At 59.8% G+C, this 57671-nt stretch carries 47 protein-coding genes and 1 tRNA gene (1 of these 48 running past the window's edge); 26 read left to right on the top strand and 22 right to left on the bottom strand.

Annotation, left to right across the window (positions count from 1 at the left end):
* On the top strand, positions 1-202 hold the 3' portion of the coding sequence (locus I5L79_RS09985; RefSeq protein WP_196954904.1) for a hypothetical protein. The gene continues 101 nt to the left of window position 1, outside the view; only the last 202 of its 303 coding nucleotides appear in the window; its start codon lies off the left edge, out of view; its stop codon occupies positions 200-202.
* Between the two features lie 99 nt (positions 203-301).
* On the opposite strand, the gene I5L79_RS09980 is transcribed toward I5L79_RS09985, so the two are convergent.
* Genes I5L79_RS09980 through I5L79_RS09965 form a run of 4 tightly spaced genes read right to left on the bottom strand, consistent with a single transcriptional unit; the run spans position 302 to position 3359 of the window.
* Entirely contained in the window at positions 302-1576 is a 1275-nt protein-coding gene (locus I5L79_RS09980) for a DUF3570 domain-containing protein (RefSeq protein ID WP_196954903.1), read from the bottom strand.
* A gap of 30 nt (positions 1577-1606) precedes the next feature.
* On the bottom strand, positions 1607-1837 hold the full coding sequence (locus I5L79_RS09975) for a DUF4266 domain-containing protein (protein WP_196954902.1): 231 nt from the start codon (positions 1835-1837) through the stop codon (positions 1607-1609).
* Entirely contained in the window at positions 1834-2898 is a 1065-nt protein-coding gene (locus I5L79_RS09970) for an FAD:protein FMN transferase (RefSeq protein ID WP_196954901.1), read from the bottom strand. Before I5L79_RS09970 ends, I5L79_RS09975 begins: the two co-directional genes overlap by 4 nt.
* A gap of 5 nt (positions 2899-2903) precedes the next feature.
* Positions 2904-3359 (bottom strand): thioredoxin family protein, encoded by a 456-nt coding sequence (locus tag I5L79_RS09965; protein ID WP_196954900.1) that lies wholly within the window; start codon positions 3357-3359, stop codon positions 2904-2906.
* 336 nt (positions 3360-3695) lie between these two features.
* Between I5L79_RS09965 and I5L79_RS09960 the strand changes: the two genes are divergently transcribed.
* The 3 genes from I5L79_RS09960 to I5L79_RS09950 all read left to right on the top strand — a co-directional run bounded on the left by I5L79_RS09960 (position 3696) and on the right by I5L79_RS09950 (position 8482).
* Positions 3696-5990 (top strand): molybdopterin oxidoreductase family protein, encoded by a 2295-nt coding sequence (locus I5L79_RS09960; RefSeq protein ID WP_196954899.1) that lies wholly within the window; start codon positions 3696-3698, stop codon positions 5988-5990.
* 46 nt (positions 5991-6036) lie between these two features.
* Complete coding sequence (locus I5L79_RS09955; RefSeq protein ID WP_196954898.1) at positions 6037-6495, top strand: molybdopterin oxidoreductase; 459 nt, start codon at positions 6037-6039, stop codon at positions 6493-6495.
* 88 nt (positions 6496-6583) lie between these two features.
* A complete protein-coding gene (locus I5L79_RS09950) occupies positions 6584-8482 on the top strand; it encodes a chloride channel protein (RefSeq protein ID WP_231403031.1) in 1899 nt (632 codons plus the stop codon).
* Between the two features lie 114 nt (positions 8483-8596).
* Here I5L79_RS09950 and treA read toward each other — a convergent pair whose 3' ends face one another.
* Together treA and I5L79_RS09940 are read right to left on the bottom strand one after the other, a co-directional pair.
* Entirely contained in the window at positions 8597-10195 is a 1599-nt protein-coding gene (treA, locus tag I5L79_RS09945) for an alpha,alpha-trehalase TreA (RefSeq protein WP_231403030.1), read from the bottom strand.
* 406 nt (positions 10196-10601) lie between these two features.
* On the bottom strand, positions 10602-12845 hold the full coding sequence (locus tag I5L79_RS09940) for a glycoside hydrolase family 3 N-terminal domain-containing protein (protein WP_231403029.1): 2244 nt from the start codon (positions 12843-12845) through the stop codon (positions 10602-10604).
* Between the two features lie 63 nt (positions 12846-12908).
* Between I5L79_RS09940 and I5L79_RS09935 the strand changes: the two genes are divergently transcribed.
* The 13 genes from I5L79_RS09935 to I5L79_RS09875 all read left to right on the top strand — a co-directional run bounded on the left by I5L79_RS09935 (position 12909) and on the right by I5L79_RS09875 (position 27137).
* Positions 12909-13289 carry a low molecular weight protein tyrosine phosphatase family protein gene (locus tag I5L79_RS09935; RefSeq protein WP_196954897.1) on the top strand — a complete coding sequence of 127 codons (381 nt, stop codon included), beginning with the start codon at positions 12909-12911 and terminating at the stop codon, positions 13287-13289.
* Between the two features lie 420 nt (positions 13290-13709).
* Complete coding sequence (locus tag I5L79_RS09930; RefSeq protein WP_231403028.1) at positions 13710-14228, top strand: leucine-rich repeat domain-containing protein; 519 nt, start codon at positions 13710-13712, stop codon at positions 14226-14228.
* Positions 14229-14563: 335 nt separating this feature from the next.
* Positions 14564-15136, top strand: a complete 573-nt coding sequence (locus I5L79_RS09925; RefSeq protein ID WP_317191374.1) for an RNA polymerase sigma factor — start codon at positions 14564-14566, stop codon at positions 15134-15136.
* Positions 15111-16043, top strand: a complete 933-nt coding sequence (locus I5L79_RS09920; protein ID WP_196954895.1) for a HEAT repeat domain-containing protein — start codon at positions 15111-15113, stop codon at positions 16041-16043. Before I5L79_RS09925 ends, I5L79_RS09920 begins: the two co-directional genes overlap by 26 nt.
* A complete protein-coding gene (locus I5L79_RS09915; protein WP_196954894.1) occupies positions 15991-16860 on the top strand; it encodes a DUF4097 family beta strand repeat-containing protein in 870 nt (289 codons plus the stop codon). Before I5L79_RS09920 ends, I5L79_RS09915 begins: the two co-directional genes overlap by 53 nt.
* A complete protein-coding gene (locus tag I5L79_RS09910) occupies positions 16857-17684 on the top strand; it encodes a DUF4097 family beta strand repeat-containing protein (protein ID WP_196954893.1) in 828 nt (275 codons plus the stop codon). Before I5L79_RS09915 ends, I5L79_RS09910 begins: the two co-directional genes overlap by 4 nt.
* Positions 17685-18047: 363 nt before the next feature.
* Positions 18048-18596, top strand: coding sequence for an RNA polymerase sigma factor (locus tag I5L79_RS09905; RefSeq protein ID WP_196954892.1), 549 nt, complete (start codon positions 18048-18050; stop codon positions 18594-18596).
* Positions 18597-18612: 16 nt separating this feature from the next.
* Positions 18613-19449: a zf-HC2 domain-containing protein gene (locus I5L79_RS09900; RefSeq protein WP_196954891.1), complete on the top strand. Its 837-nt coding sequence runs from the start codon at positions 18613-18615 to the stop codon at positions 19447-19449.
* A 142-nt stretch (positions 19450-19591) separates the two neighbouring features.
* Complete coding sequence (locus tag I5L79_RS09895) at positions 19592-20359, top strand: DUF4097 family beta strand repeat-containing protein (protein ID WP_196954890.1); 768 nt, start codon at positions 19592-19594, stop codon at positions 20357-20359.
* 56 nt (positions 20360-20415) lie between these two features.
* Positions 20416-21150, top strand: coding sequence for a DUF4097 family beta strand repeat-containing protein (locus tag I5L79_RS09890; RefSeq protein ID WP_196954889.1), 735 nt, complete (start codon positions 20416-20418; stop codon positions 21148-21150).
* 127 nt (positions 21151-21277) lie between these two features.
* Entirely contained in the window at positions 21278-23836 is a 2559-nt protein-coding gene (locus I5L79_RS09885) for a DUF5916 domain-containing protein (RefSeq protein WP_196954888.1), read from the top strand.
* A gap of 155 nt (positions 23837-23991) precedes the next feature.
* Positions 23992-24933: a M90 family metallopeptidase gene (locus I5L79_RS09880; protein ID WP_196954887.1), complete on the top strand. Its 942-nt coding sequence runs from the start codon at positions 23992-23994 to the stop codon at positions 24931-24933.
* A gap of 353 nt (positions 24934-25286) precedes the next feature.
* The gene (locus tag I5L79_RS09875) at positions 25287-27137 is read left to right on the top strand and encodes a M2 family metallopeptidase (protein WP_196954886.1); all 1851 of its coding nucleotides are present in this window, start codon (positions 25287-25289) and stop codon (positions 27135-27137) included.
* A gap of 110 nt (positions 27138-27247) precedes the next feature.
* Here the strand turns inward: I5L79_RS09875 and I5L79_RS09870 are convergent, their stop codons facing one another.
* The 7 genes from I5L79_RS09870 to recQ all read right to left on the bottom strand — a co-directional run bounded on the left by I5L79_RS09870 (position 27248) and on the right by recQ (position 34985).
* The gene (locus I5L79_RS09870) at positions 27248-27967 is read right to left on the bottom strand and encodes a GAF domain-containing protein (RefSeq protein ID WP_196954885.1); all 720 of its coding nucleotides are present in this window, start codon (positions 27965-27967) and stop codon (positions 27248-27250) included.
* A 75-nt stretch (positions 27968-28042) separates the two neighbouring features.
* Positions 28043-28789, bottom strand: a complete 747-nt coding sequence (locus tag I5L79_RS09865) for a pirin family protein (RefSeq protein ID WP_231403027.1) — start codon at positions 28787-28789, stop codon at positions 28043-28045.
* 226 nt (positions 28790-29015) lie between these two features.
* On the bottom strand, positions 29016-29831 hold the full coding sequence (locus tag I5L79_RS09860; protein ID WP_196954884.1) for an XRE family transcriptional regulator: 816 nt from the start codon (positions 29829-29831) through the stop codon (positions 29016-29018).
* Between the two features lie 123 nt (positions 29832-29954).
* Positions 29955-30881 (bottom strand): hypothetical protein, encoded by a 927-nt coding sequence (locus tag I5L79_RS09855; protein ID WP_196954883.1) that lies wholly within the window; start codon positions 30879-30881, stop codon positions 29955-29957.
* A 28-nt stretch (positions 30882-30909) separates the two neighbouring features.
* On the bottom strand, positions 30910-31677 hold the full coding sequence (locus I5L79_RS09850) for a hypothetical protein (RefSeq protein WP_196954882.1): 768 nt from the start codon (positions 31675-31677) through the stop codon (positions 30910-30912).
* Positions 31678-31773: 96 nt separating this feature from the next.
* On the bottom strand, positions 31774-32478 hold the full coding sequence (locus I5L79_RS09845) for a DUF2306 domain-containing protein (protein ID WP_196954881.1): 705 nt from the start codon (positions 32476-32478) through the stop codon (positions 31774-31776).
* A gap of 242 nt (positions 32479-32720) precedes the next feature.
* Complete coding sequence (recQ, locus tag I5L79_RS09840; RefSeq protein WP_196954880.1) at positions 32721-34985, bottom strand: DNA helicase RecQ; 2265 nt, start codon at positions 34983-34985, stop codon at positions 32721-32723.
* Positions 34986-35181: 196 nt separating this feature from the next.
* Between recQ and I5L79_RS09835 the strand changes: the two genes are divergently transcribed.
* Positions 35182-35808 (top strand): hypothetical protein, encoded by a 627-nt coding sequence (locus tag I5L79_RS09835; protein WP_196954879.1) that lies wholly within the window; start codon positions 35182-35184, stop codon positions 35806-35808.
* A gap of 161 nt (positions 35809-35969) precedes the next feature.
* Here the strand turns inward: I5L79_RS09835 and I5L79_RS09830 are convergent, their stop codons facing one another.
* Complete coding sequence (locus I5L79_RS09830; RefSeq protein WP_196954878.1) at positions 35970-37862, bottom strand: glycoside hydrolase family 13 protein; 1893 nt, start codon at positions 37860-37862, stop codon at positions 35970-35972.
* A gap of 449 nt (positions 37863-38311) precedes the next feature.
* Between I5L79_RS09830 and I5L79_RS09825 the strand changes: the two genes are divergently transcribed.
* Positions 38312-39493, top strand: coding sequence for a hypothetical protein (locus I5L79_RS09825; RefSeq protein WP_196954877.1), 1182 nt, complete (start codon positions 38312-38314; stop codon positions 39491-39493).
* An 81-nt stretch (positions 39494-39574) separates the two neighbouring features.
* Here the strand turns inward: I5L79_RS09825 and I5L79_RS09820 are convergent, their stop codons facing one another.
* On the bottom strand, positions 39575-40753 hold the full coding sequence (locus I5L79_RS09820) for a THUMP domain-containing class I SAM-dependent RNA methyltransferase (protein WP_196954876.1): 1179 nt from the start codon (positions 40751-40753) through the stop codon (positions 39575-39577).
* Positions 40754-40933: 180 nt separating this feature from the next.
* Between I5L79_RS09820 and I5L79_RS09815 the strand changes: the two genes are divergently transcribed.
* The 4 genes from I5L79_RS09815 to I5L79_RS09800 all read left to right on the top strand — a co-directional run bounded on the left by I5L79_RS09815 (position 40934) and on the right by I5L79_RS09800 (position 46687).
* Positions 40934-41524 (top strand): hypothetical protein, encoded by a 591-nt coding sequence (locus I5L79_RS09815; protein WP_196954875.1) that lies wholly within the window; start codon positions 40934-40936, stop codon positions 41522-41524.
* 78 nt (positions 41525-41602) lie between these two features.
* The gene (locus tag I5L79_RS09810; protein ID WP_196954874.1) at positions 41603-43015 is read left to right on the top strand and encodes a sugar MFS transporter; all 1413 of its coding nucleotides are present in this window, start codon (positions 41603-41605) and stop codon (positions 43013-43015) included.
* Positions 43016-43137: 122 nt separating this feature from the next.
* Positions 43138-44166, top strand: a complete 1029-nt coding sequence (gene murB / locus I5L79_RS09805; RefSeq protein WP_196954873.1) for a UDP-N-acetylmuramate dehydrogenase — start codon at positions 43138-43140, stop codon at positions 44164-44166.
* Positions 44167-44395: 229 nt separating this feature from the next.
* Positions 44396-46687 (top strand): phospholipase D-like domain-containing protein, encoded by a 2292-nt coding sequence (locus I5L79_RS09800; RefSeq protein WP_196954872.1) that lies wholly within the window; start codon positions 44396-44398, stop codon positions 46685-46687.
* Between the two features lie 79 nt (positions 46688-46766).
* On the opposite strand, the gene I5L79_RS09795 is transcribed toward I5L79_RS09800, so the two are convergent.
* Complete coding sequence (locus I5L79_RS09795; protein WP_196954871.1) at positions 46767-49190, bottom strand: endonuclease MutS2; 2424 nt, start codon at positions 49188-49190, stop codon at positions 46767-46769.
* Positions 49191-49671: 481 nt separating this feature from the next.
* Between I5L79_RS09795 and I5L79_RS09790 the strand changes: the two genes are divergently transcribed.
* A complete protein-coding gene (locus I5L79_RS09790; protein WP_196954870.1) occupies positions 49672-51306 on the top strand; it encodes a S1C family serine protease in 1635 nt (544 codons plus the stop codon).
* A 122-nt stretch (positions 51307-51428) separates the two neighbouring features.
* Here the strand turns inward: I5L79_RS09790 and I5L79_RS09785 are convergent, their stop codons facing one another.
* A complete protein-coding gene (locus tag I5L79_RS09785) occupies positions 51429-52187 on the bottom strand; it encodes a TIGR02757 family protein (RefSeq protein ID WP_196954869.1) in 759 nt (252 codons plus the stop codon).
* Positions 52188-52271: 84 nt separating this feature from the next.
* Positions 52272-53327, bottom strand: coding sequence for a DPBB and LysM peptidoglycan-binding domain-containing protein (locus tag I5L79_RS09780; protein ID WP_196954868.1), 1056 nt, complete (start codon positions 53325-53327; stop codon positions 52272-52274).
* Positions 53328-53538: 211 nt separating this feature from the next.
* Here I5L79_RS09780 and kdsB point away from each other — a divergent pair, with 211 nt between their 5' ends.
* Positions 53539-54285 carry a 3-deoxy-manno-octulosonate cytidylyltransferase gene (gene kdsB / locus I5L79_RS09775; protein WP_196954867.1) on the top strand — a complete coding sequence of 249 codons (747 nt, stop codon included), beginning with the start codon at positions 53539-53541 and terminating at the stop codon, positions 54283-54285.
* Between the two features lie 7 nt (positions 54286-54292).
* On the opposite strand, the gene I5L79_RS09770 is transcribed toward kdsB, so the two are convergent.
* The 4 genes from I5L79_RS09770 to gap all read right to left on the bottom strand — a co-directional run bounded on the left by I5L79_RS09770 (position 54293) and on the right by gap (position 57296).
* Positions 54293-54721: a DUF1622 domain-containing protein gene (locus tag I5L79_RS09770; protein ID WP_196954866.1), complete on the bottom strand. Its 429-nt coding sequence runs from the start codon at positions 54719-54721 to the stop codon at positions 54293-54295.
* Positions 54722-54829: 108 nt separating this feature from the next.
* Positions 54830-55174 (bottom strand): translation initiation factor, encoded by a 345-nt coding sequence (locus tag I5L79_RS09765; protein WP_196954865.1) that lies wholly within the window; start codon positions 55172-55174, stop codon positions 54830-54832.
* Positions 55175-55300: 126 nt separating this feature from the next.
* On the bottom strand, positions 55301-56179 hold the full coding sequence (locus I5L79_RS09760; protein WP_196954864.1) for a diacylglycerol/lipid kinase family protein: 879 nt from the start codon (positions 56177-56179) through the stop codon (positions 55301-55303).
* Positions 56180-56288: 109 nt separating this feature from the next.
* Positions 56289-57296: a type I glyceraldehyde-3-phosphate dehydrogenase gene (gap, locus tag I5L79_RS09755; protein ID WP_196954863.1), complete on the bottom strand. Its 1008-nt coding sequence runs from the start codon at positions 57294-57296 to the stop codon at positions 56289-56291.
* 303 nt (positions 57297-57599) lie between these two features.
* Here gap and I5L79_RS09750 point away from each other — a divergent pair.
* Positions 57600-57671 (top strand) — tRNA-Glu (locus I5L79_RS09750).

Genomic DNA, 57671 nt, shown 5'->3' with positions numbered 1-57671 from the left:
AGCGGTGGGCGCCGCTTTTCTGTTTGCGGGCGGCTACCTGGTGCAAGTGCTGGTGAACGTGGTGCTGGGGGTGGTGCGGCTGGTGAAGGCCGAGCCGGGCCGCAGTGCCGCCCCCTACTTCCTGAGTGCCCTGCTGGTGCTCATCATCGGCTTCGGGGCCTGCAGCGCAATGGTGCTGGCTGGTCTGGATACCATGAACTGATAGCCCAAAGCCAGCTTGAGCATACCCGAAGCCAGCACATGATGATGCGGACTCCAAGCGGACTCCCTTGTTGACCTTACCGACTATTCAACTGCTCGACTAGGGCAGGGTAAATGAAAGGTCGGCGCTGATTAGGTTGGCCGTGAGGCCGGTGCTCTGCCGATAATACGCGTAGCGCAAATCCAGGGCTTTAAACTTCGCCACCTGGCCCCCAAAGGGCGTTTTGAAACGCCCAATGCCATACACCGGGGAATAGCGCAGCCCCAGGCCAATCTTGTTGGCGGAGAAGTTAGCCAAATCGTAGTCGGAGGTGTAGTACTCGTCCGTGATGCTGTGCTCCAGGTAGGGCGCGAAATAGTCGGCGGCTGTCTGGGTATGGTAGCGGTAGAAAGGGTACAGCACAAAAAAGGGCGTCACTTTTAGCGGTGTTTCCAGCTCCAGGGTGTGCGCCCTGATGCCAAAGTTGTCGTTGTAGAACCGGTAGTAGCCGCGCAGCTGCACTAGGTCGGTGGCGTAGTAGTTCAGGCGCAAACCCACCGGATACTTCAGGCGTTGCCGGGGCAGCAGCTCGGTTTTGGCCGTGCCCAGCGCCCCGCCGGTTTCCCGGAAATACACGCGGTGAAAAGGCGTGCTCAGCAGCCCGTTCTGAGCTACCAGCTCGGTGCTCACGGCCGCCTGCAGGCGCTGGGTAAGCACCTGCGAGTACACCAAATTCAGGTTGTAGCTCTGGCGCGTATCGAAGCCGGAGCCATGGTCGCCGCCCCGCCCCTGGCGCAGCTCCGCGGGTAGGATAAGGGTAGCGCGGTCAAAAAACACTTGGGCAGCCACGCTCAGCTCCCGGTTGCCATCGGCGGAGGTATGGGCCCAAGAAGCAGTAATATTCCCCGAGAGGTAGTCGTATTCCTTGGAAAATCCCCCTCCCACGCCCACAATCGTGCGCTTATCTGCCAGCTGCCGCGAGTAACCCAAATCCAGATGGTAGCGCGTATCCGACGACGAAGGCGTAGACAGCACCTGGTCAATCCGGTCGGTGGAAGCCGAGGCGTAGTAGTCCATACCCAGGTTGGCCGAAATCCGCGTGGCGGAATCCAACGGCACATTCAGGATAATGGTCGGGGTGAAATCGGTGAGCTGCTGGGTGCCCTGGCCACCCTCTACGGCTCCGTGGTTGCCATCCTGGGAGTAGTAGCTGGAAAGAATATTCACCTCAGTTTCGCCGTGGTTGCTGGGATTGGGCGGACTCGGCGCCGTGGTAGCCGGGGCGCCGTAGCCATCTACCCGATTGGGGGTGGGCGTGGCCTGGGCCCAGGCCAACATAGGCAAGGCCAGCAACGTCATGACTGGAAGAACAGTGGTAAGTGCAGAGCGGAGCATGGCAGAAGAAAAGCGCGGATTATTCATCGGTTAGTTGCAGCCGCAGCCCCCACCTACCTTACCGCCGTTGGCGCCCCCGGCACCTTCCCGGTAACTTTCGAAGTTGGTTTCGTATACTTCGATGCGCTTGTTGGCCAGCTTCATGTCCTCGTCGTTGAGGTACATTTTCTGATAAGCCGCTACCGATACACAGCTGCTGAGGCCGCTGCCCGCCAGCAGCAGGCTGCACAGCACTAGCCGAAGCCGAATAGAATAGGTCATGGATTGGCAGTCGTTGTAGCGGCCGCGGCCGGCACGGCGCTGTGGTAGTAGTTTACCTGCATGCCTTTGGAGGCCAGGGTGCGCCCGTCGTTGGTGATGAGGGTGCAGTCCACGCCCTTCAGCTGGTTGATGAACGCCAGCCCTTCTTCCGGGCCTTTCACGAACACCACTTCGTCGAGGCCGTCGGCCAGCTCCACATCGGGGCAGATAATGGTGACGGAGCGAAGCCCCGTGGCCGGATAGCCCGTGTGCGGATTAATGATGTGCCCGTAATACTGGCCGCCCACCGTAAAATACTGCTCGTAGTTGCCGGCCGTCACCACGGCCACGTCCGTCACCGTTAGCCACGACGACACCGACTGCGGGTAGGCCGGGTCGCCAATGGCAATGCGCCAGAGGGAGCCATCGGCCTGCCGGCCCCAGCACGAAACGTCGCCCGAGCCGTTGATTAAGCCACCCTGCACGCCCATTTGCTTCATCAGCGCCTGGGCGCGCCGCACCCCGTAGCCTTGCAGAATACCTGCCAGATTCATGCGCATACCTTTGTCTTGCAGCATCACGGAGTGCGCCACCGGGTCCAGCAGGACTTTGTGGTAGTCGATGCGGGCTACGGAGGCCTTCACCACTTCGGGGGCGGGCAAAGCGGCATGTGCCTGCCGATCGAACTTGTATATTTTCTCACCCCCGGCGAAGGTGATGTCGAAGGCCCCGCCGCTCAGTTCCGACAGCTTGAGCGTCCGCTGAATCAGGTCATACACTTCCCGGTTGACTTTCACTGGCCGGATGCCGGCATGGCGGTTTATCTGTGTTATCTGGGAGGTTGAGTCCCAATAGGAGAATAGCCGGTCGATGCGCTGGGCTTCGCGTATGCCAGCCCGAATGGCGCGCCACGCCAGTGTATCATCAGCTGAAACGGCCGTGAACGTGAAATGGGAGCCCATCAAGTAGGCCGAGCGGGTGAAGTTCCGGGGCTTGGCCGCTGGAGTTTGGGCCCACGCGTTGCCTATGATCAGGAGCAGACCCAGCAGCAAGACCAGCGGTTGACGAATGGTGCAGCGCATAATCCTCAGCGCTTGGCCAGCAGCTGGTTCAGGTAGGCATCGTAGGCAGCGGGGCCGCCAGGCCGGTAGCCCGTTTTGGCCAGCACCTTGCCCTCGGGCGAAAGAAGCACCACCAGCGGGAAAGAGCCTTCTTTGTTGAGTTGGGCAGCGGCTTGCTCGTTTAACTTGGTTTGGGCGGCCGGCAGCTTGTTTTTCTTGCTGCGCGGGAAGTCGAAGCGGGCCAACACCAAGTTGTCTTTGGCAAACTGCTGAAACTCGGGTTGGTCGAACACCTCCTGCTTCAGCATGATGCAGGGCTTGCACCAGTCGGAGCCCGAGAAATCAACCAGGACGGGCTTATTGCTGGCCTTAGCCTGCTGCAGTGCCTGCGCCAAGTCGGTGTTCCAGCCCTCGGCTGGCGCCTGGGCTTGCACACCCACACAAGGCAACAACAGCAGCAGGAGAATGGAAAGAAAACGCATGAGGAGGAACTCTGGGTTAGATTAAAAACGGATTAAAACCATAAACCGTGCTACTCTACGCAGTGGCTGTCAAGAAGGTCCATCCCCAAGGAACTCTTGATAGGGCCTGTATTCTTCAGCACCCTCCACCTGATGTCCTTTATCTTTTGTAAACCGCTGTTTGCTTGTTCGATGTATATCTCAACTGCACTCTTCTAGTGCCTGGTGCAATTTGGAAACACTGATAAAAGATTAAAATCAAATTAAAATTTCAGCTGATTTCCGCAATCCTAACAAGTCTGGTTTCGTATCGGAGGGAGAACTACTCCCTTTTCGATTCACTTACCTGCACTGCTTATGTCGGAAACCCGTAACGCTATTCAGGATATTTGGGGGCCGCGCACGCCGTATCACGGAGCGTGGCCCGTACGCGAAGATGAACGGGTAACCGAAACGCCCGACCACTGGGTGCAGTCGGCCTGCGTGCTGTGCTCCAACGGCTGCGGCCTCGATATTGGCGTGAAAGATGGCCGCATAGTAGGCGTGCGGGGCCGCGTCAATGACCGGGTAAACCACGGCCGGCTGGGGCCCAAAGGGCTGCACGGCTGGGAAGCCAACCACAGTTCCGACCGCCTCACCAAACCCCTGATCCGGCGCAACGGGCAACTGGAAGAAGCCAGCTGGGACGAGGCCATGCGCCTGATTGTGGAACGCTCCCAAGAGCTGATCCGCCAGCACACAGCCAGCGCCATTGGCTTCTACACCTCCGGGCAGCTGTTTATTGAAGAGTATTACACCCTGGGCGTGCTGGGCAAAGCCGGCCTGGGCACCCCGCACATGGACGGCAACACCCGCCTGTGCACCGCCACGGCCGGCGCGGCCCTGAAGATTTCCTTTGGCACCGACGGGCAGCCCGGTTCTTACAACGACCTCAACACCACCGAGGCCGTGCTGCTGGTGGGCCACAACATGGCTTCCCAACAAACGGTGCTCTGGACGCGCATCCTCGACCGGCTGGCCGGCCCCAACCCGCCACAGCTGGTCGTTATTGACCCACGCCGCACCTACACCGCCGAAAAGGCCACCGTGCACCTAGCCCCACGCGCAGGCACCAACCTGGCCGTGCTCAATGGCCTGATCAACCTGCTCATCGAAGCTGACCAGATAGACCACGCCTTCATTAAGGCGCACACGGTGGGGTTTGCGGAGCTGCGTAAGACGGTGGAGAAATGGACGCCGGAGCGGGTGGAGCACCTCACGGGCGTACCAGCTGAAAAGCTACTGGCGGCGGCGCGCATCCTTGGCACCAGCAAAACCCTGGTTTCTACGGCCCTGCAGGGCGTGTACCAGTCGATGCAGGCCACAGCCGCGGCGGTCCAGATCAACAACATCCACCTTATACGGGGGCTTATTGGCACGCCCGGCAACGCCATTCTGCAAATGAACGGGCAGCCTACCTCCCAGAACACCCGCGAGTGCGGAGCTGACGGCGACCTACCGGGTTTCCGCAACTGGGACAACCCCGACCATATTGAGGAGCTGGCCCGGCTCTGGAACGTGCACCCCGACAAGATTCCGCACTGGGCGCCGCCCACGCACGCCATGCAAATCTGGCGCTACTGCGAAACGGGCTCCATCAAGCTGCTCTGGATTCAGGCTACCAACCCGGCCGTGAGCATGCCGGAGCTGGCGCGCATCCGGCGCATTCTGCAGCAAAAAGACCTGCTGGTGGTCGTGCAGGACGCCTTCCTGACGGAAACTGCGAAGCTGGCCGACGTGGTGCTGCCTACCGCTATCTGGGGCGAGAAAACGGGCACCTTCACCAACACCGACCGCACCGTCCATATTTCCTATCAGGCCATCAATCCGCCCGGGGAGGCCCGGGCCGACTTCGACATTTTCCTGGATTATGCACGGCGCATGGACTTCCGGGACAAGGACGGGCAGCCACTCATCAAGTGGAGCACGCCGGAAGAGGCCTTTGAAGCCTGGAAAGCCTGCAGCAAGGGCCGCCCCTGCGACTACTCAGGCTTGAGCTATGAGAAGCTCACTGGTGGCTCCGGCATCCAGTGGCCCTGCAACGAGCAACACCCCGATGGGACCGAGCATCTATACACCGACCATCAGTTCAACACCCACGCCGACTACTGCGAAACCTACGGCTACGATTTGGTAACGGGCGCCGAAAAGCAGCCCGAAGAATACAAGGCCAATGACCCGAAGGGCAATGCCATAATCCTGGCCGCCGATTACGAGCCGCCCCACGAAGAACCTGATGCAGAGTATCCGCTCTGGTTTACAACGGGCCGCATTGTTTACCACTTTCACACCCGCACCAAAACCGGCCGGGCCCGCGCCCTGCAGGAAGCGGCGCCGGAAGGCTTTGTGCAGCTCTCGGCCGAGGACGCGGCCCGCCACGGCATAGCGGCAGGCGACCTGGTGACGGTAGAGTCCCGGCGGGGAAAGGTAACCGAGCCGGCCCGCATCGGCGATATTGAGCCGGGGCTGGTGTTCATGCCCTTCCACTACGGCTACTGGGACCACGACGAACACGACAAGCGCGCCGCCAACGAATTAACCCTCACCGAATGGGACCCGGTCAGCAAGCAGCCGCACTTCAAGTATGCGGCCGTGCGCATTCGCAAAGCCTAGCCGCCGCACGCTCATCCTGTTTCCTTACTTAACGGCTTCTTCTACTATGCACCTCGGCAACTACCTTGGCCTACTCGACAACAGCGAAAAGCAAATCACAAAAGCTTTTGCGCAAGTAAGCCGGCACCATAAAGACGAGCCCGACATCGAGCAGATGTGCCAGAAGCTGTCGGCTTGGTCGCGGGAGCACCAGGGCAAGCTGGTGCCTTATCTGCAGCGCTACGCGGAGCAGCAGAGCACCGAGCCGGCCCGGCTAAAGCACGAGCTGTTCAGCGCCCCGCGCAGCGGCAGCCTCGGCCTCATCCGCGACCTGCACGATTTATGGCTCCTAACCCAGGAAGTGCAACTTAGCTGGACTGTCATTCAGCAAGCAGCCCTAGCCCTGCGCGACGAAGACCTTAAAGCCACCTGTGCGTTTTGCAGTGCGCGCACCAAGCGCCAGACTGACTGGCTGCTGGGCCGCATCAAGCAGGCAGCTCCCCAGGCTCTGGTAGTTGCAGACTAAGGCCTTTGCTCATCTGCTGCTCACTTCTCCTGTTTTTCTTTGTTACCCAAGTAAGCAGCTTACTGCCTGGTTATCTCACTCGCACTGAATGAAACATTCGTCCCCTGTTCACGCCGGCATTCCTATCTCTCCGTCGCTGGAGGCCACCCTCGCCAACGAAGGGGCGCCACCCCGCGTGGCGCCGGATAAGCGCCGCCTGATTCGGATTTCGCTGCTGGCCGTGCTTGTGGCCGTGACCATTAGTGGGGTAGCCCGCCTGCTGGTATCGTTGATTAACCTGGTGACCAACCTGGTTTTCTTCGGCGACGTGTCCGTCGCCTACCACTCTCCCGCCGAAAACCACCTGGGTTTATGGGTAGTCCTCATGCCAGCCCTGGGTGGGCTGGTGGTCAGCCTGATGGCTATTTATGGATCTAAAGCCATTCGGGGCCACGGCATTCCGGAGGCCATGGAGCAGATTCTCACCAACCAGAGCCGCATCAAGCCCTCTATCATGTACCTGAAGCCGGTGTCGGCGGCCATTTCCATTGGCACGGGCGGGCCGTTTGGGGCCGAGGGGCCGATTATTGCCACCGGCGGGGCCCTGGGCTCTACGCTGGGCCAGCTTATTCACATCACTCACCACGAACGAAAAGTGCTGCTGGCGGCCGGGGCTACGGCCGGCATGTCGGCTATTTTTGGTACGCCCATCGCGGCAGTGTTCTTGGCCATTGAACTGCTGCTGTTTGAGTTTTCTCCCCGCTCCTTGTTGCCCGTAGCCTTGGCCTGCATTACAGGGGCGGCAGGCCACCACTTGCTGTTTGAGCAGGGGCCGGTGTTCGAAATGCCCGAGTTGGCGGCTCCGAGCAATGTGGCGCTGGCTACGTACAGCGCTATCGGCTTGGTGGTGGGCCTGGCTTCGGTGGGCATCACCAAGCTAGTGTATTGGATTGAGGATGCCTTCGAGAAGCTGCCCATTCACTGGGCCTGGTGGCCGGCCTTGGGCGGCTTGGCCGTGGGCGGCATTGGCTATTTCGCCCCGCGCACCCTGGGCGTGGGCTATGAAAACATTTCGGCGGTGTTGTCGGGCACCGCTCCGCTGGCGCTGCTGCTGACGCTTTGCTTTCTTAAGTTTGCCTCCTGGGCTATTTCCCTGGGGAGCGGCACGTCGGGCGGCACGCTGGCCCCGCTGCTTACTATTGGCGGCGCTATGGGGGCGTTGCTTGGGGTGGCCATTCAGCATTTCTTACCAGCTTTGGACATTGCCTTGCCGCTGGCTGCGCTGGTGGGCATGGCGGCTATGTTTGCCGGAGCATCGCGGGCACTGCTCACGTCCATCGTGTTTGCGGTGGAATCTACCGGGCAGGCGCAGGCCATGCTGCCCCTGCTTGGCGCCTGCACCGGGGCCTACCTGGTGTCATTTCTGCTGATGGGCAACACCATCATGACCGAGAAAATAGCCCGCCGCGGCGTCAAAACTCCGGTCGACTACGAGCCGGATTTGCTGGACAAGGTGCCGGTAAGCCAGATTTTACAGAACGAACTGGTCACCATCAGCACCAACAACAGCATCGGGGAAGTGCGTGCCTGGACCGGCCGGGAACCTGCGCGCGTGGGCTCCCACCTGATTGTGGTGGATATGGATGGCACTTTTGCCGGCCTGCTCAGCACCGTGGCCCTCACCAGCTGGCAAGCCGACGAGCATGTGCCCATCAGCACCTTGCTGCAGCCCCAATCGACTAAGGCAACGGTACTTTCCACCGATACTCTGCGCACCGTGGTGGAACGCATGGCCCGCGAAAACGTGGATGTGCTACCCGTACTTCTGCCCGGTAAGGATGCCCGGGTTACGGGCGTAGTTTCCTACCGCGACATTTTGGCGGCCTATAACACCCGCCTGCAGGACCACGGCGACACGACCCCAAATATCCTGCTCAAGCGCAAAGGCCTACGCGTACTGCTCCGGGGCAAAACCCTGTTTCAATCATCTGGTCAGACTAACTCTTAGCCACGTTGCCGCCCGGAGCAGCGCGCAGGACCCACCGTCGGCATATGCTTGCTAACGGAAGTAGGTCCTGCGCGCTGCTCAGGATGGTAGTCGAAGGATGAAAGTTCTTCCACGCTATTTTCCAATACCAAGATCTTTGGGCCACAGTTGGTACTGGTTGAGCAACTTTAGCAGCACGCCGTTGGTCCAGCCGAAGCCGTCCTGGGTGGGGTACTCTCCGCCCCCGGCCGTAAGCTGGGTGTTTTCAACGTTGTATTTCTCCAGCAGCTTCCCGGTTTGCTGAAACACGCGCACGTTCAGCCCCACCCAGCGGGTAGCAATGGTGCGGGCCAGTTCCTGCTGCTTGTAGTGGTTCAGGCCTTCGATGGCCACGTACTGCAACGGAGCCCAGCCGTTGGGCGCGTCCCACTGCTGGTCGCTGTGGTTGAGCGTGGTTACTAAGCCGCCGTCTTTCAGAAAGTCGCGCTGCAAACCAGCCGCCACCTGGCGGGCCTCGCTGGTCGATGCTACTTGAAAGAACAGCGGAAATGCGCCGGCCAGGGTACGCAGGCGCATCGGTTGCCGGGCCACGAAATCATAATCCACAAACCAGCCCGCCGACTTATCCCAGCAGTAGCAGCGGATAGCCTTGCGCCGGGCCTGGGCTTTTTGCTCGAAGTTGCGGGCTAGGTTGGCCTGCCCTTGCTGGCGGTAGCCGCGGGCCAGGGTTTGCTCCAGCCCGTAGAGCAGGCAGTTCAAATCTACGGGCACAAGCTCCAGGGTGCGGATGGAAGCCAGGGTCTTCTCGTCGCGAAACCAGCGGGTGCTGAAGTCCCAGCCTGAAGCCGCGGCGGCGCGCACGTGGCGGTAGAATTCGGGCTTGGGCTGGGAGGTTTGGCGGGCGGTGGCTACGTCCTCGGCGTAGGATTCCTCGCGGGCATAATCACCGGCGTCGTAGTAGCGGTTGAGGATTTCGCCCGCGGGCAGGCGCACGGCGCAGCGGGTGGCGGTGCCGGGCTGAAGGGAGTCGGCGCCGGCCATCCAATATTGGTACTCGCGCAGCAGCTGGGGTTGGTAGCGTGGGCGCACGGTGTCGCCCTGGGTCTGGGCCAGCAATTCTACCATCAAGGCAAAAAACGGCGGTTGGGAGCGGGTAAGGTAGTACGTGCGGTTGCCGTTCGGGATGAAGCCCTGCCGGTTTATCAGACTGGCAAAGTTATCGACCATGCCGCGCAGTAAAGCCGTACGGCCACTTTCGCGCAAACCTAGCATGGTAAAGTACGAGTCCCAGTAGTACACTTCCCGGAAACGCCCGCCCGGCACTACGTATGGTTTGGGCAGCGGCAGCAGGGAGCCGTAGCGCCCTACTGAGTCCTGGGGCTGACGCTGGAGCACCGTCCAGAGGGTGTCGAGGTGGTGGCGCAGGCCGGCAGTTACGCGGCTTTGATAGCCGGCCGTGGGCGCGGCGGGCAACTCGAAGAACTGCGCTACAAACTGCTTCAACGAAAAGCCGGGCTGGTTTTTCTGCTGCTGAAAGGCAGCCTCAATTACGGCCGGCGCCGCTTTGGGGCGGGCATCCACGAACGTCTTGCTATCGGGAAACACGCCGCCGAGCTGTACCGCCTCGAAGACGGCGGGAAACAGCTGGCGGGGTGACGGCTGGGCCAAAGCACTCAGCGCGGTCAGGAGCAGCAAGGTGAGGAAAAGCGGGCGAATCGGCATAGAATGGTACATACTGGCGGCGGGCAGCGGCGGTTGGGAACGAAAGGAAATACCCGCCCGCACTGCTCCCTGACACATAATACTGCTCATTGACACCTAAGCAATACGTGCTGACATATGGGGCTGGCGTGAGTTTAGCGGAGCGTAACTCGTGCCCAGCTATGACGTGGAGGCGCAGCCTCCACTGCCGCGCCAGCGGCAAACCGGCGCTGCACCGGCCATGTGCAATGGAGTCGTGCTGTTGCGAAGCTCAGCCTCGCCCGATGGGGAGCACAAGTTACGTTCGCTAAACCCGCGCCAGGCGGCAGGCGGTTTCTTACGGAAGCGCCCGAAACGGACCGGACAACTCCGGGCGGTTTCGGGCGCTAATGGCACGACCGGCGGGTGGAGCAAGCCCCCGCCCCTACCGTGGGCTCAACTACTTCAGCAGCTCGAACTTGCTGTCCAGCCGGATATCATCCGAAGCGCTGCCGAGCATGAGGCGGAACTCGCCAGGCTCGGTGGTCCACTGCATCTCCTGGTTGTAGAACGACAGTTTCTCGGGAGTGATGGTGAAGGAGAGGGTCTTGGTTTCGCCGGGCTTGAGCTGCACTTTCTGGAAGTCCTTGAGCTCCTGGATGGGGCGCGTCACGCTGGCTACCATATCGCGCAGGTAAAGCTGCACTACTTCCTCCCCGGCGGTTTTGCCTGCGTTGGTGAGGGTGCAGGAAACCGTGAGCGACTGGCCTGCACCCAGCTGCGTGGAACTGAGCTTGAGGTTGCCGTAGGTGAACTTGGTGTAGCTCAGGCCGTGGCCGAAGGCGTACTGGGGCCGGTTGGTCTGGTCGATGTATGCTGATTTGTAGAGCACGTCCTTGTCCCCGCTCGAGGGGCGGCCGGTGCTTTTGGCGGCGTAGAAGATGGGCACCTGGCCCAGGCTGCGCGGAAACGTCATGGGCAGCTTGCCGGCGGGGTTGTAGTCACCGGTCAGCACGTCGGCAATGGCGTTGCCGGCCTCGGAGCCCAGCCACCAAGTGTAGAGGATGGCGGGCGCGTGCTCGGCCGTCCAGTTGAAGGTGAGCGGCCGGCCGGCCATCATCAGCACCACTACGGGCTTACCGGTGGCTACCACGGCTTTGATAAGAGCTTCCTGCTGGCCGGGCAGACCGATATCGGTACGGGACTTAGCCTCGCCGCTCATGTCGTAGGCTTCGCCCACGGCCATAACTACCACATCCGACTGCTGTGCGGTTTTCACTGCCTCCGCAAAGCCCGCCTGCGACTCGCCCTTGATGCCGCAGCCGCGGGCGTACTGAATATTGGCTTGCTTGCCGAACTTGTTTTGCAGCCCTTCCAGCACGCTCACGTAGCCGGTGGAGTCGTAGTTCACGGCCCAGAAGCCGGCGTGGTTGAGCTTGCTGGTGCCCAGCGGACCAATGATGGCAATGCGCTTGGTTTTCTTATCGAGCGGCAGCACGTTGCCTTCGTTTTTAAGCAGCACAATGGATTTGCGGGCCACGTCGCGGGCTATCTGCCGGTGCTCGGGCGCGCCTACCAGCTTTTTCTCGCGGGCCACGTCGCTGAAGCGGTTGGGGTTCTGGAACAGGCCCAGCTCAAACTTCTTGCGCAGAATGCGGCGCACGGCATCGTTTACCAGCTCCTCGGGCACCTGGCCGCTTTTCACCAGAGCGGGCAGGCTGTTCACGTAGGAGCGGCTTTCCATGTCCATGTCGGAGCCGGCCAGCATGGCGAGGCGGCCGGCGTCGGCATTGTCTTTGGCGAAGCCGTGGTTTACCATCTCCCCTATCGAGCCCCAGTCGCTCACCACAAAGCCCTGGAACTTCCACTGGCCTTTGAGGATGTCGCGCTGCAGGTAGCGGTTGCCGGTGGCCGGGATGCCGTCCAGCTCATTAAAGGAGTTCATGAACGTGGCCGCGCCGGCATCGAGGGCCGCTTTGAACGGGGGCAGATACACTTCCCAGAGCAGGCGGCGGCTCATGTCCACGGTGTGGTAGTCGCGGCCGGCCTGGGCGGCGCCGTAGCCCGCAAAGTGCTTGGCGCAGGCCAGCACGGCATCTGTAGCGCCTATTTTTTCGCCCTGGAAGCCCAGCACGCGGGCCCGGGCAATCTGGGAGCCAAGGTAAGGGTCTTCGCCGGCACCTTCCATCACGCGGCCCCAGCGCGGGTCACGGGCAATGTCCACCATGGGCGCAAACGTCCAGTGCTGGCCGGCAGCGGCAGCCTCCACGGCCGCAATGTGCGCCGACTGGCGGATGGCCGTCATGTCCCAGCTGGCGGCCTCACCCAAGGGTATGGGGAAGGTGGTCTGGTAGCCGTGGATGACGTCGAGGCCGAAAAGCAGCGGGATTTTCAGGCGCGACTTAAGGGCTTCGGCCTGCAGCTCGCGGGTGCGCTGGGCCCCGCGAATGTTGAGCATGGAGCCCACGCGGCCCGTGCGGATCTGCTCCAGCTTGGTGGGGTCGTTTACGGCGGGGCCCGTGACGGCGTCGCCGGTATATTGGTTGAGCTGGCCGGCTTTTTCCTCCAGCGTCATTAGCTGGAGCACGGAGTCAACCTTTTGTTCGAGGGTTTTGCGCTGGGCAAGCAGCGGCGTGGTGCTGCCTACTACAAGGCAGGCTCCCACCGTGGCAGTGGCCACGGCTTTGCAAAATGGACGGCGCATGATACGGCGTGTAGGAAATGGTGCAGGGGAGCAACACGAACTTACGGCATCTTTGCGAGACTTATGCCGACTTCCTCTCCTGCCGCCGCCAACTCCGCTGACTTTCAGCCCCAAAAATTGCTGTTCATCTGCAGCCAGAACCGCTGGCGCAGCCTCACTGCCGAGCGCCTCTTCGACCAGCACCCGCACTACGAGGCCCGCTCAGCCGGCACCGAGCCCGGAGCCCGGGTGCGCGTGACGGCCGGCCACCTGGGCTGGGCCGACGTGGTGTTGGTGATGGAGCGCAAGCACGCCGATATCCTCCGCCATAAGTTTGCCGATGCGCTAACCGGCAAGCGCATCATCACCCTCCGCATCCCCGACAAATTCCAGTTCATGGACCACATCCTCCAGGACTTGCTGCGAGAGCGGCTGCGCGAGCATCTGGGCGAGGATATTCTCTGACTATTTTTCGTCTGTTATGCTGAGCGGAGCCGAAGCATCTTGCGTGCTGAGTAATCTAAACATTTGATGGGCTAGGCCCTGATTCCGCTTGTTTCATTCATAGAAAACGCATAATGCAGCCTTTGAAGCGTAGTATTTATGCGGTGCAACTGAGCAACTGTATGCGTAATACCGAAAGGCATCTTCTAATAATTAAGAAATATGCATATTGACTCTAACTAGACGGAATCCAAAATATTAATATAAATCAGCATGCCTAAATCAAACACATTCAAAACTGCTTTATGTCTATTTACAAGCACAATAGCAATAACAGGCTGTAATCAGTCGGAACACACTGATGATTTCACCAACCTAAAAGCATTCGAATCGGAACTTGCACAGCTTAGTAGGCAACATCGTAAGGAAAGCCGTCCACCTATGCTGAATATTACTATTGAAGGAGGACATGTAACATCTATCAGTATTGATGGGCGTTGTGGAGGTCAAAAGTGCTTAAAACAACTTCCAAAATCGATTTACCAGTTTCATTATCTTACCGAATTCTCACTTGTAAGTACTTCCTTCGATCAGATTCCTGACTTAAGATCTTTCAGAAGTCTTAAGAAGGTCTCTATCGCATATAACATGTTTGAAGGCCCTGTCCACCTAAGAAACCTCCCACCATCAATAGAGTCTTTAGAACTCAGTCGTGACGGCATCAAGGAAGTGATAGTTGACGATTCTCTACCCCATTTATCTACGTTCAACTTAATTCAAAATCGGATGGAAGGCGGAATCAATCCAACTTTTTGTAAGCTGCCTAGCCTGAACTTTTTAGATATTTCCTCTGGCTGCTGTCTGTCTGAAGCGCAACAAACAGCAAGAGCTGACGCCGCAAAAAGGATTCTGTGCAACAAGAATATAGAGGTGTCAGCCAGTCGGAGTTTCGTTGACTGATTAGAGTTCATTAGCGAGGCTGTGCCGATTGATATCTATCATTGAGGGGCTCTGTCGCAAATCCTCTCGCGCCTCATGGCTCACACAGGGCAGACGCGTGTAGTAAAGCTGTGCCCCGAATTCGCCCGCGCCAGTTGCGCCTTGCCTACGACTTGCTAAAGCGCGCAGCACAGCTGTTTGAGCATGATGAGCATACAAGTCACTCGACGCAGCCGAGCGCCGACCTACCAACCGCAGCAGCCCTCCCCAAAAAATATTTTCTCATTCGGCGGTAACCTTCCCGAAAAGGCGCAGTTTCCACGTCCGAATTCGCCACCAACCTACCAGCCAACGCCTTGAACTCGCTTACCGACAACTCGCTCATGCTCCAGGTGAAGGCTGGCCAAGTGGAGAAGATGGGCCTGTTGTTTGAACGCTACCACCGGCCGTTGCTGGCGTTCTTCTACCACTCCAACGGCAACGCCACGGCTAGTGAAGACCTGGTGCAGAACGTGTTTTACCGCATGCTCAAGTACCGGCATACCTTCACCGGCGAGGGCGAGTTCCGGACCTGGATGTACCACCTAGCGCGCAACGTGCTGGCCGATGCCGCCAAGAAAAATAAGCCCTCGGCCCACCACCAGGACATTGCCGACTGGGCCGAGAAAATTGCGGGAGGCACGTCGGCCGACGCCCACCTGCAGCGCACCCAGGAAGAAGCGCAGCTCCACCTCGCGCTGGCCCGCCTCAGCCCCGACCAGCGCGAGGTACTGGTGCTGAGCCGCTTTCAGGAGTTGAAATACGAGCAGATAGCGCAGCTGCTCAACATCACGGAGGGGGCCGTAAAGGTGCGCGCGCACCGGGCCCTCTGCCAATTGAAGGACATCTATTTGCAAATGGATAATGGAAGCAAGATTCAGAAACTGTGAAGAAGTGCAGCAGGAGCTGATGAGCTGGCTGGCGGGCGAGTTGCCCGAAACAGACAAGCAAACCCTGGCCGCTCACCTGGCCCAGTGCCCCGACTGCCAGCACGAGCTGGAAGGCGTGCAGCAGCTCTGGACGGCTATGGGCAACCTGCCCGTGCCGGCGCCCAGCGAAGAGCTGCGGCCCAACTTCTACGCCATGCTGGCCGAGTTCAAGGCCGAGGAGCAACAACGGCAGCGCTGGTCGATGGCGGGGCTGCTGGAGCGGCTGCGCCAGTGGTGGCAGCCGGCCTTTGCCCAACGCCTGGCCTATAGCCTGGTACTGGTGCTGGCGGGCCTGGGCATCGGCTACGGGCTCAGAGGCCACGAAACTAGTGCTGGAGCTGAAGAGCCCCTTGCTCAGGTTTCAACGGAAAGCCCGGCTTCCACGGCCCGGCAGGTTGGGCTGATTTCGCGCCTCAACAACCCCTCGGCCGTGCAGCGCCTGCAGGCCGTGAGTGAGGCCGAGCAAGTTGCCCCTACCAACGAGCGAGTGCTGGCTGCCCTGCTCAGCACCCTCAACCAGGACCCCAACGTGAACGTGCGCCTCGCGACCCTGGACGCCCTGGGCAGCATGGCCGATGACCCTACCGTGCGCCAGGGGCTGGTTCGCTCCCTCACCTACCAGGAGTCCCCCCTGGTGCAGTCGGCGCTGGCCGATTTGATGGTGCAGCTGCAGGAGCGCCGCTCGGTGCGCCCCCTGCGCAAGCTGCTCCAACAAGACAACCTCAACGAGCAAGTGAAAACCAAAATCGAGCAAAGCATTCAGTCTTTGTCCCACGACCGCGCCCCCGCGGCCCCCTCAACCCCCTCGAACTCCAATGAAACCACACATTATAACTCTGCTACTCTGGACACTTCTGTGGCTGCCTAGCTGCTCACTGCAAGCCCAGAACCGTGAAGCCACGGAAAAAGTAAGCCGCGAATTCACCCTTTCCGGTGACGCCGGCCGCAGCACCCTAGCCCTCTACAACATCTTCGGCTCGGTGCGGGTGGAAGGCACCAGCGGCAACAAGGTGGTAGTGGAAGTCACCAAAACCCTGAAAGGCGACGACGCCACGGCCCTGGCCGAAGCCAAAAAAGACGTGCAGATAGGCTTTCTGCAGCGCAACGACAGCGTAGTGGTGTACCAACAGGGCCCCTTCGACTCGCGCCCCCGCCGCAACCAGCACTGGAGCAGCGACGAGCGGCACTACCAGTTCAGCCTCGACTTCACCGTGAAGGTACCCCGCGATATGAAAGTAACCGTGTCGACGGTGAACGGCGGCGAGGTGCGGGTGGAAAATGTGAACGGCCTGCTGCAAGCCAGCAATGTAAATGGCGGCATCAGCATCAAGAATGCCCGCGAGGTATCGAAAGCCCACACCGTGAACGGTCCGGTGGAAGTGGGCCTCACAGCAACGCCCACGGCAGCCGCGTCCTACAAGACCATCAACGGTGATATTACGGTGAGCTACCCGCCCACCGCCTCGGCTGACCTCTACTTCAAGAGCATGCACGGGGAAATGTACACCGACTTCCCGCAGACGGAAAACCTGCCTGCTCAAATCACCCAGAACACCGAGCGTGAAGGCGCCGGCACCAAATACAAACTTCGCAAGGAAACGGCCGTGCGGCTGGGCAAAGGCGGACCCAACATTCGCCTGGAAACCCTGAACGGCGACGTGACTATCAAACAGCAAACTCGATGAACCAGCTAGTATTTCGCATTCTTTTCGCTCTAACCGCCCTCTTTTGGCTAAGCCCGGCCCAGGCCCAGCAGACCAGCAAGGAGCAGATGACGGTGGCCTTGAGCTCCCCGGGTAAGCCCGGTACCCTCCACCTCAAGCTGGTGGGCGGAGGCATCAAAGTAATGGGCTACGCCGGCAAGGAAGTGGTTATTGAAGTAGCCACGCGGGGCGGGCGGCGCGAGTCGGCCGGCAACGAAAATTCCTCGGGCATGCGCCGCATTTCGCAGGCCCAAGGCCTTGACGTAACGGCCCAGGAGCGCGACAATCAAGTGTACGTAAAAACCCAGTCCTGGCAAAACCCGGTGGACTTCGTCATCAAAGTGCCCCGTCAGTTTTCCCTGAAGCTGGCTACCGTGCAGAATGGCGACATTGTGGTGGACAACGTGGAAGGCGAGCTGGAAATATCCAACGTAAACGGCTCCATCCGCCTGAATGACGTGGCTGGCTCGGCGGTGCTGAACACGGTGAACGGCGAGGTCATTGCCGACTTCAAGCAGATAACGGCGGGCGCGCCCATGGCCTTTTCCACCATCAATGGCAAGGTAGACGTGACGCTGCCGGCCCGGGCCAACGTGTCGGTGAAGCTCAAGTCCGACCACGGCGACATCTACAGCGACTTTGATCTGAGCGTGGACAGCAACCCCGCTAAAGTGACGCGCACGGCCAAAGACGGCACCTACCGCGTAGCCCAGGACACCTGGACCTACGGCAAAATCAACAGCGGCGGCCCCGAGTTCATGATGAAAACCCTGAACGGCGACATCTACATCCGCCGGGCAAAATAACCCTTCTCTGCGCTCAGCCCAGTGGTGCCCCGGTGGGTAGCTGTGGTGAGTGACTCCCACCAGCCGGCCGGGCTGGGCGCAGCAGAACGGCCCTTGATGCCGCCAAATCGAAAAGCCAGCGGCTTTCCTTCCCGGGAGAGCCGCTGGCTTTTCTCGTTTTAGGCGCTTTTCAGGAGCTGTCATCCTGAGCGCAGCGAAGGACCTTAACACGTCAGAACAAGTCGTTCAAGCTTGATAAGATCATTCGCTGCGCTCAGGATGACAGGTCGTGTTTTCTCCCCTTCAAAAAAATATTTTACACCCCCTGTAACGAATGGGCTTACGGCCGGTACTCCTTGCACAACCCTCCTACACCCTTTCTCCGTGACTACCGCCCGCCCGAGCGACGAAGACCTGATGGCTGCTGTAAAGGCCGACGACCTCGACCAGCTCGTGCCCTTGTTTGAGCGTTACCACGGCCTCTTGTTCAACTACCTCTACCGCCTCTGCAACGACCGGGAAACCAGTGAAGACCTGGCCCAAAGCGTGTTTGAGCGGGTGCTGAAATACCGTGCCAGCTACCAGCACGGCCAGCCTTTCAAAGCTTGGGTGTTTCAGATGGCCCGCAACGCCTACGCCGACCATTGGCACCGCCAGGAAAAACTGCGCACGGCTGATGTGGAAGAAGTGGAGCGCCACGGCGGCCTACGCGGCGCAGCGTTTTCCCAGATGCGCGTCAACCACCACCACGACGACCTCCACGAAGCCCTGGCCCAACTACCTACCAACCAGCGCGAAATCCTTTTGCTCAACCGTTTCCAGGGCTTTGGCTACGACGAAATAGGCCAGCTCCTGGGCTGCACCGCCGAAGCCGCCCGCGTGAAAGCCCACCGCGCCCTGCAGGCCCTGCGCAAAGTGTATTTCTCCGACTAGCAACTCTCCACCACCCATGCATACCTTCACTTCCTGCGACGACTTCGAAGCCCTGCTGCCGGCCTACGCCGATGGTAGCCTGCCGACCGCTGAGACCGAGCAAGTAACGGCCCACCTTGCCGCTTGTCCTACCTGTCAGCTTCACCTTCGCCAGCTCCGGACGCTCAGCAACGAGCTGGGTGCGGCTCTGCCCGAAGTACCCCGCACGGCTATGCGCACCAACTTTCTGGCCATGCTGGAAAAACAAAAGGCGTTGCTCACCCCAGCGGCAGCGGCAGCCCCAACTCCTGCCCGGGTTGTACCGCTTTGGGCTGCGGCAGTAGCCAGCCAGTGGCTGCGCGTAGCGGCCGCCGTGCTGCTGGTGGCCGGCGGAATGCTACTGGGCCGCAACCTACCCAGTCGCTCCGGGCAAAGTGCCGAGGTAGCCGCCAATGCACCCGACAGCCCTGCTCCAGCTCAGCAGCTGGCCGCCAACCTGGCCGGCACTGCCCCCCGCCCTGCTTCCGCCAGTGACCGGATTCAGTTGGTAACGGCTTCGGGTGAGGAGCTAACGCCCGGCGACCCCACCGTGCAGGTGCTCATCAACACCCTCAACTTTGACGCCAACCCCAACGTGCGCATTGCGGCCTGCGAAGCCCTGTTCCGCCTGCGTGCCGACCCGCGCGTAGCGGAAGCCTTTGTGCACTCCTTGCCTATCCAGACGGACCCGAACGTGCAGATTACGCTCATAGAATTTATGGTGGCCCTGCGCGACCCCCGGGCCGTGCCCCCGCTCCAGCGCCTGGCCCGCCGCAAAGATGCCTTGCCTGTCGTGCGCGACCAGGCCCAGGCCGGCCTCGGCAAACTGATTTAACCACGTACGCGGGGCGGTTTAGTTGACTTCTCCCCTGCTGCTTCCTTTTCCCTCTTTCCTCAATCCTCAGGCAGCCCCCTGGTTTATCGGAACGTGCGAGTCCGGCGGGCTGCTCCTTGCCCTCATTTTCCAACAAGCTCTTATGAAAAAGCCCCTGATTCTCACCTTTTGCGGCCTACTGGCCGCCACCATTTCCCTGCACGCCCAGGAGTATAAAACCAAACTCAGCAAAGACCGGAAAGTCATCATCGACATGCAGGGCTCCGACGTGACCGTTGAGGGCTACGATGGCAACGAACTAGTGATTCGCGGCAACGGCTTTGAGCCGGCACCCAAGCGGGCCGAGGGCCTGAAAGCCGTGTACAATACGGCCGTCGACAACACCAACCTTGGCATTGCGGTGACCGAGCAGGACAACACGGTGCGCATTGCCCGAGCTTCCCGCAAGGAAGCTACCTACGTGATTCGGGTGCCGCGCGCTACAGCCGTGCAATACAACCAAACCAACTGGAACGGCGGCGACCTGCAAATCCGGGACCTGAACGGAGACCTAGAAGTGAACATGAAAACCGGGGACGTAAAGCTGCTGAACGTGGCTGGCCCGGTGGTGGCCAACAGCGTGAGCGGCGACATTACGGTGCGCTACGCCACGATGCGGTCCGGCCCTAGCTCTATTTCGGCCGTGAGCGGCGACGTGGACGTGACCATGCCCCCCGCCAGCAAAGCTACCCTACAGCTGCGCTCCATCTCGGGTGAAATCTACACCGACTTCGACATCGCCCTGCCCAAATCTTCCGACGACCTGAACCACGTGGGCGGCCAGGTAGTGAACGGCACCGTGAACGGCGGCGGCACACCGGTTTCGCTTAAATCAGTGAGCGGCGACATCTATGTGCGCAAGGCCAAGTAAGCCCGGCGCTACCCGTCAAACAGCCTCTAACCCACCAACCTCAACTCCTACTCATCATGTCCCGGTTTCTATTTCTGCTCCTGCTTTGCCTGACGGCCGGTTTCTGCCAGCCCGCTCAGGCCCAGAAAATTATTGAGAAATCCGTAGCCCTAAACTCAGGCCAACGGGTGTTCCTCAACCTCAAGCACGCCACCAACATCCGTATTCGGGCGGGAGCGGCTGGCAAAATGTCCCTGAAAGCCGCCGTCGATATCAACCAGAACCGGCTGAACGACGCCCTGCAACTCACCCAGGACCAATCTGCGGAGGAAGTGCGCTTCAACTCCGAACTGGACATGGCTATGCTGCGCAACGCCCAGTCCGGCGACTGCCCAGATGGCGGCACGCAATGGGGCGACAACTACGTAGGCCGCAAGAAAGGCACCGATGGCTCCGACGAAAACACCGGCTACCGGGTGTGCCTGAACGTGGAATATGACATTACCGTTCCGGCTGGCGTAACGCTGTGCGTGAAAACCATCAGCGGCAATATTGATATCCAGGGCCTCTCCGGCGCTATCGAAGCCAAGTCTATCAGCGGCTTCGTGGACGTGACCTGGGCCGCTTCCTCGGCGGAGCTGGCGCTGAAAACTATTACCGGCGAAGTATACACCGACCAAGACGTGGCCTTCAGCAACCGCAAGGATAACCCTATAGCAGGCTATCAGTTACGCGGCAACTTGGGCAGCAATGGCCCCCTCGTTCAGCTCGAATCCATCAGCAGCGACATTTATTTTCGCCGGCGCAAGTAACCATTTCCCGAAGCGAGAGTTTCCACGCCCGATCAGCTTAACACCCTGATTGGCTGGCTGGCTACGGCCTGCAGCCGCTGCCCTCTTTCTTCGTCAATACCCGCTGCCTCCACAACCTTTCTGCGCTATGAAAACCTGTACTATTCTCCTCCTTGCCCTGGCGCTGCTGGGGCTCGAGGCACCCCGGGCTATTGCCCAAACCGCCCCTCCCAGCCCCACCGCTTCGGCTCCGGTGGCCACCCCCAAGCGCCAGCTGCAGGCCGTGCGCATCAGCGAAGCCATCAAGCTGGATGGGGTGCTCGATGAAGCCCTGTGGCAGCAGGCCCCGGTGGCTACCGACTTCATCCAGAACCGGCCCAAGCCCGGCCCCCACGAGCAGCACCCCACCGAGGTGCGCATTCTCTACGATGATGCGGCTATCTATGTGGGTGCCATTATGCACGATGTGGCGCCCGACTCCATCAAGCGGGAGCTGTCGGCCCGCGACAACCTGCCCAACACCGATTTCTTCGGTATCTTCCTCGACACGTACCACGATAAGCTCAACGGCTATGGCTTTATCGTGACGGCGGGCGGGGTGCAGGCCGATGCGCGCTACTCCCCGGCCAGCGGCGAGGACTTTGCCTGGAACGCCGTGTGGGACGCCCGCACCGCCCAGCGCGGCACCGACTGGGTGGCCGAAATGCGGATTCCCTACTCCGCTATCCGCTTCAGCACGGCCGAGGTGCAGCAGTGGGGCCTGCAGTTTATGCGCCGACGCCAGGCTCTGCGCCAGGATTTTTTCTGGAGTGAGGTGAAGCCCGAAGTGGACGGTTTCGTGAACCAGTGGGGCGAGCTGACCGGGCTGAAGGGCCTGAAGCCCCCGCTGCGCCTCTCGCTCACGCCCTATATCTCGGGTTACGTGAACCACAACCCCCTGAACGCCGAAGGCACGCGCCGCACCACCACGAGCTTTAACGGGGGCGCGGATGTGAAGTGGGGCATCAACGAAAGCTTCACGCTGGATGCCACGCTGGTGCCGGACTTTGGGCAGGTACAGAGCGACAACCAGGTGCTCAACCTCTCCCCCTTCGAAGTGCAGTTTCAGGAAAACCGCCAGTTCTTCACCGAAGGCACGGAGCTCTTCAACAAGGGCAACCTGTTCTACTCCCGCCGCGTGGGCGCTACCCCCATCGGGTTCTACGGCGTGGGGCTGGCTGATAACGAAAAGATAGTGCGCAACCCGGCCGAAACCCGCCTGCTGAACGCCACCAAGATTTCGGGGCGCACCAGCAAGGGCCTGGGCATCGGGCTGTTCAACGCCCTCAGCAACGATGTGTACGCCACCGTACGCAACACCGAAACCGGCGAGGAGCGGGAAGTACTGACGCAACCCTTCTCAAACTACAACATTGCGGTGCTGGACCAAAGCCTGAAAAACAACTCCTACGTGTCGCTCATTAATACCAACGTGACGCGCTGGGGCAGCACCTACGACGCCAACGTGACGGGCGGGCTGTTCCGGTTTGCCAATAAGAAGAACTCCTACGCCGTAGATGGCAGTATCGTGTACTCGCGCCGGCGCGGCAACCAGTTTGGTTCAGATGAGGCCATTGACGATCAGAACGGCTTCAAGTATACGGTGGGCGTGGGCAAGATCAGCGGCAACTTCACCTGGGGCTTCAACCACCGCATCGAGTCGGACCACTACAACCCCAACGACCTGGGCATTCTGTTCGGCAACAACAACATCACCCAGAGCGCCTACGCCAACTACCGCATCTTCAAGCCCTTCTGGAAGGTGAACAACATGAACTTCTACTCGGAAGTGGGTCACCAGCTGCTGTACCGGCCGACGCTCTTCCAGAACATGTACTTCTACAATGGCTTCAACACCACGTTTACCAAGAACTTCCTGCAGGTGGGCTACGACTTCATGCACACGCCCGTGTCGCATGACTTTTTCGAGCCCCGCACCTTCCCGCTGGGCGACTACTACGTGCGGGTGCCGGCCAACACCGACTGGATTGGCTTCCTGAACTCCGACACGCGCAAACGGCTGTCGGTGGGCGTGAATGCCGGGGCTACCTACTACGCCGAGGATGAGCGCCTGGCCCGCAACCGCCCCCGCCGCCTGCGCTACCGGGCCGGGTTCTACCCACGCTTTCGCGTCAACGACCATCTAACTTTCCGCTACAGCCTCGACTGGAGCCTGCAGCGCAACCAGATTGGCTACGTGAACGGGGGACTAAGCACCGACGAATACCTGGACTTGCCCTTCCAGGGGCAGATTCTGCTGGGCCGCCGCAACGTGGCTACCGTCACGAATGTGGCCCAGGTGGCTTATACCTTCACCAACCGCATGTCGTTTACCCTACGCCTGCGCCACTACACCAGCAACGTGCGCTACCAGGATTTTACGGTACTGAAAGAAGACGGTCAGGAATTCCTGGCCGACTACCGCCGCAACCGCGACAACACTTACAACGCCTTCAACGTGGACGCGGTGTACTCGTGGTGGTTTGCGCCCGGTTCCCAGGTGAACATCGTCTGGAAAAACGCCGGCAATACCGAGTTGCTGGCTGAGCGAGCCACGCCCCAATACTTCGACAACTTCAACAACACCATCAACACCCCCCACAACAACTCCCTTTCGGTGAAGGTGCTCTACTACCTCGACTACCTGACTTTGCGCCGGCGCCGGTAACGAAAAAAGAATCTATACCAGTTGTCATCCTGAGCGCAGGGAAGGATCTGAGGAATAGTACCCAGATCCTTCCCTGCGCTCAGGATGACAACTGCTACAGCCGTTCAGCAAAAAACCATCCAACCATAGAACCATTCCCTCCGTTAAGGGCGGCCATGCAATACCTGATTTTCGCGGCCTTCGTGGCGGTGGTTGTTTTGCTGTTTTACCGCTACGCCACGCGGGAAGCCCGCACCAAAGAGGCCGCTCTGGCCGAGGAGTTCCCGGCCGCCTGGCGCCAGGTACTCACCGAGCGGGTGGCCTTCTACCTTTCTCTTTCCGAAGCCGACAAGCCCCGATTCGAGAAACGCATCCAGGTGTTTCTGGCCCAGACGCGCGTGACGGGCATCCAGACCGACATCGACGACGTGACGCGGGTGCTGGTGGCGGCTTCGGCCATTATCCCAGTGTTCGGCTTTCCCGACTGGGAGTACGGCAACCTGAGCGAGGTGCTGGTGGTGCCCGATGCCTGGCAGGAAAAGCAGGACCCCAACAAGGAGCACGCCCCGCTGGCCGGCACCCTACTGGGGTCGGTGCGCAACTTCCAGACTTCCCACTACATGCACCTGTCCAAGGCTTCCCTGGAGCAGGGCTTCAAGGATTCGCTGGACCGCCAGAACGTGGGTATCCACGAGTTTGCCCACCTGCTGGATGAGGCTGACGGCGTGATTGACGGGGTGCCGGCCCTCACCTTCCCGGCGGCCCTGCGCCCCGAGTGGGAAGCCGTGATGGCGCGCGAAATAGCCGCCATCCGGGTCGGCAACTCCGAAATCAATGACTACGCGGGCACCAACGAGGCGGAGTTCTTTGCTGTGGTGACGGAGTACTTCTTTGAGAAGCCCGAGAAGCTGCAGCAAGAGCACCCTGAGCTCTACGGCCTCCTGCTGCTCGCCTTCCGCCAGAACCCCAGGAGCCGTTTCCTGCAGTGGGCCACCGACCCGCGCGAGTGGCTCAAGCGCCTTCGCTCCCGGAAGAAGTTCGGTCGCAACGACCCCTGCCCCTGCGGCAGCGGCAAAAAGTACAAGGAGTGCCACTTGCTGGAGCAGCAAGTGGCGTAAAAGACTCCGTCTTTTGTAGAAAAACCCTGGCTCTTCGAAGAGCCAGGGTTTTTCTATGCCGATGCGCACCACTTCTACGCCCGTTCACACCGCTTCTACGCCCGTTCATACCACTTCTGCAAGGCGTCTCACCGTTTCTACATGCCTTCACACCGTTTCTATGGGTCGTCACACCGCTTCTATGCATCTTCCCACCGTTTCTACGAGGCTTCACACCACTTCTACATGCCTTCACACCGCTTCTATGCTCTCACCCATTGGTGAGCGAAGCTACGGAACGCCGAACCAGGCAAAATCTTGCGGATACGTACCTTAGCGGTCCACCCGCTTTCCGATTCGTTTTCCTTGCCTGCATGAACAAGAACCTCCTTCCCATCCTCACGGCTACACTGCTCGCAGCCTGCGCCCCCACGGCTAATGCCCCGGTGGCCACCACTCCTGCCCCAACCGCCGAAACCGTAGCCGCCCCGGCCGCGCCCAACTGGAGCCAGCAGGCGGATGAATTTCTGAAATCCTACTCGGCCGAGTACCAGCGCCTCTACACCGCGTCGGCGGAGGCGGAGTGGCGCTCCAACACGCACATAGTGGCCGGCGACACCGCCAACTCCGGAGCCACGGCCCGCGCCAACGAGCGGATGGCTGCCTTCACGGGCTCGGTACAGAACATTCAGCGCCTGCGAGAGCTGCTGGAGCACAAAGCCGAGCTGAGCGACCTACAGGTAAAACAGCTGCAAACGGCCCTCTACAACGCCGCCAACTCGCCCCAGACCATTGCCGACGTAGTAAAGGCCCGCATCAAGGCCGAAACCCAGCAAACCGAGAAGCTTTACGGCTTCGACTACAAGTACCAGGGCAAGTCCGTAACCACCAATGACCTGGACGAGCTGCTGCGCAAGGAAAACAACCCGCTGAAGCGCCAGCAGATCTGGGAAGCCAGCAAAGCCATTGGCCCCACGCTCAAAGACGGCCTGCTGAACCTGCGCGACCTGCGCAACCAAACCGTGCAGGCCCTGGGCTACCCCGACTACTTCAGCTACCAGGCCTCCGACTACGGCATGAGCCGGGAGGAAATGATGACGCTGGTGCGCCGCATCAACGAGGAGCTGCGCCCCCTCTACCGCGAGCTGCACACCTATGCCCGTTACGAGCTAGCCAAGAAATACAAGCAGAAGCAGGTGCCTGATTACCTGCCTGCCTCCTGGCTGCCCAACCGCTGGGGTCAGGATTGGAGTGCCATGGTCGATGTGAAAGGCCTTAACCTAGACCCCGTGTTGGCGAAGAAGGGTGCCGAGTGGCAGGTGCAGCAGGCCGAGCGGTTCTACCAGAGCCTGGGCTTCCCGGCCCTGCCACCGGTGTTCTACGAGAAGTCGAGCCTGTATCCGCTGCCCAAGGGTGCCGCCTATAAGAAGAACAACCACGCCTCGGCCTGGCACATGGACCTGCAAAACGACGTGCGCAGCCTCATGAGCGTGGAAGGCAACACCGAGTGGTACGAAACCACCCACCACGAGTTGGGCCACATCTACTACTACCTCACCTACACCAACCCTGATGTGCCCGTGCTCCTGCGCGGAGGGGCCAACCGCGCCTACCATGAGGCCATGGGCAGCCTGATGGGCCTCGCGGCCACCCAGAAGCCCTTCCTGGCCGGCCTGGGCTTGGTGGACCCCAACGCCAAAACCGACCAGACCCAGACGTTGCTGAAGGAAGCCCTCAACTACGCCGTGTTCATCCCGTTTGCCTCAGGCGTGATGAGTGAGTGGGAAAACTCCTTCTATGCCGATAAGCTGCCCGCCGACAAGCTCAACGCCCGCTGGTGGGAGCTGGCCAGGCAGTACCAGGGCATTGTGCCGCCAGCGGGCCGCGGCGAGCAGTACCTCGACCCCGCCACCAAAACCCACATCAATGACGACCCCGCGCAGTACTACGACTATGCCCTGAGCTACGTCATCCTGTTCCAGCTCCACGACCATATCAGCAAGAACATCCTCAAGCAGGATCCGCACGCCACCAACTACTACGGCAGCAAGGAAGTAGGCGCGTTCCTGGCCGACATCATGCGCCCCGGCGCCAGCAAGGACTGGCGCACCGTGCTCAAGGAGAAAACCGGCGAAGACCTTTCCGCCCGCGCCATGGTCGAATACTTCCAGCCCCTGATGGCCTACCTGAAACAGCAGAACAAAGGCCGCAAGTACACGATGTAACTTGCCCTCTGCTACGCACAAAAATGCCCCGTTAGTAACTAACGGGGCATTTTTGTGTTGCTGAACCTTTTTCATGCGCCATCTGGCGTCCGCTTGGCGAAGCATGATAGTTACGCCGCTTGCGGCACATCACGCATGCGGCGGTTGAGCACTTTTTCCATGCCGTTCAGGCGGCGCACCACCAGGTCCAGCACTTCATCGTCGTCGAGATTGATGCCGTGGTTGCGGGAACTGAGGTAGCGCGTGAGGGTAGCGTTGTCGTCAAGGGTTTCGGTGAGTTCCTGCTGAGCATCTTCCCACTCAGCGGGCAGCTGGGCCTGCAGGTACTGAAAGCGCAGCTCCACGGTGCGGCTAACTAAGTCGGCCAGGCGCACCAGCACGCTTTCCTCGTCGGCCGAAACGGTACGGAACTCGCGGCCAATTACGGCCATCATGCCAATGCGGGCCCCGTTGGGCATCCGCAGGGCCGAGCCGGCATAGAAGCTCAGCCCCATTGCCTGGGCCACATCGGGCTTGATCAGCTGACAGCTTTCGGCTTTATAGTCGGACACAACAACGGGCACGTCGGGCAGGATGGCCGCCGAGCACATGCTCTCCTGCCGGGGCAAGCCGGGCACGCCCTCGGCCCCGGCTACGGCCTTAAACGACACGTAATCGTCATCGACAAAGGAAATCAGCGAAATAGGTGTATTGAACAGCTGGGCCGCCCAGGCGACGTAGGCATCGAAAATCGGCTCCGGCTGGGTGTTGATAATCTGGTAAAGGTGCAACGTGCGCAAACGGGCCGCCTCATCTTCGGGCACCAGCTGAGTTGGAAAGGCAGTGAGCATACAAGGCAAAAAGAACGGCGGGCTGACAGTTATAAGACTAACTGCCAGCCCGCCGAAAGGTTGAGCTTGCGACGCCTAATAGTTGGCTTCGCTGGCCGGCAAGTCGATCAGGATGAACTGAGCGTCTTTGGAGGCGCGTATTTCCAGTACGTTTTCGTCGGTGGAGCGGATTTGGTCGTTCGGCCCCACGTCTACCCCATTGATGTAAAGGCTGCCTTCCTTCACGTACAGGAAAGTATTGCGAATGGGGAACGTCTTGAACGTGACGGTTTTATCGGCGGCCAGATTACACCAGTACACCGTGGAGTTGGAGTTCATGTACACCACGTCTTCCAGCACTTTCTGCCCCGAAACCAAGGGAACCAGCTCGTTTTTGGAATCCAGAAAGTCGATGTCTTTCTGCTCGTAGCTGGGTGCCAGGCCCTTCTGGTTGGGCAGAAACCACAGCTGGTAGATATGGGCCGCGTCTTCCTTGTCGTTCTGCTCGGAGTGGGCGAGGCCGGTACCGGCCGTCATGCGCTGCACTTCGCCCTTCTTGATGGTGGACTTGTTGCCCATCGTGTCGGCGTGGCACAGCTCGCCTTCCAGCACCAGGGTCACAATCTCCATTTCGGAGTGCGGGTGCTGTGGAAAGCCCGATTTACCCTGAATCACATCGTCGTTGAACACGCGCAGGGGCCCGAAGTGGATGTTCTTGGGGTCGTAGTAATCGGCGAAGCTGAAGAGAAAATGGCTGCTGAGCCAGTGCACAGGCGCGGCGTGGTGGCGGTCGGTAGCGGGAATAAGCTTAAGCATCGAAGTCAGGTGTTGAGAGTGATGCATAGCCTTACGCGGGCAGGCGGCGGGAGGTTAGCGCCGTAGCAGCCGGCCCCGTCATTGCGAGGGTAGTGAAGCAGTCCGTCCCGAGCAAAACCAGACATATTATAAAACCAGAAAGCCCTTACTCGCTGTGTGCGGGTAAGGGCTTTTCACATTTCAGGGCTTTTCGCGTTGCCCAGGACGGACTCATTGGCTGCGCCGCGCAACGACAACTTTTTGTCCGGTTTCCTTAGGCTTTCTTCATGGTGCTTACCTGCTGCTGCAGGTCGAGCACGATGCTGGCCAGGCGGGTCAGCGAAAGGTCGGCAATGGGGAAAGTGCTGCTGATATAGGCTTTGGCTTCCCAGATTTCCACCACATCCTCTACGTCGATTTCGTAAGGCGAGTACAGGGGGTTATCGGAGTGCAAGGACAGCATGGCGCCATCCTTGAGGCGGTTGAACACGCGCTTGAACACGATGCCTTCCTTGGAGCTCACCACGATGCAGGGCGTGCCATCCTTCAAACTCAGCCAGTCGTCCACGTAGCGGCCCACGATAACGGTGCCGCTGGCAATGGGCAGCATGGAGTCGCCGGCAATTTCAAAAGCGCGGTAGGTACCGGTGTTGCCCAGCATGGGCAGGCGGAACTTGGGCAGCTCTTCGAGGTACTCGGGGTCAGCGTAGCCGTTGAGGTAGCCCGCAGCTGCTTTCTGAGGCACCAACTCAATGTTCTCGTTCTGCTCCTTATCTACCGTGAGGGCCAGGATGCGCAGGTTGCCGCCGGGCCGGTTGGAGACAGCCGTTTCGGCCAGCGTAGTAGCCTGGGCCTGCTGCAGCTGCTGGGCCGTTTTGGCGTTTTTCTTTTTGCTGAAGTCGGTAGTTACCAGTTGGTCGAGGGAAATACCGAACAACCGGGCCATGTTCACCAGGGTGGTGAGCTTGGGCTCGGCGCGGCCTTCTTCGTAGGCGCCTACCAACGAGCGTTTGATGCCAAGTTTTTCGGCTATCTGCGCCTGCGTCAGGCTCAGTTCGCGCCGCCAGAATTTAAGATTCGTGTTAATCATTGGGCAGGGAGGGCCGGGAAGACGCCGCAACAGCAAGCAAGTACCGGCTCACGAAGATACGAACCCCACTACGCGAATACTAATTCAATTAGCTGAAATTTTTGCTAAAAATTTTATGGCAGGTTATAAACTGTCGATGCTGGCTACTTCAGCGTCTGACAGCTCTTTCCCGGCAGGCTGCGTGGTACCGGTACCCGGCTCGGCCCACCATTCGTCGTTCTGCCAGTACGTATTCCAGCCCAGCTTCGCGTATTTCGGGTTGAAGTCCGGGTCCCGCTCCCCGATGGTGAAATTGGATAGAATGTGCTGATTGAATCCAAAAATATCGTCCACCAGCGTGAGGGCCTTGCGCCGACTGCCATCCCGGCTGATCCAGAAGCCCTGCAGAAGTATTCCGCCGCTTTGGGCGCCGTAGTCTTTATTACGGGAAATCAGGTTCAGTTCGCCTTCTTCATCTACTTCAAAATCAATCAGCAATTTTCCCTGGAAAGTGCCTGTTCCCGGCCCCTGCGAGGTTTCGCGCAAGAGAAAAGTGCCCGTGGCGCAGTACATGTCCCTTTTGTTCCAGGCCGCAATTGACGCCTTTATCTCAGCGCTGAGCTTCTCGTCGTTGGCGGGCTGATAAGATGGCTGATTGTGAAGCCCGGTGAGAGTAATTTCACCCTCGAAAGGCATGATACTCTTTTTAAAGCGGTTTTTGCCTTTCACCCAGAAGTGGCCGGGCCGGGCCGAGTCGGGCTTCACTTCCAGCATGGCAAACTGGATGCGGTAATTATCGGGACCAAAAAACCCGTTCATCACCTCATAGCTGCCCGAGCCATTCATCTGGATAAGCTTGCTCAAATCGTACCGGGCCAGAAACTGCTGGGCATCCTGGGCCAGCAGGGCGGGTTCAGCGGGGTCGTCAGAATCGACGGGCGTTGGTGCAGCCGCAGCTACGGAAGGCGTGCTTATAGGAGAATGCACGGCGGCAGTAGCGGGCTTGGTAGCAGATTGCTGCTGGCAGGCCAGCAAGCCTAGCAGGGCCGAGGTCAGGATAAGCTTTTGCATAAGACGAAGCGGTAAAAAGTAAGCTAAACTACAAAACGGGTTCTTCGGCCTCGGCCCACCACTCGTCGTTTTCCCAGTAACGATTCCAGCCGGCACGGGCGTATTTAGGGTTGATATGCATGCCCCGGTCGCCGATGTAGAACTGGTCCATCACGGTGTAGGCAATATCCATAAAGTTGCTGGCCCACACAATTTTGATGGGCTTTGGGTGCGCGACGCTGGTCCATTGGCTGGTGAAGGTAGTGCCCTCACCACGGGAACGGAAGCCAAACTCTTCTTCCTGCGCGGGCATGTAGGCCACGCCCCCGGCCTTGTGCGAAAACGTCATAGCCAGGGTGCCCGTGAACACGCCCGCACCTTCTTCCGCCGGGCTTTCCGTGAGCCGAAACTGCCCCTTAACTTCGTAATGCCCCAGCGCCTTAAAGCCAGGAACCCTGACGTCCGGGTTGACTTTGCGGATGGCGGTAAGGGTGATGGTGCCGCGGAAGGGCAAAATCCGCTCCCGCTCCCGGCTTTTGCCTTCTACATAGTATAGGGCGGGGTTCCTGCCGTCGCGTCGCACCTTTTCGTACACCAGCTCCAGGCGCCGGTACTGCGCGCCCATGCAGCCCAGCATCACCTGCGCTTCCACCTTTTTCGCGTGCAGCTGCCACAAAGGCGTCAGGTTGAACTGGCGGAACAACGTGCGGGAACTGGCGGCCGTACTGGCACGGGCCGGAATGGCTTTAGAAGATTTCGCAGGCGGCGAGCCAGCCGCGGCAGCAGCCAGGGCCGCCAGCATCAGAAGCAGTTTCATTGTATAAACCTAAAGAAGTGGATGCTTGCTGATACACTGCTCGTTACCGGCGTTGCCGCCAGTAGATACTGCCTTTTTTGCGTTGCCCAGCTTAGGCTAGGCAGCCACTGCTTCGGTGCGCAGAGCAGCGGGAGCCGCAAACCGGGCGTGCCGGAGCAGACGGCGCGCCAGGCCAGCCTGTACCAGCACTTCGGCCAGCACTAAGTTGCCCGTCCACGAAAGCCAGGTGACGGTGAGGTAGGTTTCGATGGGCTTGGTGCCGAACAGGTAGAAGAGGCCGTAGCTTTCCAGGCGCAGACTCATGGCGGCCAGCGTTACGGCAAAGGAGCGAATCATCCATTCCGTGTGGGCGTCCCAACGGCGCTGCCGGGCCAGGCGGTAGGCCTGCCAGGTACTCAGCCACCACACCACGCACTGCAGCGTGAAGCCTGCTTTGGCTACCAGCCCGCCATTGGCAAAAAACGCCAGTACCAGCCCCGATGGTGCTGCCAGGGCCAGAATAGACACCACGTAGAGCTTACCGAGCCGGCGGTGCCAGGCGGCCCGCCCACGAAACCACTGTGGGAAAAACTGCGCCAGCCCCGCCGCCAGCACCCACAGGCTGCTGGTGATGTGCACGTAAAATCCCACCCGAAATAAGCCGCTGGCATTGGTGGCGTCCGACTTGGTGGTGAGAAAGTGAATGCCCGGCTCGAAGGATAAGTACGGCCGCACTTTGGTGGCCATCAGTAACGTAAAAGCCGCCACGCCCGCGCCGGCCAGGAACTGCATAATTCGCGCTACGGAAACCGACGGCAGCATACTTTCAGAGGGATAGGCTGGGATTCCGCAACATAACGCAGCAGGTATATTCTTATGATGTGATATAGTAATTATTTTTTGGTAATGGTGTGGGTGAAGAACAGCGGCGGGTGCTGCTGCCAGTTGGGAGACTGGCATCTACCCTGCGGCGGGTAGACGCGCCAGCTTCGATGGATGAGCTTACCGCCATACCTGCCCACTTGAACGGAAACTCATCATTTCACTATTTCACCCGTCTCGCCTTATTCACCGCGCAGCTTCTTGAAATACATGAGGGCCAGGCGGAGGCGGAAGTAGTCGTACTTCTCGCGCAGGTGGTCGAACAGGTCGCGCAGCATGGGGCTATTGCCGAGCTGGGCCTGAGCCGTCTGAATTTCGGCTAGCTCCTGCGGCTTCAGGAAGTCCTCGATGCGCAGCTCGTACCCCCGGCTGTAGAGGGTAGATAGGTGGGTTTGAATGGTGCCCACAGCCAAGCCGCGCCGCTCGGCAATGGCCTCCACGCTCAGGCCCATGCGGTGCAGTTGGAAAGTGGTTTCCATGGTGCTATTGGCGTCTGCTGAGGCCTGAGTTGCCGGTTCAGGGGCTTCTTTTTTGCGGCGATTACGCGGGGCTTTGGTTTCCTGCGGTTCAAACTTCTCAGCGTCCTCGTCCAGCTCGGCCAGGGCGGCGGGGTTGCCGCCGTGCGTGAGTACTTCCCGGATAAAGGCCTCCCCGTAGGTTTCAAACTTCTTCATGCCCACGCCCGAAATGGCCAGCATGGCGGTGCGGTTGACGGGGCGCTCCACGGCCATTTCTTGGAGGGTAGAATCGGTGAAGATGACGTAGGGCGGCACGCCCTGCTCGTCGGCAATGCGCTTGCGTAGGGCGCGCAGGGCCTCGAACAGCTGGGCCTCGCGCGAAACCGGCGCGGCTTTGGCGGCCGCAGCAGCGGCACCCTTGCGGCCTTTGGCGGGCTTCTCGGCTTTCTCGGTGGGCTGAAACTTCTTCATAGGCACGGGCCGTTGGGCCTGCAGCACTTCCCGGCCCAGGTCCGTTATTTTCAGCGCATAGCCTTCTTCGTAGGCAATGTAGAGCAGGCCGTCGTTGAGCATCTGGTGGATGTAACTGTACCAGTCCAGGTACGGCAGGTCGCGGCCGGCGCCATAAGTTTTGATCTGGTCGTAGCCCCCGCTTAGCACGGCCTGGTTGCGCATGCCGCGCAGCACATCGATGAGCAGGGTCAGGCTCATCCGCTCCCGCCCGCGCACCACGGCAGACAAGGCTTTCTGGGCCAGCTCGGTGCCATCGAAGGTGGTAGGTGGGTTGCGGCAGATGTCGCAGTTGCCGCAGTCCTGAGGCAGGGTTTCGCCGAAGTAGTTGAGCAGGATTTTGCGGCGGCAGCTGGCGGCCTCGGCAAACTGCTGCATGCGCTCCAGCTTGGTGAGGTTGAGCTGGGTGAGCTTGGGGTCGTCCTTCGACAGCATATCACGCAAGCTCATCACATCGGCAAAGGAGTAGAAGAGCACGGCCGTGGCGGGGCTACCGTCGCGCCCGGCCCGCCCGATTTCCTGGTAGTAGCCCTCAATGTTCTTGGGCAGGTTGTAGTGAATCACCCAGCGCACGTTGCTCTTGTCGATGCCCATGCCGAAGGCAATGGTCGCCACAATCACCTGCAAATCATCCTTCAGAAAGGCTTCCTGCACACTACCGCGCTGGTTGGGCGTCATGCCAGCGTGGTAGTAGCCGGCCTTCACGCCCTTGGCCTGAATCTTTTGCGTCAGGGTTTCGCACTGCTTGCGCGAGAGGCAGTAGATGATACCCGCCTCGCCGGGGTGCCGCTCCAGAAACTCCAGGATGCCGCCTACGCGGTCCTGGCCCGGGCGCACAATCAGGTTGAGGTTGGGCCGGTCGAAGGAGGAAAGGAAAACGCGCGGCTCGTGCAGGCGCAGCTGCGTCTGGATGTCGCGTTGGGTGAGGCGGTCGGCGGTGGCAGTGAGGGCAATGATGGGCACCCGCGGAAACTGCTCACGCAACACCCGCAGCTGGGTGTACTCAGGCCGGAAATCGTGGCCCCAACTGGAAATACAGTGCGCCTCGTCGATGGCGAACATGCTGATGCGCAGCCGCTTCATAAACGTCAGAAACCCTTCCGACAAGAGCTTCTCGGGGCTCACGTACAAAAGCTTGAGGTAGCCATTGAGGGCCTCGCCAGTAATGGCCTGCTGCTCGCTCTGGCCCACGCTGCTGTTGATGTAAGCCGCCGCAATGCCGTTGGCTTTCAGTGCCTCCACCTGGTCTTTCATGAGGGCAATGAGCGGTGACACCACCACGCAAAGCCCCTCCTGCACCACGGCCGGCACCTGAAAGCACACCGATTTGCCCCCACCCGTAGGCATGAGCACCACCGTATCCTGCCCCGCCATGATGTGCCCAATGATGTCCTCCTGCATAGGCCGGAAGGTGTCGTAGCCGTAGTACTGCTTGAGGACGCGGCGGGCAGAGGCGAGGGGTTCGGCAGCAAATAACATGGGGTAAAGATACGGCTAATCGAGGCGGAGTGAAAGCCAGATAGAAACCAGCGCGGCGTGGAATTCGTGCAAACAGGCAGGAAAATCCTGCCTGTTTGGTAGATTGCCCAAATAGGCCTTCATGCTTACCTATGGCGTTACTGCGCGCTGAAGCGGTTCTTCGGTTTCCCAGTAGTATTTTAGCCTTATGAAGACTATGGCACGCCTGCGAAAAGGATTCAATGGCCTCCTCATAGGTGCAGCCATTCTGGGCTTCGTGGGCTTGTTGGCCATTTTCGTCACCGGTGATTTCGGGGCTGCGCAGTATATACTCAATGGCATAGAAGCCCGTGCCCTGGCCAACCAATCAACTATTTCTGATAGACTGGTGCTAAAAGCCTTGTATCAGGTAATGATCATCAGCGGTAAGTGGCGCTATCCACGGGCGGGTGAGTTTTTGGCCTATTACTGCAGCGGCCAGGGCGACACGCTGCATTTCGATGCCAAGCCTTTGTTGCGTCATCCGGAAATGCAACTGGCACTACGCCACCACAAACAAGCCATTACGTTCCGGCACCAGCCACAGCGCAATCCGCAGCACCACGTCGTTCGGCACACTGATTGGGATTTGTATTACGCGTTTGATCTGCTGTTCATTCGGCAGAAATATGGTCGAGTTTCGCTTTATGATCAGTACTATTTTCAGCCCCTCGCGCGCAAGTCCCACACGCCTTTCCACTTTGGCAAAATCCACTTTAAACTGAATGATGGTCTGATTCACGTGGCTTACCCTGCGGCCAAGATGTTCACCACCTACGGAGAAGCAGCCCTTGGTACTCCTTGAGAAGCCGTTGAAGGCAGTGACCCAAGTCTGCTTTCACCAGAAAGCCCTTTTCCGTACGCAACGGAAAAGGGCTTTTCGCATTTCAGGGCTGGGCACATTACCCAGGACGGATTGACACCGTTTGATGCGCGGAATGTCCTTCGTCCTCGCAATGATAGCTTCTACTTCAGCAGCTCCAGCACTATGGCGGTTTTGGCGGGCAACTGCAAGGTTTTGATGTCGCTCAGGGTTTCGCCGGTCAGCACGTTGCGGGCCTTCGTGAAGCCTTTCATGCGCTCCGAGAAACGGGCCGTAGGCAGCGTAGCGGGTTTGTCGGTGCTGTTGGTGGCTACCATTACTGTGCCGTTAGCGTCGTAGCGGAAATAGGCGTAGAAGCCATTTTCGGGCAGGTACTGCATCAGCTTACCTGAGCTAAGGGCCGGGTGCGTTTTGCGGTAATTAGCCAGGGTGCGCACAAAGTTGAAGGCGTCGTTTTCGGCGGCGGTGCGGCCGGCGGCGGTGAACTTGTTTTCCTTGTCCTCGGGCCAGCCGCCGGGAAAGTCGCGGCGCACCTCGGCATCACTGGGGTCTTTGTAGTTCTTCATTAGAATCTCCGTGCCGTAGTACATGCTAGGGATGCCACGGGTGGTCAGCAGCCAGGTAAGGCCCATCTTGAACTTGCTGATGTCCTCGCCTACTTCAGAGAGGAAGCGGTTGTGGTCGTGATTGTCGAGGAAGGTCACCAGCTTTTCGGGGGCCACATACAGGCCGTCCTGGGCCAGGGCCTGGTAAAGGCGCTGGGTGCCGTTGTCCCAGCCGGTAGCATCTTTGCCGCCCACTTCGCGCAGACCGGCCAGCATGGCGTTTTCCACCACGAAGTCAAGTGCGCCGGGCTGGTTCGACTTGAACGGGAAGGCCACTTTGTTGCGCACGTAGTAGGCCTGATCCACTACGTTGTTCACCGACGACTCCCCGAAAATGTGGATGTTGGGATACTCGGCCAGCAGGGCCGCATTGCAGCGGTTCATGAAAGGCTGGTCGTTGTACATGTAGGTATCGATGCGCCAGGCATCTACCCCAAAGGTTTCCACCGACCACAGCGCGTGCTGAATCAGGAAATTGGCCACGTAGGGGTTCTGCTGGTTGAGGTCGGGCAGGAAGGGCACAAACCAGCCATCCAGGGTCACTTTCCGGTCGATATAAGCTGAGTGCGGGTCGGTGATGGGCTGCTGGCGGTAGCTGGTGTTAGTGTAAGCGGGCCACTGGTGCAGCCAGCTTTTCATGGGCAGGTCGCGGATAAACCAGTGGTTGATGCCCACGTGGTTGTACACGGCATCCTGCACGACCTTCAGACCGGCGGCGTGGGCCTGCTGCACGTAGGCTTTGTAGGCCGCGTTTCCGCCCAGGCGACGGTCCACCTGGTAGTGGTCTGTGAAGCCGTAGCCGTGGTAAGCCGAGCGCATGTTGCCGCCTTCGTTGGTGAGGGGCTGGTCGTTTTCTAGCACCGGCGTAAACCACACGGCCGTCACGCCCAGGTCTTTGAGGTAGCCGATGCGCTGGGCGGCGCCCTGCAGGTCGCCGCCGTGGCGGTAGAAGGGGTTGGCCCGGTCGGCGTTGGGGTCAGCCATGGTGGCTACCTTGTCGTTGCTCGGGTCACCGTTGGCAAACCGGTCAGGCATGGCCAGATAGATAAAGTCGGCCTGCGTGACGCCTTGGCCCTTGGCGGCCGGGTTGCGCGGGAGCAGCTCCCAGGTGCGCGTCACGGTTTGGGTGCCTTTTTTGCCCACAATGCTCACCTTACCCGGCTTGGCCGTGGCGGCAATGGTGAGGTCCAGAAAGGCATAGTTGGGGTTTTCGACGGTGCTGGCTTTCGTCAGCTTCACGCCGGGGTAGGTGATGGTGTAGGTGAGCGTACCCGCGTTGGGACCGTACACCAAGAGCTGCACGTTGGGATTTTTCATGCCCACAAACCAGCTGGTGGGGTTCACGCGGGTAATGGCCGGGGCCTGGGCCGCCGCCCACAGCGGCAGCAGCAGCACGGCCAGCAGCAGCCGGAAGAATAGGGTTTTGCTCATATCGGGTAAGGGGAAGTTGAATGGGAAAGGTAAGGTAACAGATGCCCGCCGGAAAAGCAGACGCCCAGGGCAGGCCGGCCCGTACGCGGAAACCACTACGGGCTTCTGGAGGTGGCTGGCTCGCAGGGCGCGTGCGTGGCCGGGCAGGTCACTTTTGGGTCCTCGCAGCGCACTTTGGCCGGCTCGCATAGCACTTCTTCCTGCTGACACGACACTTTCGCCTGCTTACATAGTACTTCTCCGTATTGACACGGCACTTTTTCTTGCTCGCACGATACTCCAGCCTATTTACAGGGCGCTTTTACTTTTTTTTTGCGCAACCCTTTTGCCAACTGGCAGAGTGGGTTAGCGCAGTTTCGGTGACGGTGGGCGGTAGTGGGGCGGCAGGCCAGGCAACCGGGGGCGCCCCGGCCCCATCTACGCTCCCATCAACCTACTACAACCTGTTTATGCTTCGTGTTTTGTCCGTTGCCACCCTGCTGCTAGCACTGCTGCTCCCTGCCCCCCAAGCCCGCGCCCAGGCGCCCACCTACGCCCAGCGGCTGGAAACGGCCGCCCAACAGCTCAGCCAGGAAAACTACTGCGCTGCCACCGCTACCTTTGCCCTGGCCTTCGCCGACAGCACCCAGGTCGGCCCATTCGACCTCTACGCCGGAGCCGGCGCCGCCGCCCAGTGTCCCGGTCGGCAGGCGCAGGCCGTGAGTTGGCTGCTGCAGCTTTCCCGCCAGCCCAACCTGCCCATCAGCGCCCCCGACATCGACAACATGGCCCAGGCAGACAACCTGCGCAGCCTACACAGCCGGCCCGAGTGGCCCCGCTTCCTGGCCAACCTGCGGCAAGCCGCCGCCCGCCGCGCTGAAAATGCCCGCCGCACGGCGGCCGTGTGGCAGGACAACATCCGCGCCCAAGCCCTGCCGGTACCCGCACGGAAAGGCGCATTTGCCCCTGCGCAGCCCGGTTTCGCCTTGTACTACGCCCCCGTGGATACGGTGCAGGTGCCCTACCTCGTGTACGTGCCCGCCACCTATGACCCCGCCCGCCCCACCGACCTGCTGGTGTACCTGCACGGGGGCATCGTCAACGCCAGCCAGTTTCGGCTCGCCGACCCGGACGTCGTGCATGAGCCCATCTTTGCCGCCGCCGCTACCCGCAATGCCCTGGTGCTGTACCCCTTCGGCCGCCAGTCCTTCGGGTGGCTGGAGCAGCGGGCGGCTCTGGACAACGTGCACACGATGATAGCGCAGGTAAAGCAGCGTTACCACGTGGACAGCCGCCGCGTGTACCTGGGCGGGATGTCGAACGGCGGCACGGGGGCCTTTTGGTTTGCGTGCCAGTCGCCGCGGGGCTTTGCCGGGTTCTTTGCGGTGGCGGCCCTGCCCGTCAGCGCCCTCGGGCCGCTGAACTTCAAGCAGCTACGGCGCGGCGCCCCCATGTACTCGCTGAACGCCGAAGATGATGCGGTGTTTGCCTACCCGCGGGTGGCGGCCATCTACGCGCAGCACAAGGACCAAGCCCGGCAGTGGCACTTCCTCTCCCGCCCCACCGGCGGCCACAGCTTCCTCTACGCCCCCGAAGGCCCGGCCCTGCTGGATGGGCTGCTGGGGCAGCTGATGCAGCGGCCGGTTCGGTAAGCCGGGTTGGGTTTCGGGCAACGACGGGCGGGGACAAGCCCCGCCCCTACCCCAATTTAGTGCAGAAGCACATTCCGCACATTATTTCACCTTCCGCGTGCCCTGGTACAGCTCGTACTTGAGCAGGCGGCAGTCGATGGGGCCGTTGTAGAGCGGGATGCGGCGGGAGGTTTTCAGGCCGATGCGCTTGGCCGCCTCCAGGTTGCCGGTAAACACGTAGGCGTCGTAGCCCTGGAAGCTGGTTTTGAGCGTATCGCCAATAGTTTTGTAGATGGCTTCCATCTCGGCTTCCTCCCCTATTCTTTCCCCGTAAGGCGGGTTCATCATCACGATGCCAGCCTCTTCCCTGGCGGGGGCTTTGGCCTCCTTCACGTCGCGCACGCCCAGCCGGATAAAGTCTTCGAGGTCGGCGGCGGCCACGTTTTCGCGGGCCAGCTCGATGTATTCCCGGCTTAGGTCGGAGCCGGCCAGGTAGGCCTGGGGCTCTTCCAGGCGCATCTGGCGCGCATCCATCTGTACCGATTCCCAGAGGGCCGCGTCGAAGTCGGGCCAATTCTCGAAGCCGAACTTGCCCTGGTGGTAGAGGCCGGGGGCAATGCGCTGGGCAATGAGGGCGGCCTCGGTGAGCAGGGTGCCAGAGCCGCACATGGGGTCGATAAAGGGCTTTTTTCCGTCCCAGCCGCTGAGCAGAATGAGGCCGGCGGCCAGGGCCTCGTTGAGCGGAGCCACGTTGGTGCCTTGGCGGTAGCCGCGCTTGTGCAGGGATTCGCCGGAGGCATCGAGGCTGAGGACCACCTCGTTTTCAATCATGTGCAGGTGCAGGCGGATATCGGGGTTTTTCACGTCCACGCTGGGGCGGTGCCCGAGGCGGTTGCGGAACTGGTCCACAATGGCATCCTTGGTAAGCTGGGCCACATACAGGGAGTGCTCAAACGAGGACTTGTTCACCACGGCCGTGATGGCGAAGGTCTGGTCGGGCTGGAGGTAGTCCTGCCAGTTAAGGCGGCTCACTTCGCGGTACAGAGCCTTTTCGTCGCGGGCATAAAAGTCGGCGAAGGGCCGCAGGATGCGCATGGCGGTGCGGCACCACAGGCAGGCTTCGTAGAGCAACTGCTTGTTGCCGGTAAACTCCACGGCCCGGGTACCTACCTTTTCAATCTTCGCGCCCAGGTCACGTAGCTCCTGGGCCAGTACTTCTTCCAGCCCAAACTGGGTGGTGGCAGTCATAAAGAACGGGGCGGAGCGGCGGTTATCGGCCATAAGCAGCAAGCACAAGAAAGCAGGAGAAGCCGCAAAGGTCGGGAAAGTAGCGCACCGAATGGCAGCCGTTTGTAGATATCGATGGTAAGAATTGCTTGCTCTGTGTGTGCAGCAGCTTTGTAACTTGACTCTATACTGCTGACCTTGCCAATACTGACGCCATCGGCGCAGCCAAAGGTTATGCGCCATATATTACTGCTGAGTCTTTCTTTACTGGTCCTTGGTAGCTGTGGGCTATTGCCAAATTCTCAACCAGTATTGGTTATACAACCTTTTCGAGGGTTCTCTGCGCGTCTCACGGATTCGGTTTCCCAGCAGGTTCGGCGACTCTATCCGCTGGTTCTTCAGCGGCAGCCGGTTGCATTGCCAAAGCAGGCCTTCTATGCTTCACGGCAGCGCTACCGCGCCGATTCATTGCTGCACTTCCTCGTCAGCCAGCATCAGTCCGATACAGTTGTCGTTGGCCTTACGCAATTGGATATAAGCACCACCAAAAATGGCGTACGCGACTGGGGTATTATGGGTCTCAGTTACTGTCCGGGCCGCGCCTGCGTGATTTCCAGCTTCCGACTGAAGCGGCGCAACCTGAGCACGCAATTTTACAAAGTGGTTCTCCACGAAATCGGCCATACAGAAGGGCTTCCGCATTGCGCCACACGCACCTGCTTTATGCGTGATGCCGAAGGTGGCAACCCTATTGATGAGGAAACAGGCTTCTGCCGGACCTGCACCTGGTACTTACAACTCCGGGGCTGGAAACTGGCTAGCTAGGGCCGACTTCTCCCAAAAACTCCGTAGCATTGCTTAGCTGGTTCCCAGGCCGGCTTATACCTACAATTCTGCTCCTGCATGGCCGCTCCTGCTCCCGTTACGTCTACTGCTTCTACCGCCTCTGCCCACGCGCCGGCCCGGTCCTACGTCGGCCCGATGGTGCTGATGACCACGCTGTTCTTCCTGTTTGGCGCCGTTACCAACTTCAACGATGTGCTCATGCCCTACCTCAAGGACGTGTGCCAGCTCACCGACTTCCAGTCCACGGCCGTGCAGTCGGCTTTTTTCGGGGCCTACTTTCTGATGTCGTTACCGGCGGGCCGGGTGCTGGAGAAGCTGGGCTTCAAGCGAGGCATTGTGCTGGGTTTGCTGGTGATGGCGCTGGGGGCGCTACTGTTTGTGCCGGCCGCTAACTCCCGCACCTTCGGGCTGTTTCTGCTGGCGCTGGGGCTGCTCGGGGCCGGCGTCACGCTCCTGCAGGTAGCGGCCAACCCCTACGTTTCGGTGCTGGGTCCGGCCCGCACCGCCGCCAGCCGGGTGAGCATCGTGGGCGTGGCCAACGGGCTGGGTGGCACTATCTCGCCCCTCATTGGCGGCCTTATCTTGTTTGGGGGCTCGGCCCTGCTGAAAGCCCGGCTGGCACAGCTGCCGCTGGAGCAGCGCCTTACCCAGGAAGCCACGCTTATAAAACCGCTGTACCTGGGGCTGGCGCTTTTCCTGGCCGTGCTGGCCGCGCTGTTTTTCCTGGTACGCCTGCCCGAAATTGAAAGCATTCCGGCCGATGAGGAAGCACAGGCAACCCAGGCCGCGGCTGAAACCGGCCGCCGCTCGGCCCTGGACTTTCGCCACCTGCTGCTGGGCGTAGTGGCCATTTTCACGTACGTAGGCGTAGAAGTAGGCATCGGCTCGTTTATCATCCGGTACGGCGAAGCTCAGAATATTCAGCAGCTTAGCGGGTTTACCCAAGGGTTGGTGCAAGGCTTATATGGTATTGGGGAATCTGTTCAGCGTTTATTTGGAGAGTCGCCAGCACCTATTGATACAACGACTGGTTTTACAAAAGCTGTTGGTGCTGTCCTTACAGCCTCCTACTGGTTTGGTCTGATGGTGGGCCGTATTATCGGCATTCCGCTGCTGAGCCGCTTCAACGCCCGCAAGCTGCTGGCGGGCGTATGTGCGGCGGGCACGTTGTTCGTGCTGCTCTCCATCCTCAACCATGGCGAAACGGCCCTGTGGCTTGTGGTGCTGTGTGGCTTGTGCAACTCCATTATCTGGCCGGTGGTGTTTCCGCTGGCTATTACCGGGCTGGGCCGCTTCACCAAGCAGGGTTCCTCCTACCTCATCATGGCCATTGTGGGCGGGGCCATCATTCCGCCCCTTATGGGCCTGGTGGCCACGCACGGCGGCGGCCTGCGGGTGGCTTTCGTGCTGCCCGCTTTGTGCTACGCTTACCTGCTCTATTATGCCCTCCGCGGCTACCGGGTGCGTTAGTCCACACCTTCTCAACTGATTGATTCCCGAAAAGGCTGCCCGTGTGGGTAGCCTTTTGCTTGGCTGCACCTTCGCGCCCAACCGGCTACCTTTGCCCTCCTAGCTATTTATTGAACTGCCCTATGACGCCGGCCCCTACCCTTGAACCCAACGTTTCCCTGCGCCCCTACAACACCTTTGGCTTGGAGGTAAAGGCCCGGTGGCTCGCCCGGTTTCGGTCGGTAGAGGAATTGCGGGCATTGCTGGCCCTGCCCGAGGTGCAGCAGGCCCAGAAGCTGATTTTGGGCGGCGGCTCCAACCTGCTCTTCACCCGGGACTTCGACGGTGTGGTGCTGAAAAATGAAATCAGTGGGCTGGACATCATCAGCCAGGACGAGGAAACAGCCCTGGTGCGGGCCGGCGCCGGGGAAAGCTGGCACGGCCTGGTGCAGTACACCCTGGAACAGGAATTAAGCGGCATCGAAAACCTGTCGTTGATTCCGGGTACGGTGGGAGCTGCTCCGCTGCAGAACATAGGAGCCTACGGGGCCGAGTTGAAAGATACCTTTGACCACTTGGAAGCCCTGGAAATTGCGACCGGGCAGTTACGCACGTTTTCGCAGGCTGAGTGCGGCTTTGGCTACCGCGAATCCGTGTTTAAAGGGCCGCTGAAAAACCAGTTTATCGTGACGGGCGTGGTGCTGCGCCTGCGCCGCCGCCACCAAGCCAACGTCAGCTACGGGGCCATCCGCACTACCCTCGACGATATGGGCATCGGGCCCGAGCCCACGCCCCGGCAGGTGAGCGAGGCCGTAGTAAGCATCCGGCGCAGCAAGCTCCCCGACCCAACCGAGATTGGCAACGCCGGCTCGTTTTTCAAAAACCCCGAGCTTTCCCAGCAGAAGTACGGCGAGTTGAAAGCGCATTACGCCGACCTGCCCGGCTACCCCGTGCCCGGCGGCGTGAAGGTGCCCGCCGCCTGGCTGATTGAGCAATGCGGCTGGAAGGGGCGCCGCTTGGGGGCCCACGGCGTGCACGACCGGCAGGCGCTGGTACTCGTCAACCACGGCGGAGCGCAGGGCGAGGATATCCGCAACCTGGCGTTCGAAATCATTGCCTCCGTGCGTGAGAAGTTTGGCGTGGAGCTTCATCCGGAGGTGAATATCCTGTAGACAGTGCGGGCCAGCAGGCAACTGCTATATGCCTGCGCAATTGTATTCATGAGCTCGAATATTACTGCTATTCGTCGGTAACTGCTTGCCTGGCGCTGAAGCCCGCCGAAGGAATATAACAAATTCTTTATCCGACAACGCGTTCAGCCTGACGGGAGTTTGGCGGAAAGTGTGGATATTTGAAGCCTGATTTTCAATCCGGATTCTTCTGCACACTTTTTCCGCTTTCATGAAAAAATTTACTCTTCTGGCGCTCTTGTGCGGCGGGTTGGCTTCGCAGCCCCTGCTGGCCCAAAGCGTGAGTACCATTGCTGAAGCCCGCGCGGGCGGCGCCGGCAAAACCGTGACGGTGCGCGGCATCGTCACCAACGGTCCGGAGCTCGGCGTTATCCGCTACCTGCAGGACAAGGAAGCCGGACTGGCCGCGTACTCAGCTTCGGCCGCGGGTTTCAATACCTTGGTGCCCGGCGACAGTATCGAAATAACGGGCACGCTGAAGGACTACAACGGCCTGCTGGAAATGGACCCCGTTACGTCGGTAGAAAAGCTGGCTTCGGGCAAAACCGTAACGCCCGTGACGGTTTCGGCCGCCCAGGCTTCCACAGTTTTTGCCGAGGCTTACGAGTCGCGGCTGGTGCGCATTGATGGCAACAGCAGCGTACAGACGTCGACGGGCGCGGCCTTTGCCACCTTTGGCGGCAATACCAACTACCGCCTCAACGGCCAGACCAGCCTGGCGTTCCGCACCAACAACGCCTCTACCGGCGTTACCGGCATCGTGGGCAAGCCCGCCCCGGCTGGCCAGTTCGATATTATCGGCATCATGAGCCAGTTTACGTCGTCGGGCTCGGGGGGCTACCAGCTGCTGCCCCGCCTCTACGCCGACTTCCGGCTGGGCGGCACGCCCAACCTCACGGCCCAGCCGATGGCCACCAGCCTGACGAAAACCGGCTTCACGGTAGTATTCAGCACCGAAAACCCCGGCACCACGAAGGTGGAATACGGCCTGACCCCGACCTTGGGCAAGCAGGTAGAAACCACCACGGCTACCACCACGCACAGCACTGACCTCACGAATCTGGAAGCAGGCCGCATCTACTACGTGCGGGTTTCCTCGACCAACGCGGTAGGCACTACTACCTCCGGCATCGTGCCTATGGCTACGGTTTCGAACTCCACTGGCGACATCAAAGTCTACTTCAACCGCTCGGTAGACGTAACCAAGGCGCTACCCGGCAACGCCGCTCAGATGCTGAGCTTTGCCAACGACGACACACTTATCAAGTACATTGAGCGGGCCCGCAAAACCATCGACCTGGCCGCCTACAGCTTCAATATGACCGGCATCAAGAACATTCCGGAGGCGCTGAACGCGGCATTTGCCCGGGGGGTGCGGGTGCGCGTGGTGTACAACACGGAAAGCGGCGTGGCTCCCGAAGGCATTCTGGCGCTCAACGCCGGCATTGGTAAGCTGGGCCGCAATACGGCCCGCAATATCATGCACAACAAGTTCCTGATCTTTGATGCGGAGGATGAAAACCCCAACAAAGCCATTGTGTGGACGGGCTCGATGAACCTGACCGGCGGCCAGATGAACACCGACCCCAACTCGGCCGTGATTGTACAGGACCAGACCCTGGCCCGCACCTACCAGATTGAGTTTGAGGAAATGTTCGGCTCCAGCACCGATAAGCCCGGTGCCGGTAAGTTTGGTCCCGACAAGCAGGATAATACCCCCCACCACTTCCTGATTGGCGGCCGGCAGGTGGAGCAATACTTCAGCCCTTCCGACAACGTAAACACGCGCCTGCTCGAAACCATCGGCACCGCCGACCACGACCTCCACGCCGGCACCATGCTCATCACGCGCTCCGACCTGGTGAATGCCATCCGCGAGCGGGTGGAAGCCAACGGCATCAAGGAGTGCACGGAAGTACTGGTAGACAACAAGACCGACGGCCCCGACCAGTTTGCCAGCCTCACCGCCCTGCTCGGCGACCGGGCGCAGGTGTACACGCAGGAGGGCATCTTCCACCACAAGTACGTGCTGGTTGACGCCGGCGCCCCCGAGTCGGACCCCACCACGTGGGTAGGCTCGCACAACTGGAGCAACTCGGCAGCCAATGGCAACGACGAAAACACGCTCGTTATCCACGACAACCTGATTACCAACCAGTACTACCAGGAGTTTGCAGCTCGTATGGCTGGTCAGACGGTGAAAGTGCCGCTTTGCCAGTTCGTGGTGACGGGCACCAAGGGCGGGAAGCTTACCCAGCAGGGCCTGCAGGTGTACCCCAATCCCGCCCACGGCTCCTTCAGCCTGAAGCTGGCGCAGTCGAAAGCCCGCACCGCCACCATCACCCTGCGCGACGCCACCGGCCGCGAAGTCCTGACCTTGACCAAGCCGTTGTCCGCCGGCCAAGACCTAAGTGTAGATGCCACTGGCCTGCGCCCTGGCCTCTACCTGGTGCAGGTAGTAACGCCCGAGGCTACGCAGGTAAGCCGCGTGGTAGTGCAGTAATTCCGCACTAATACCCATCAAAAAGAGCGGCTTCCAATGAGGAAGCCGCTCTTTTTATATACCTACTTGGCGTACTAAATTACTTCAGCACCGCTACCGTCGCGCCGTCGCCACCACGGTCGGCATGCTCGTCGGCTACGCTGGCTACGGTGCGCTGGCTGCGGAGGTAGTCGCGCACGATCTGGCGCAGGACGCCATTGCCGCGGCCGTGCAGAATCTTGATTTCCGAAATGCCCAGCATCACGGCGTCGTCTACGTAAGCCATTACCTTGGTAAGGGCATCCTCGGCCCGCTCCCCGCGCAAATCCAGGGTGGTGTTGAAGCCCGACATGCGCCCCGTAATATCGAGGCCCAGGCCGGCGTATTGGGCCGGAGCCTTGCGGCTGGCTTCCTTTTCCCGCTCCCGAATTTCGGAGCGGCTGAGCTTTTCGAGCTGGTTGACTTTCACCAGCGTTTTCATGCCGCCGAAGGAAACCTCGGCGGTTTTGCCTTTCACGCTCATCAGCTCGCCGTGGCCTTCCTGCCCGATCAACGCCACTTTGTCGCCGGGCTTGAGGGTGCCGGCTTCGGCCAGCTCGCGGGTGGCGCGGGGCTTAGGCGGCTCTATTTGGAGCTTTTCGCGCACGAAGGTGTCGAGCTTCTCGCGGGCCTGCTTGGTTTCCTCTTTGTTGGCTTGTGAGCGGCGGATATCGGCAATGGTGCTTTCGATTTGCTGGTTGGTATCCTTCAGTAGGAGCTTGGCTTTTTGCTTGGCCTCGCGCAGCACCTCCAGGGTGGTTTCGTCGAGGTAGCGCTTGAGGTCCTGGTATTCCTGGGCGGCTTTCTTCAGGCGGCGCTCCGCCTTGGCGGCTTCGGCGGTGCGCTGCTCCAGCTCGGTTTTCTCCTTCTCGAGGCCTTCCAGCAGCCGGTCGTAGCGGATTTTATCCTTGCCCACCAACTGCGAAGCGCGCTCTACCAGCTGCTTGGGCAAACCGATTTTGCGGGCAATTTCGATGGCGAACGAAGAGCCAGGCTTCCCGATTTCGAGGCGGTAAAGCGGCTGCAGCTGCTCGGGGTCGTAGCGCATGCCGCCGTTCACAATGCCGGGCGTGCGCTCGGCATAGTTTTTCAGGTTGGTATAGTGCGTGGTGATGACGCCGAAAGCGCGGGCGCGGTTGAGTTGCTCCAGCACGGCTTCGGCAATGGCCCCGCCCAGGGCCGGCTCAGTACCCGTCCCGAACTCGTCGATGAGTACCAGGCTGCGTTTGCCGGCCAGGGTCACAAACTGCTTCATGCTGAGCAAATGCGAGGAGTACGTGCTCAAGTCGTTTTCCAGGCTCTGCTCGTCGCCGATATCCAGGAAAATATCATCGAACATACCCGCTTCGGAGGTTTCCCCGGCCGGAATGAGCAGGCCGCACTGCAGCATGTACTGCACCAGCCCTACCGTCTTCATAGCCACCGACTTACCCCCGGCATTCGGACCCGAAATCAGCAGAATACGCTGCTCGGGGTTGAGCTCAATATCGAGGGGCACCACCACGCGGGGCGTTTCTTTTGCCTGCTCTTTGAACGTCAGGAACAGCAGCGGGTGCCGCACCTGCTTCCAGTGCGCCAGGGGCCGGGAGCTGAGCGTGGGCAGGGTGGCCTCTAGCTCACGCGCCAGCCGCGCCTTGGCCCGGATGAAGTCGAGCAAACCCAGGTACTGATAGGCTTTGCGCAAATCCGGAATGTGAGGGCGCAGCTGGTCGGTGAGGGCCGTGAGAATGCGCACCAGCTCCCGCTGGAAGGCATTTTCGAGGTCCTTGATGTCGTTGTTGAGCTCAAACACCGCTTCCGGCTCGATAAACACCGTCTGCCCCGAGGCCGACTCGTCGTGGATCAGGCCCTTCACGCGGCGCTTGTGCTCGGCAATGACAGGCAGCACCAGGCGCCCACCGCGGATGGTGGGCTCGGAGCCCTCGGGCACCCAGCCTTCCTGGCGGGCGTGGCGCAGAATGCCGGCAATCTGCTTGCGCAGCAGGCCCTGGCGGTTGATGAGTTCCTGGCGGATTTGGCGCAGCAGCGGGGAGGCGTCGTCGCGCACCTGCCCTTCGTCGTCCACCACTTTGTCAAGGGCGGCCAGCAGATTGCGGTCCACCTGTACGCCAATGCCCAGCAGGCGCAGCGTGGGATACAGCGCCTCTTCGGCCTGGGTAAAGAAAACCAGCGCCGCGCGAATGGTGCGCAACGACATTTTGACGGCGAAGAAGGCGGGCACGTCCAGGTAAGCACCGGGCAAAGAGGCGCGCACCAGATGCGGGTTCACATCGTGGTAGTGCTGGCTGGGAAAGTCGGCGCCGCTATTGAGAAGCTGGCGGAACTCATCGGTCTGCAGCAGCAGCTTCTGGAGCTGCTCGGCGTTGGTCTGGAAGCTCATTTTGGCCACAAACTGGCGGCCCAGGGCGCTCAGGCAGAGGCCGTCCAGCATTTCACGCAGCTGCGTGAAGCCAATTTTTTGCTCGAAATTGTTGGGAAGAATCAAATCAGAAAGGCGAAACGAAGTAAGCGGGAATCGGAAGAGGATGCGAAAGTAAACAGCATTCCTCGGGGGAAAGATTCAAGTGAGTTAGTATAGCATCAAATTCTGTTTGCCGGAACGTAAGAGCCAAACTTAAAATTGAATTAATGGAAGGCTGACGCTTTTTTCTACGCCCAAAGCTACCTACTTTTGAAAACTACGAATGTACAATCTCCCACTCCCAGCAGTTGATTAGGCCAAACGTTCCTGCTAGTATTTTTATCTATACCACTTCATAAGGATATACTAAAAATGCCACAATAATCTTCTTATTACCAGCCTATTATACTGCCTAAACCACCAACGTGGCCAGGGTGCCGCTACTAGCCGGTTTCTCTTTTCTTTTGTTTGGGCCATTGCAATTCCGTGGCCTCCTATGCTACCGGTGACGGAAGCCAGCAGCATACGTGTACCTGTTTTCTTCTCATTTCTCTTTCATCATTTTATGAAAAAAACCTCTACTCGGGTTATCAGTAGTTTGCTGCTGGGCTCTTTGCTGCTACCTAGCTGCGCCACCATGCTTTCCGGCTCCCGGCAATCAGTACGGTTGGTGGGTGCCCCTTCTGGAAGTACGTATTATATCAACGACAAACCTGTTGAAGCCAAGCCAGTAGCCGGTCAATCCAACACCGTAAGCATACGGGTGCCGCGTAAGCGGAGCTCCGAAGTGAAGGTCAAACACGACGGCTACAAAGAATATTCGCAGGTTTTGTATCCGGATAAAACCACGGGCCTGACTTACTTGAACTACGTGCCCCTTATTTATGGTACGGCTAAGGGTCTTTCTTTTTCTACCAACTCCAACGGTGACACCGAGTATACCGGCCAGACCGGCTTACTGCTGATGGTGGGAGGACTCTTTGGCTTGCTTACGGACTATGCTACTGGCGCCAACTCCCGCCTCGATAAGAAGGAGCTTCAGGCAACAATGCCCCAGATGCCCAAAGCAGTGGCCGGCAGCCAATCTGTTCAGTGCACCCTCATGAATGTGCGCATCAAAGGCGGCGACAAGATGGGCAACCTCTTCGTGCAGGGCGAACCCCAGGAAATCCTCTATTTCGGGAAGTCCCTCGACACCGATGCTGAGCACCTGAAATCTTCCGTCAATGGGTCACTTAAAGATATCGGCTACACCGTGCCCGATGCTGAAACCAAAAGCATTTTCTCGGCTGGCCTCAACTCTCGCTACACGCTGCAGGGCGAAATGCGCGACGTTAAATACAACGTCCATGCCTCATCCCCCTACAAATCAGCTCATTTCGAAACGCGCTGCACAGTTGAAGTAACCTGGAAGCTGCTCAACCAAAACCGACAAACGGTGGTAGAGCAAAAGACAGCTGGTTCCAGTATTAAATTTGAACAGGGCGGCAGCGCTGCTTTCGAAGATGCATTTGAGAATTCCTTCTACACGTTCTTTGCCAATCCGCAAGTTACGGAGGCCCTAACCAAACCAGCCGGTGGCAAGGGTGACTCCGATGCTGTGCAGGCACCTATTTCCATGCGCCGCGGCACGCCAATGGCGGCGGATAAGGGGCTAAGCACCGCTGCACGATGTGTGGTTATTGTAGAAACCAAAGACGGTCACGGAAGTGGCTGCGTTATTTCTCCGGATGGCTATATAGTGACTAACGCTCATGTAGTTGAAGACCAGGAAGAAGTAAAAATTCAACTCGCGGATGGTATGAGCTCGAAAGCAAAGGTTGTTCGCCTCAATCCTGAAATGGATTTGGCTCTGCTCAAGATCGATGCAGAAGGACTTACTGCTTTCCAGTTGCCAACCACCAGTCTGAGCGAAATAGGTGCAGACGTATTTGCTATCGGCACGCCTGCTGATAAAGAATTAGGTCAGACGGTAACCAAGGGTATTATAAGTGGCCGACGCAAGGTAGATGGCCGCTCCTTTCTGCAAACTGATGTGAGCATCAATGGGGGCAACAGCGGAGGTGCACTCGTGGCACGGACGGGCCAACTCCTGGGCATTGTTAATGCCAAATTGGTAGGTCGTGGAATTGAAGGTATTGGCTTCGCTATCCCTGCCGAGCAAGTGACTGAGGCACTCCACCTCAAGTTCATAAACTAGCTGCCTGGCTCCTTAATATCAAGGGCTTTCTGAATTGCAAGGCCGTCTGTTCAGAAAGAACAGACGGCCTTGCGGTTTTATACCCACTATAAAGTTCCTTGCTAATATGGTTGAGTAGCTTGCTACCGTTCGCCCGCCACGCCCAGCCCGAACAAGGCAAAGTCGTATTTCACCGGGTCCTGCGCGTCAAACTGCCGGAGGTTGGCCGTCAGTTCCTCAGCGGCCAGCCAATCGACCTGCTGGCGCTGGAGCAAACCCAGGCTGCGGGCCACGCGCTCCACGTGCACATCAATGGGGCAGATCAGGTCGGCGGCGGGCAGGCGCGTCCAGAGGCCGAAGTCCACGCCGTATTCGTCGGGCCGCACCATCCAGCGCAGGTACATGTTCACGCGCTTGCAGGCTGAACCCCGCGCCGGAGTAGCCACGTGCTTGCGGGTGCGCTGCGGAGCATCCTCTAAGGAGAAAAACAGGGCATGAAAGTTTTCAAGCCGCTCTTTCTGCGTACTGCCTTGCAGAAACGCATCCTCCAGCGTGGCGTGTTGCCGGTAGTACCAGCGCAGCCAGTGCACAAAATACAGCAGGTCGGTGTCGCAGAACGTGCGGTGGCAGAAGCCCAACAGCTTTTTGAGGTCGTCATCGGAATGGTCCAGCACAAACTGGTGGGGCGCATCATCCATACGGCGCATTAGCTCCCGGCATTTGCTGATGATGGTGGGACGCCTTCCCCAGGCTAGCAGCGCCGCAAACAGCCCACTGATTTCAACATCGGCTCGCGCACTGAATTGGTGCGGAATGCTGATGGGGTCGGGCGCAATAAAGACCGGCTGGTCGTAGCGCCGGTACTGATCCTCTAGCAGGACGCGCACCTGGGCATGATTCATAAATTCGGGCTAATGAGGACAGGTGACAGGTAAATAGGTGTCATTGGGACGTGTTACGTGTTACCTGTTACCCCTTATTACCCTTTACGGCAGGTAGGAAGTTTCCACGCGGAAGCGCTGGTCGGGGGTGCCCAGCATCTGCACGGCACGGGGCGAGAGGCGAATGAGGATGTTGCTGTTCTCACCGGTGTCAGGCAGCACGCCAATCACGCGCACGAACACCGACACGTTGTTCATAATGTTGCGCACTTCCACGATGCTGCCTACCGGGGCGGTTTTGTGCAGGGCCAGGTATTTTACGGTGGTATTGTTGGGAATGACGGCTGCCAGGCCGCTTTCCGTCACGCGCTTGACTACCTCACTGGCACGGGCCGGGCCCCGGTTTTCGTCGGCCTTCTCATCGGCCTCTTCCTCCTTGGCAGTTTCTCTGGGCGTTTCTTTGGGCGGGGCCGGGCGGGGTTCTTCCCGCGGCGTCGGCGTTTCTTTAGCAGGCACCGGGCGGGATGGAGCGGCAGCCACGGCCTCTACGGGCTCGGGAGTCGGCACCGAAGCCGGGGCAGGCTTGCGCATGGGCGCCGCCTTTGTATCGGTTCCGGCCGAAGCAGCTCCACCAGCGGGTACGATAATCAGCTTCTGGCCCACCAGCACCCGACCGCCAGCCGGCAGGCGGTTTTGGCGCAGCAGCGCGTTAGAGTTAATGCCAAAGCGCTGGGCAATAGCATAGAGCGTCTGACCGGGCTTCACCACGTACACCCGGTTGCCCTGCGCATCGCGGGGCAGCGCCAGCGCCGCCGAGCTGGAGGCCGCAGCAGGCTCGGTTGTCCGGGCCGGGCTAGTACCCCGGCTGGCTGTGGTAGCTGGCGTGAGCAGCACCCGGGTGCGGGGCACCAGTACCACCTGTCCCGAAATCAGGGCGCCTTTCACTTTCGGGTTGGCTTCCACAATAGCATCGACGGCCACCTTATAGCGTCGAGCCAGACCGTACAGTGTTTCGCCGGGGGCCACGCGGTGCCGGATCAGGGCCGTGTTGTTGCGGTATTCGACTCCAATGGAATCGGGTGGGGCGGGGCTGACCGGGGCGGCCTGCGCCAGCCCACCGGCGCATAACAAGGCAACAAGAGAGAAACGAAAGCGAATCATGAAGCAACAGAAAGCAGAGACCAGAAAAGCTAATCGAAAACGACGCGGGCGGCCTCTTTGCATAATTAGTGCCGAAAGATAAAAAATTATCCTCCCCAAGTACCACAATGGCAACTCGAAAACAGCTTTCTACCTGACACTAAGCCCTCTTTTCGGCTGCTGGCCGGCCTCGTTCCGCTACCTTTACAGCCTACCTTTTCAGCTTTTCGCTATGCTCTCCGCCATCGGTATCATTCCGGCCCGCTATGCCTCCACCCGCCTGCCCGGCAAACCCCTCGTAGACCTGGGCGGCCAGTCCATGATTCAGCGCGTGGTGGCCCAGGCCCGGCAGGCCCGCCTAGGCCGCGTGGTAGTAGCCACCGACGATGAGCGGATTCTAACCCACGTGCGCAGCTTCGGCGGCGAGGCCGTTCTAACGTCGTCCACTCACCCCAGCGGCACCGACCGGGTGTGGGAGGCCTACCAGCAGTTGGGGCTTTCAGCTGATTGCGTGGTGAATATACAGGGCGACGAGCCGTTCATTCAGCCGGCCCAGATCAATGCGCTGCTGGACTTGTTTGCGGATACCGATACGCAGATTGCCACACTGGTGAAGCCCGTCATCAGCGAAGATGAGCTGTTTAGTCCGCACCTACCCAAAGTGGTGCTGAACACGAAGCAGGAGGCCCTGTACTTCAGCCGTCACCCCCTGCCCTACCAGCGCCAGCATCCCAACTGGGAGTGGCTGGAGCAGCACCGCTACCTGCGCCACATTGGCCTCTACGCCTACCGCCCCGCCGTGCTGCAGGAGCTAACCCAGCTGCCGCCCTCGGCCCTGGAGCTGGCCGAAAGCCTGGAGCAGCTGCGCTGGCTGGAGCACGGCTACCGCATCCGCACGGCCGAAACGGCGGAAGCCACGCTGGGCATCGATACGCCGGAGGATGTGGTAAGGGCCCGAAACTTTCTGCTGCATGGCTAGGGCAGCCTTAGCCCTCTATGCTTGGAAGTGAACTGGCCCCGGCTGCTTTGGCCGTCACGTGCTGCTCGGAGGAATCGTGCTTTTCTTCCTTCATTTCTCTGGACAGGAAAAAGTTGAGTGCCGTTCGAATGACGGCAATGGCCCCGAGCTTGCCAATCTGCTCCCAACTGGGCGCTATGGCGGTGGAAAGAATATCGGCCCCCAGCTGAAACTCCAAAGCCAGGGCCAGGTAGCGGGCCAGGGTCAGGCGAATGGCCGTAAAATCGGCGGTTTGCCGGCGCAGCAGGGCCTTCAGGAAAAGCCAGCCAGCGCCAAAAATCCCCAGCGCGATGATGACGGCCCCAATGGTTTCCACGCTCAGCTTCAGCCATAGCACCGCTTCAAGTACGCCGTTTTCGGCCAGAGCATGAATGGTTGTGGGTTCGGGGGCGGGCATAGTAAAAACGCAGAGGTGAAGGGCAAAGCCGGGCAAAGGTTACTCACATACGTAACCCCAGACAGCTGGGCTACTTACCTCAATTCCCGGCTAGTGCCTTCGCCTGACTTAGCCGCCGGTTTTCTTGGCTTTGTAGCCGGCTGCCAGCAACACGGCCATAACCTTGTCGCGGAAGTCACCCTGGATGATGATTTCACCGTCTTTGGCATTGCCGCCCACGGCGCACTTGGTCTTGAGCAGCTTGCCAAGAGTTTGCAGGTCGGCATCCTGGCCCACGAAACCGGTAACGAGCGTGACCTGCTTACCGCCCCGGGACTTCTTATCGAGCTGCACGCGCAGGTTTTGCTGTTGCGGCGGCACTGTGGCCGTTTCCTCGACGCCGTCGTGCTGGTACTCAAAATCAGGATTGGTGGAATACACCACGCCTTCGCGGCGGTTCTTATCGGATTTCATGCAGGTAAATGGTTGACTTGTTTTCTGGTTAAATGGCGGTTTTGCTAAGAGGTTGCTTGAATAGCTTCTGAAGGCTTGGGGCAACCCCAGAATGGGTTTCTGATTTTCGCTATACCAGTCAGCCCTTTATACCGCCACTTCCAGGGCCAGCGGGTGCAATTCTACGCTGAACTGCGTACTCGTGCCCACGTAGTCGCCATCCACGTGGAAACCCAGCGGCTTGGCAGCTTCCACCCGTACCTGCCGGGCCGTGTGAAACACCGCCGCCCCGGACTCGGGCAGGTCGCCGAGGGCCAGGGACAGCGCCACCCGCACCGCCCGCACTACCGACATGGAATCAATCAAACACAAATCGAGCAGGCCATCCTGAATGTTGGCGCGGGGCGCAATGTAGGCGTTGTTGCCGTACTGGGCGGCGTTGGCAAAGGCCAGCACGTAGCAGTTCGTTTCCAGGGTGGTATCAGCCAGCTCCACGGTGATGGGCACGGGCCGGAAGCGGCGGTACTCGCGCAGGGCCACCTGGGCGTAGGTACTCAGCCCCCGCGTACCGGCCTCGGCAAAGCACTTGCTCACGTGCGCATCGAAGCCCAGGCCGGCCGTGCAGAAAAACTCCCGGCCGTTGATGGTGCCTACGTCGATGCGCTGAAACGTGGGCTGGTTCAGGTGCTTGATGGCCGCCCCTATTTCCATGGGTATTTTAAGGTGGCGGGCCAGCCCGTTGCCGGAGCCCCGCGGCAAAATGCCCAGCGCGGCCTGTGTGCCCAGCAGGCCCCGGGCAACTTCATTTACGGTACCGTCTCCGCCCACCGCTACCACTACCCGGCAGCCCCGGGCCGCGGCAGCCCGGGCCAGTTCCACGGCGTGGCCGGCGTACTGCGTTTCCTCCACTTCATAGCTTACCAGGTTCGCATCCAAATGCTGGCTTAGCAGCGCGGGCAGATCCAGCCGTCGGTTGGTGCCCGACGTAGGGTTCAGTAAAAAGCAAATACGCAGGTCGGCGGGCATACTCCGGCAGAGAATCAACAGGGAATGGCGGCGCAAGGTACGCGGCCGAGCACAGAAAAGCCCGACCGAAATCGGCCGGGCTTTCCTTCCATACGGCATGCCAGTTGGATTAGCCGTTCATTTTCTCCCCCAGCTGCTGAATCAGATCAGCGGTGCGGGTGCTGTAGCCGGTTTCGTTGTCGTACCAGCCAATCACCTTCGCCAACGTGCCGCTGGCTGAGGTCAGCTCCGAATCGAAGATGCAGCTGTGCTTGTTGCCAACGATGTCGATGCTTACGATGGGGTCGGTGGTGTATTCAATGATGCCTTTCATCGAGCCTTCGGAGGCCGCTTTCAGCGCAGCGTTGATCTGGTCTTTCGTTACCTCCTGCTTCAGAATCACGGTCAGGTCGGTCATCGAGCCATCCGGCACGGGCACGCGCATGGCTAGGCCGTCGAGCTTGCCTTTCAGCGTGGGCAGCACCAAGCCTACGGCTTTGGCAGCACCAGTGCTGGTAGGGATGATGCTGTAGGCAGCAGCGCGGGCACGGCGCAGATCTTTGTGCGGCGCATCCTGCAGGTTCTGGTCGGAGGTGTAGGCATGCACCGTGGTGATGTAGCCCTTCTCAATACCGAATGCCTCATCGAGCACCTTCGCCATCGGAGCCAGGCAGTTGGTGGTGCAGCTGGCGTTGCTGATGATGGTTTCGTCACCGGTGAGGATGTCTTCGTTTACGCCGAGCACAACCGTGGGGATGTTGCCGGTAGCCGGAGCCGAAATCACCACTTTCTTGGCACCAGCGGTGATGTGCTGACCTGCGCCAGCTTCATCCACGAAGCGGCCGGTAGATTCCAGCACCACGTCGATGCCCATGTCGCCCCAGGGCAACAGCTTGGGGTCGCGTTCCGCCAGGGCGTGAATGCGCTGGCCGTTTACGGTCAGGCTTTCCTCGTCGTAGCTTACGGTGCCATCGAAGCGGCCGTGCACGGAGTCGTACTTGAGCAGGTGCGCCAGCGTCTTGTTGTCGGTCAGGTCATTGATGGCCACTACTTCTACGTTGTCGCGGCCCAGCAACGACTTGAACGTCAGGCGGCCGATGCGGCCGAAGCCGTTGATGGCGACTTTAATTTTTGCCATGGTATAAAAGGAATGGGGTTAACGGCCCCCACGCGGGGCCTGGTGCAAACGCGGAGCGAAGGTACAGGGCCGGGGTAACTTCGCCAAATCAATTCCCGCCGGATCTTTCTAAGCAGCGGCGAATTTTCGCCGGCAGTATTGTTATCGGCCAAAAATCCGGCTTTTGGATGACCCTGTGAAAAAATTCAGGGCTGAAAATCAGTTGCTTTTGCCCTTTTCAGCACTTTTCTCTTAACAGGGTATTGCGCTCAATGTTTCGCCTCCTATCTTTGCACCATCAAAACGGAAATGGCCACATTATCTGGTCCGTTCGTCTAGGGGTTAGGACAGTAGATTTTCATTCTACCAACAGGGGTTCGATTCCCCTACGGACTA

The sequence above is a fragment of the Hymenobacter guriensis genome, from assembly GCF_015773195.1.
Classification (GTDB): domain Bacteria; phylum Bacteroidota; class Bacteroidia; order Cytophagales; family Hymenobacteraceae; genus Hymenobacter; species Hymenobacter guriensis.
The sequence above is the reverse complement of the archived record's forward strand: the minus strand, read 5'-3'. Positions and strand labels throughout refer to the sequence as shown.

Excerpts from the sequence above, each read along its gene's own strand:
- I5L79_RS09980 (WP_196954903.1), bottom strand. The coding sequence starts at position 1,576 with ATGCTCCGCTCTGCACTTACCACTGTTCTTCCAGTCATGACGTTGCTG.
- I5L79_RS09975 (WP_196954902.1), bottom strand. The coding sequence starts at position 1,837 with ATGACCTATTCTATTCGGCTTCGGCTAGTGCTGTGCAGCCTGCTGCTG.
- I5L79_RS09970 (WP_196954901.1), bottom strand. The coding sequence starts at position 2,898 with ATGCGCTGCACCATTCGTCAACCGCTGGTCTTGCTGCTGGGTCTGCTC.
- I5L79_RS09965 (WP_196954900.1), bottom strand. The coding sequence starts at position 3,359 with ATGCGTTTTCTTTCCATTCTCCTGCTGCTGTTGTTGCCTTGTGTGGGT.
- I5L79_RS09960 (WP_196954899.1), top strand. The coding sequence starts at position 3,696 with ATGTCGGAAACCCGTAACGCTATTCAGGATATTTGGGGGCCGCGCACG.
- I5L79_RS09955 (WP_196954898.1), top strand. The coding sequence starts at position 6,037 with ATGCACCTCGGCAACTACCTTGGCCTACTCGACAACAGCGAAAAGCAA.
- I5L79_RS09950 (WP_231403031.1), top strand. The coding sequence starts at position 6,584 with ATGAAACATTCGTCCCCTGTTCACGCCGGCATTCCTATCTCTCCGTCG.
- treA (WP_231403030.1), bottom strand. The coding sequence starts at position 10,195 with ATGTACCATTCTATGCCGATTCGCCCGCTTTTCCTCACCTTGCTGCTC.
- I5L79_RS09940 (WP_231403029.1), bottom strand. The coding sequence starts at position 12,845 with ATGCGCCGTCCATTTTGCAAAGCCGTGGCCACTGCCACGGTGGGAGCC.
- I5L79_RS09935 (WP_196954897.1), top strand. The coding sequence starts at position 12,909 with ATGCCGACTTCCTCTCCTGCCGCCGCCAACTCCGCTGACTTTCAGCCC.
- I5L79_RS09930 (WP_231403028.1), top strand. The coding sequence starts at position 13,710 with ATGCTGAATATTACTATTGAAGGAGGACATGTAACATCTATCAGTATT.
- I5L79_RS09920 (WP_196954895.1), top strand. The coding sequence starts at position 15,111 with ATGGAAGCAAGATTCAGAAACTGTGAAGAAGTGCAGCAGGAGCTGATG.
- I5L79_RS09915 (WP_196954894.1), top strand. The coding sequence starts at position 15,991 with ATGAAACCACACATTATAACTCTGCTACTCTGGACACTTCTGTGGCTG.
- I5L79_RS09910 (WP_196954893.1), top strand. The coding sequence starts at position 16,857 with ATGAACCAGCTAGTATTTCGCATTCTTTTCGCTCTAACCGCCCTCTTT.
- I5L79_RS09900 (WP_196954891.1), top strand. The coding sequence starts at position 18,613 with ATGCATACCTTCACTTCCTGCGACGACTTCGAAGCCCTGCTGCCGGCC.
- I5L79_RS09895 (WP_196954890.1), top strand. The coding sequence starts at position 19,592 with ATGAAAAAGCCCCTGATTCTCACCTTTTGCGGCCTACTGGCCGCCACC.
- I5L79_RS09890 (WP_196954889.1), top strand. The coding sequence starts at position 20,416 with ATGTCCCGGTTTCTATTTCTGCTCCTGCTTTGCCTGACGGCCGGTTTC.
- I5L79_RS09885 (WP_196954888.1), top strand. The coding sequence starts at position 21,278 with ATGAAAACCTGTACTATTCTCCTCCTTGCCCTGGCGCTGCTGGGGCTC.
- I5L79_RS09880 (WP_196954887.1), top strand. The coding sequence starts at position 23,992 with ATGCAATACCTGATTTTCGCGGCCTTCGTGGCGGTGGTTGTTTTGCTG.
- I5L79_RS09875 (WP_196954886.1), top strand. The coding sequence starts at position 25,287 with ATGAACAAGAACCTCCTTCCCATCCTCACGGCTACACTGCTCGCAGCC.
- I5L79_RS09870 (WP_196954885.1), bottom strand. The coding sequence starts at position 27,967 with ATGCTCACTGCCTTTCCAACTCAGCTGGTGCCCGAAGATGAGGCGGCC.
- I5L79_RS09865 (WP_231403027.1), bottom strand. The coding sequence starts at position 28,789 with ATGCATCACTCTCAACACCTGACTTCGATGCTTAAGCTTATTCCCGCT.
- I5L79_RS09860 (WP_196954884.1), bottom strand. The coding sequence starts at position 29,831 with ATGATTAACACGAATCTTAAATTCTGGCGGCGCGAACTGAGCCTGACG.
- I5L79_RS09855 (WP_196954883.1), bottom strand. The coding sequence starts at position 30,881 with ATGCAAAAGCTTATCCTGACCTCGGCCCTGCTAGGCTTGCTGGCCTGC.
- I5L79_RS09850 (WP_196954882.1), bottom strand. The coding sequence starts at position 31,677 with ATGAAACTGCTTCTGATGCTGGCGGCCCTGGCTGCTGCCGCGGCTGGC.
- I5L79_RS09845 (WP_196954881.1), bottom strand. The coding sequence starts at position 32,478 with ATGCTGCCGTCGGTTTCCGTAGCGCGAATTATGCAGTTCCTGGCCGGC.
- recQ (WP_196954880.1), bottom strand. The coding sequence starts at position 34,985 with ATGTTATTTGCTGCCGAACCCCTCGCCTCTGCCCGCCGCGTCCTCAAG.
- I5L79_RS09835 (WP_196954879.1), top strand. The coding sequence starts at position 35,182 with ATGGCACGCCTGCGAAAAGGATTCAATGGCCTCCTCATAGGTGCAGCC.
- I5L79_RS09830 (WP_196954878.1), bottom strand. The coding sequence starts at position 37,862 with ATGAGCAAAACCCTATTCTTCCGGCTGCTGCTGGCCGTGCTGCTGCTG.
- I5L79_RS09825 (WP_196954877.1), top strand. The coding sequence starts at position 38,312 with ATGCTTCGTGTTTTGTCCGTTGCCACCCTGCTGCTAGCACTGCTGCTC.
- I5L79_RS09820 (WP_196954876.1), bottom strand. The coding sequence starts at position 40,753 with ATGGCCGATAACCGCCGCTCCGCCCCGTTCTTTATGACTGCCACCACC.
- I5L79_RS09815 (WP_196954875.1), top strand. The coding sequence starts at position 40,934 with ATGCGCCATATATTACTGCTGAGTCTTTCTTTACTGGTCCTTGGTAGC.
- I5L79_RS09810 (WP_196954874.1), top strand. The coding sequence starts at position 41,603 with ATGGCCGCTCCTGCTCCCGTTACGTCTACTGCTTCTACCGCCTCTGCC.
- murB (WP_196954873.1), top strand. The coding sequence starts at position 43,138 with ATGACGCCGGCCCCTACCCTTGAACCCAACGTTTCCCTGCGCCCCTAC.
- I5L79_RS09800 (WP_196954872.1), top strand. The coding sequence starts at position 44,396 with ATGAAAAAATTTACTCTTCTGGCGCTCTTGTGCGGCGGGTTGGCTTCG.
- I5L79_RS09790 (WP_196954870.1), top strand. The coding sequence starts at position 49,672 with ATGAAAAAAACCTCTACTCGGGTTATCAGTAGTTTGCTGCTGGGCTCT.
- I5L79_RS09785 (WP_196954869.1), bottom strand. The coding sequence starts at position 52,187 with ATGAATCATGCCCAGGTGCGCGTCCTGCTAGAGGATCAGTACCGGCGC.
- I5L79_RS09780 (WP_196954868.1), bottom strand. The coding sequence starts at position 53,327 with ATGATTCGCTTTCGTTTCTCTCTTGTTGCCTTGTTATGCGCCGGTGGG.
- kdsB (WP_196954867.1), top strand. The coding sequence starts at position 53,539 with ATGCTCTCCGCCATCGGTATCATTCCGGCCCGCTATGCCTCCACCCGC.
- I5L79_RS09770 (WP_196954866.1), bottom strand. The coding sequence starts at position 54,721 with ATGCCCGCCCCCGAACCCACAACCATTCATGCTCTGGCCGAAAACGGC.
- I5L79_RS09765 (WP_196954865.1), bottom strand. The coding sequence starts at position 55,174 with ATGAAATCCGATAAGAACCGCCGCGAAGGCGTGGTGTATTCCACCAAT.
- I5L79_RS09760 (WP_196954864.1), bottom strand. The coding sequence starts at position 56,179 with ATGCCCGCCGACCTGCGTATTTGCTTTTTACTGAACCCTACGTCGGGC.
- gap (WP_196954863.1), bottom strand. The coding sequence starts at position 57,296 with ATGGCAAAAATTAAAGTCGCCATCAACGGCTTCGGCCGCATCGGCCGC.